The organism is Streptomyces sp. NPDC015130 (assembly GCF_043080005.1).
GTDB lineage: Bacteria > Actinomycetota > Actinomycetes > Streptomycetales > Streptomycetaceae > Streptomyces.
In genome coordinates this window covers 170,599-226,930 of record NZ_JBIBVC010000011.1, presented here as the reverse complement: position 1 = coordinate 226,930, position 56,332 = coordinate 170,599, and the positions used below count along the sequence as shown (strand labels likewise).

General features: G+C 73.2%; 49 protein-coding genes, 1 tRNA gene and 1 riboswitch (2 of these 51 running past the window's edge). Of the genes, 15 read left to right on the top strand and 35 right to left on the bottom strand.

Annotated features, from left to right (window positions below; translation table 11 throughout):
* The 6 genes from ACF08F_RS23945 to ACF08F_RS23920 form a co-directional block, all read right to left on the bottom strand.
* Positions 1-472: the 5' portion of a DUF501 domain-containing protein gene (locus ACF08F_RS23945; protein WP_392300571.1), read on the bottom strand. 74 nt of this gene lie to the left of the window's left edge; the window shows 472 of its 546 coding nt (coding positions 1-472); it begins with the start codon at positions 470-472; its stop codon lies off the left edge, out of view.
* A 37-nt stretch (positions 473-509) separates the two neighbouring features.
* Complete coding sequence (locus tag ACF08F_RS23940) at positions 510-980, bottom strand: septum formation initiator family protein (RefSeq protein ID WP_392300570.1); 471 nt, start codon at positions 978-980, stop codon at positions 510-512.
* A gap of 110 nt (positions 981-1,090) precedes the next feature.
* Positions 1,091-2,377: a phosphopyruvate hydratase gene (eno, locus tag ACF08F_RS23935; protein WP_392300569.1), complete on the bottom strand. Its 1,287-nt coding sequence runs from the start codon at positions 2,375-2,377 to the stop codon at positions 1,091-1,093.
* Positions 2,378-2,690: 313 nt separating this feature from the next.
* Positions 2,691-3,446 (bottom strand): transglycosylase family protein, encoded by a 756-nt coding sequence (locus tag ACF08F_RS23930; protein ID WP_392300568.1) that lies wholly within the window; start codon positions 3,444-3,446, stop codon positions 2,691-2,693.
* A gap of 3 nt (positions 3,447-3,449) precedes the next feature.
* Positions 3,450-3,623, bottom strand: a riboswitch (cyclic di-AMP (ydaO/yuaA leader).
* Between the two features lie 258 nt (positions 3,624-3,881).
* Positions 3,882-4,967 (bottom strand): transglycosylase family protein, encoded by a 1,086-nt coding sequence (locus ACF08F_RS23925; protein ID WP_392300567.1) that lies wholly within the window; start codon positions 4,965-4,967, stop codon positions 3,882-3,884.
* A gap of 185 nt (positions 4,968-5,152) precedes the next feature.
* Positions 5,153-6,400, bottom strand: a complete 1,248-nt coding sequence (locus tag ACF08F_RS23920; protein ID WP_392300566.1) for a cytochrome P450 — start codon at positions 6,398-6,400, stop codon at positions 5,153-5,155.
* Positions 6,401-6,486: 86 nt separating this feature from the next.
* Here ACF08F_RS23920 and ACF08F_RS23915 point away from each other — a divergent pair, with 86 nt between their 5' ends.
* Positions 6,487-7,698, top strand: a complete 1,212-nt coding sequence (locus tag ACF08F_RS23915) for a globin domain-containing protein (protein WP_392300565.1) — start codon at positions 6,487-6,489, stop codon at positions 7,696-7,698.
* Positions 7,699-7,707: 9 nt separating this feature from the next.
* On the opposite strand, the gene ACF08F_RS23910 is transcribed toward ACF08F_RS23915, so the two are convergent.
* The 4 genes from ACF08F_RS23910 to ACF08F_RS23895 all read right to left on the bottom strand — a co-directional run bounded on the left by ACF08F_RS23910 (position 7,708) and on the right by ACF08F_RS23895 (position 10,668).
* Positions 7,708-7,926 (bottom strand): hypothetical protein, encoded by a 219-nt coding sequence (locus tag ACF08F_RS23910; protein ID WP_392300564.1) that lies wholly within the window; start codon positions 7,924-7,926, stop codon positions 7,708-7,710.
* Positions 7,923-8,882 carry a nucleoside triphosphate pyrophosphohydrolase gene (locus tag ACF08F_RS23905; protein WP_392300563.1) on the bottom strand — a complete coding sequence of 320 codons (960 nt, stop codon included), beginning with the start codon at positions 8,880-8,882 and terminating at the stop codon, positions 7,923-7,925. The genes ACF08F_RS23910 and ACF08F_RS23905 overlap by 4 nt, the downstream gene beginning before the upstream one ends.
* A 53-nt stretch (positions 8,883-8,935) precedes the next feature.
* Positions 8,936-9,592 (bottom strand): SurA N-terminal domain-containing protein, encoded by a 657-nt coding sequence (locus tag ACF08F_RS23900; RefSeq protein WP_392300562.1) that lies wholly within the window; start codon positions 9,590-9,592, stop codon positions 8,936-8,938.
* 80 nt (positions 9,593-9,672) lie between these two features.
* Entirely contained in the window at positions 9,673-10,668 is a 996-nt protein-coding gene (locus ACF08F_RS23895; RefSeq protein WP_392300561.1) for a glycosyltransferase family 2 protein, read from the bottom strand.
* A 126-nt stretch (positions 10,669-10,794) separates the two neighbouring features.
* Here ACF08F_RS23895 and ACF08F_RS23890 point away from each other — a divergent pair, with 126 nt between their 5' ends.
* Both ACF08F_RS23890 and ACF08F_RS23885 read left to right on the top strand, forming a co-directional pair.
* Positions 10,795-13,164 (top strand): YfhO family protein, encoded by a 2,370-nt coding sequence (locus ACF08F_RS23890; RefSeq protein WP_392300560.1) that lies wholly within the window; start codon positions 10,795-10,797, stop codon positions 13,162-13,164.
* A 9-nt stretch (positions 13,165-13,173) separates the two neighbouring features.
* Positions 13,174-13,974, top strand: coding sequence for a tetratricopeptide repeat protein (locus ACF08F_RS23885; RefSeq protein ID WP_392300559.1), 801 nt, complete (start codon positions 13,174-13,176; stop codon positions 13,972-13,974).
* Positions 13,975-14,169: 195 nt separating this feature from the next.
* On the opposite strand, the gene ACF08F_RS23880 is transcribed toward ACF08F_RS23885, so the two are convergent.
* The 6 genes from ACF08F_RS23880 to ACF08F_RS23855 form a co-directional block, all read right to left on the bottom strand.
* Positions 14,170-14,682, bottom strand: coding sequence for a GNAT family N-acetyltransferase (locus ACF08F_RS23880; RefSeq protein WP_392300558.1), 513 nt, complete (start codon positions 14,680-14,682; stop codon positions 14,170-14,172).
* Entirely contained in the window at positions 14,679-15,407 is a 729-nt protein-coding gene (locus ACF08F_RS23875; RefSeq protein ID WP_392300557.1) for a DUF2625 domain-containing protein, read from the bottom strand. The genes ACF08F_RS23880 and ACF08F_RS23875 overlap by 4 nt, the downstream gene beginning before the upstream one ends.
* Positions 15,408-15,482: 75 nt before the next feature.
* A complete protein-coding gene (locus ACF08F_RS23870) occupies positions 15,483-15,881 on the bottom strand; it encodes a hypothetical protein (RefSeq protein ID WP_392300556.1) in 399 nt (132 codons plus the stop codon).
* Between the two features lie 132 nt (positions 15,882-16,013).
* Positions 16,014-17,639, bottom strand: coding sequence for a protein kinase (locus ACF08F_RS23865; protein ID WP_392300555.1), 1,626 nt, complete (start codon positions 17,637-17,639; stop codon positions 16,014-16,016).
* The gene (locus ACF08F_RS23860) at positions 17,636-18,241 is read right to left on the bottom strand and encodes a hypothetical protein (RefSeq protein WP_392300554.1); all 606 of its coding nucleotides are present in this window, start codon (positions 18,239-18,241) and stop codon (positions 17,636-17,638) included. Before ACF08F_RS23860 ends, ACF08F_RS23865 begins: the two co-directional genes overlap by 4 nt.
* A gap of 170 nt (positions 18,242-18,411) precedes the next feature.
* Positions 18,412-20,535 carry an N-6 DNA methylase gene (locus ACF08F_RS23855; protein ID WP_392300625.1) on the bottom strand — a complete coding sequence of 708 codons (2,124 nt, stop codon included), beginning with the start codon at positions 20,533-20,535 and terminating at the stop codon, positions 18,412-18,414.
* A gap of 255 nt (positions 20,536-20,790) precedes the next feature.
* Here ACF08F_RS23855 and ACF08F_RS23850 point away from each other — a divergent pair, with 255 nt between their 5' ends.
* Both ACF08F_RS23850 and ACF08F_RS23845 read left to right on the top strand, forming a co-directional pair.
* Positions 20,791-21,582, top strand: a complete 792-nt coding sequence (locus tag ACF08F_RS23850) for a DUF4352 domain-containing protein (protein ID WP_392300553.1) — start codon at positions 20,791-20,793, stop codon at positions 21,580-21,582.
* A gap of 94 nt (positions 21,583-21,676) precedes the next feature.
* Positions 21,677-22,393 (top strand): hypothetical protein, encoded by a 717-nt coding sequence (locus ACF08F_RS23845; RefSeq protein ID WP_392300552.1) that lies wholly within the window; start codon positions 21,677-21,679, stop codon positions 22,391-22,393.
* Between the two features lie 22 nt (positions 22,394-22,415).
* On the opposite strand, the gene ACF08F_RS23840 is transcribed toward ACF08F_RS23845, so the two are convergent.
* From ACF08F_RS23840 to ACF08F_RS23830, 3 genes are all read right to left on the bottom strand, one after another.
* Entirely contained in the window at positions 22,416-23,162 is a 747-nt protein-coding gene (locus tag ACF08F_RS23840) for an N-acetyltransferase (protein WP_392300551.1), read from the bottom strand.
* A gap of 60 nt (positions 23,163-23,222) precedes the next feature.
* Entirely contained in the window at positions 23,223-23,927 is a 705-nt protein-coding gene (locus tag ACF08F_RS23835; protein ID WP_392300550.1) for an HNH endonuclease family protein, read from the bottom strand.
* A 75-nt stretch (positions 23,928-24,002) separates the two neighbouring features.
* A complete protein-coding gene (locus tag ACF08F_RS23830) occupies positions 24,003-24,848 on the bottom strand; it encodes a hypothetical protein (RefSeq protein ID WP_392300624.1) in 846 nt (281 codons plus the stop codon).
* A gap of 134 nt (positions 24,849-24,982) precedes the next feature.
* Between ACF08F_RS23830 and ACF08F_RS23825 the strand changes: the two genes are divergently transcribed.
* On the top strand, positions 24,983-25,561 hold the full coding sequence (locus tag ACF08F_RS23825; protein WP_392300549.1) for a TetR/AcrR family transcriptional regulator: 579 nt from the start codon (positions 24,983-24,985) through the stop codon (positions 25,559-25,561).
* A 48-nt stretch (positions 25,562-25,609) separates the two neighbouring features.
* Positions 25,610-26,869: an SGNH/GDSL hydrolase family protein gene (locus ACF08F_RS23820; RefSeq protein ID WP_392300548.1), complete on the top strand. Its 1,260-nt coding sequence runs from the start codon at positions 25,610-25,612 to the stop codon at positions 26,867-26,869.
* 25 nt (positions 26,870-26,894) lie between these two features.
* Here ACF08F_RS23820 and ACF08F_RS23815 read toward each other — a convergent pair whose 3' ends face one another.
* From ACF08F_RS23815 to ACF08F_RS23795, 5 genes are all read right to left on the bottom strand, one after another.
* Positions 26,895-28,892, bottom strand: a complete 1,998-nt coding sequence (locus ACF08F_RS23815; RefSeq protein WP_392300547.1) for an NACHT domain-containing protein — start codon at positions 28,890-28,892, stop codon at positions 26,895-26,897.
* 63 nt (positions 28,893-28,955) lie between these two features.
* Positions 28,956-32,486, bottom strand: a complete 3,531-nt coding sequence (gene mfd / locus ACF08F_RS23810; protein ID WP_392300546.1) for a transcription-repair coupling factor — start codon at positions 32,484-32,486, stop codon at positions 28,956-28,958.
* A 344-nt stretch (positions 32,487-32,830) separates the two neighbouring features.
* The gene (locus ACF08F_RS23805; RefSeq protein WP_392300545.1) at positions 32,831-35,404 is read right to left on the bottom strand and encodes an ABC transporter permease; all 2,574 of its coding nucleotides are present in this window, start codon (positions 35,402-35,404) and stop codon (positions 32,831-32,833) included.
* Positions 35,401-36,189, bottom strand: a complete 789-nt coding sequence (locus ACF08F_RS23800; protein WP_392300544.1) for an ABC transporter ATP-binding protein — start codon at positions 36,187-36,189, stop codon at positions 35,401-35,403. Before ACF08F_RS23800 ends, ACF08F_RS23805 begins: the two co-directional genes overlap by 4 nt.
* A gap of 275 nt (positions 36,190-36,464) precedes the next feature.
* Positions 36,465-37,346 (bottom strand): peptidase inhibitor family I36 protein, encoded by an 882-nt coding sequence (locus ACF08F_RS23795; protein ID WP_392300543.1) that lies wholly within the window; start codon positions 37,344-37,346, stop codon positions 36,465-36,467.
* A 59-nt stretch (positions 37,347-37,405) separates the two neighbouring features.
* Between ACF08F_RS23795 and ACF08F_RS23790 the strand changes: the two genes are divergently transcribed.
* Positions 37,406-38,968 carry an MFS transporter gene (locus ACF08F_RS23790; protein ID WP_392300542.1) on the top strand — a complete coding sequence of 521 codons (1,563 nt, stop codon included), beginning with the start codon at positions 37,406-37,408 and terminating at the stop codon, positions 38,966-38,968.
* A 36-nt stretch (positions 38,969-39,004) separates the two neighbouring features.
* On the opposite strand, the gene ACF08F_RS23785 is transcribed toward ACF08F_RS23790, so the two are convergent.
* Together ACF08F_RS23785 and ACF08F_RS23780 are read right to left on the bottom strand one after the other, a co-directional pair.
* A complete protein-coding gene (locus ACF08F_RS23785; protein ID WP_392300541.1) occupies positions 39,005-39,193 on the bottom strand; it encodes a DUF397 domain-containing protein in 189 nt (62 codons plus the stop codon).
* Positions 39,190-40,056: a helix-turn-helix domain-containing protein gene (locus ACF08F_RS23780; RefSeq protein WP_392300540.1), complete on the bottom strand. Its 867-nt coding sequence runs from the start codon at positions 40,054-40,056 to the stop codon at positions 39,190-39,192. The genes ACF08F_RS23785 and ACF08F_RS23780 overlap by 4 nt, the downstream gene beginning before the upstream one ends.
* A gap of 103 nt (positions 40,057-40,159) precedes the next feature.
* Here ACF08F_RS23780 and ACF08F_RS23775 point away from each other — a divergent pair, with 103 nt between their 5' ends.
* Positions 40,160-40,648 (top strand): ATP-binding protein, encoded by a 489-nt coding sequence (locus ACF08F_RS23775; protein WP_392300539.1) that lies wholly within the window; start codon positions 40,160-40,162, stop codon positions 40,646-40,648.
* 57 nt (positions 40,649-40,705) lie between these two features.
* Here ACF08F_RS23775 and ACF08F_RS23770 read toward each other — a convergent pair whose 3' ends face one another.
* The 3 genes from ACF08F_RS23770 to ACF08F_RS23760 are packed head-to-tail and all read right to left on the bottom strand — an operon-like array spanning position 40,706 to position 43,354.
* Positions 40,706-41,518 (bottom strand): MerR family transcriptional regulator, encoded by an 813-nt coding sequence (locus tag ACF08F_RS23770; RefSeq protein ID WP_392300538.1) that lies wholly within the window; start codon positions 41,516-41,518, stop codon positions 40,706-40,708.
* Entirely contained in the window at positions 41,511-42,047 is a 537-nt protein-coding gene (locus ACF08F_RS23765) for a VOC family protein (protein WP_392300537.1), read from the bottom strand. The genes ACF08F_RS23770 and ACF08F_RS23765 overlap by 8 nt, the downstream gene beginning before the upstream one ends.
* 17 nt (positions 42,048-42,064) lie before the next feature.
* Positions 42,065-43,354 carry an MFS transporter gene (locus ACF08F_RS23760; protein WP_392300536.1) on the bottom strand — a complete coding sequence of 430 codons (1,290 nt, stop codon included), beginning with the start codon at positions 43,352-43,354 and terminating at the stop codon, positions 42,065-42,067.
* An 84-nt stretch (positions 43,355-43,438) separates the two neighbouring features.
* On the opposite strand from ACF08F_RS23760, the gene ACF08F_RS23755 reads away from it, so the two are divergent.
* Entirely contained in the window at positions 43,439-44,317 is an 879-nt protein-coding gene (locus tag ACF08F_RS23755) for a DUF5937 family protein (protein WP_392300535.1), read from the top strand.
* Here ACF08F_RS23755 and ACF08F_RS23750 read toward each other — a convergent pair.
* The 4 genes from ACF08F_RS23750 to ACF08F_RS23735 all read right to left on the bottom strand — a co-directional run bounded on the left by ACF08F_RS23750 (position 44,305) and on the right by ACF08F_RS23735 (position 49,903).
* Positions 44,305-44,697 carry a VOC family protein gene (locus ACF08F_RS23750; protein WP_392300534.1) on the bottom strand — a complete coding sequence of 131 codons (393 nt, stop codon included), beginning with the start codon at positions 44,695-44,697 and terminating at the stop codon, positions 44,305-44,307. The genes ACF08F_RS23755 and ACF08F_RS23750 overlap by 13 nt on opposite strands.
* A 272-nt stretch (positions 44,698-44,969) precedes the next feature.
* Positions 44,970-45,884, bottom strand: a complete 915-nt coding sequence (locus ACF08F_RS23745; protein WP_392300533.1) for a cellulose-binding protein — start codon at positions 45,882-45,884, stop codon at positions 44,970-44,972.
* Positions 45,885-46,026: 142 nt separating this feature from the next.
* Positions 46,027-48,897: an SUKH-4 family immunity protein gene (locus ACF08F_RS23740; protein WP_392300532.1), complete on the bottom strand. Its 2,871-nt coding sequence runs from the start codon at positions 48,895-48,897 to the stop codon at positions 46,027-46,029.
* Positions 48,898-48,904: 7 nt separating this feature from the next.
* Positions 48,905-49,903 carry an SMI1/KNR4 family protein gene (locus ACF08F_RS23735; RefSeq protein WP_392300531.1) on the bottom strand — a complete coding sequence of 333 codons (999 nt, stop codon included), beginning with the start codon at positions 49,901-49,903 and terminating at the stop codon, positions 48,905-48,907.
* A 250-nt stretch (positions 49,904-50,153) separates the two neighbouring features.
* Between ACF08F_RS23735 and ACF08F_RS23730 the strand changes: the two genes are divergently transcribed.
* Positions 50,154-50,666: a YwqJ-related putative deaminase gene (locus ACF08F_RS23730; protein WP_392300530.1), complete on the top strand. Its 513-nt coding sequence runs from the start codon at positions 50,154-50,156 to the stop codon at positions 50,664-50,666.
* A 10-nt stretch (positions 50,667-50,676) separates the two neighbouring features.
* The gene (locus ACF08F_RS23725) at positions 50,677-51,168 is read left to right on the top strand and encodes an SUKH-3 domain-containing protein (RefSeq protein ID WP_392300529.1); all 492 of its coding nucleotides are present in this window, start codon (positions 50,677-50,679) and stop codon (positions 51,166-51,168) included.
* Positions 51,169-51,181: 13 nt separating this feature from the next.
* Here the strand turns inward: ACF08F_RS23725 and ACF08F_RS23720 are convergent, their stop codons facing one another.
* Positions 51,182-52,504, bottom strand: a complete 1,323-nt coding sequence (locus tag ACF08F_RS23720; RefSeq protein WP_392300528.1) for a sensor histidine kinase — start codon at positions 52,502-52,504, stop codon at positions 51,182-51,184.
* Between the two features lie 161 nt (positions 52,505-52,665).
* Here ACF08F_RS23720 and ACF08F_RS23715 point away from each other — a divergent pair.
* The 3 genes from ACF08F_RS23715 (at position 52,666) to ACF08F_RS23705 (ending at position 55,391) form a co-directional block, all read left to right on the top strand.
* Positions 52,666-52,737, top strand: a tRNA-Gln gene (locus ACF08F_RS23715).
* A gap of 109 nt (positions 52,738-52,846) precedes the next feature.
* On the top strand, positions 52,847-54,295 hold the full coding sequence (gene glmU, locus ACF08F_RS23710) for a bifunctional UDP-N-acetylglucosamine diphosphorylase/glucosamine-1-phosphate N-acetyltransferase GlmU (protein ID WP_392300527.1): 1,449 nt from the start codon (positions 52,847-52,849) through the stop codon (positions 54,293-54,295).
* A gap of 121 nt (positions 54,296-54,416) precedes the next feature.
* The gene (locus ACF08F_RS23705; RefSeq protein ID WP_361856662.1) at positions 54,417-55,391 is read left to right on the top strand and encodes a ribose-phosphate diphosphokinase; all 975 of its coding nucleotides are present in this window, start codon (positions 54,417-54,419) and stop codon (positions 55,389-55,391) included.
* Positions 55,392-55,462: 71 nt separating this feature from the next.
* Here the strand turns inward: ACF08F_RS23705 and ACF08F_RS23700 are convergent, their stop codons facing one another.
* Positions 55,463-56,332: the 3' portion of a serine hydrolase gene (locus tag ACF08F_RS23700; protein ID WP_392300526.1), read on the bottom strand. 6 nt of this gene lie beyond the right edge of the window; only the last 870 of its 876 coding nucleotides appear in the window; its start codon lies beyond the right edge, outside the window — the gene reads right to left on this strand; the stop codon is at positions 55,463-55,465.

Sequence of the window (56,332 nt, the reverse complement as noted above, 5' to 3'; positions counted from 1 at the left end):
GCATCGCGAGGGCCTCGTCGCCGAAGGGGTTGACGCCCGGGCCCGCGACCAGCGAGTGGCCGACGAGGACGTGCAGGCACTTCACGCGGTCCGGCATGCCGCCGGCGCTCGGGAAGCCCTCCAGGACCTCGATCGCGTCGCGGCGGGCGAGGTAGTCCTCGTGCGCGGCGCGGTAGGCGGCGGCCAGCTCGGGGTCGGTGGCGAGCCGGGCCTGCATCTCCTTCATGACCCCGTTGGCCTCCAGGGTGCCGATGGCGGAGGCCGCCCGGGGGCAGGTCAGGTAGTACGTGGTCGGGAACGGCGTGCCGTCGGGGAGGCGCGGCGCGGTCTCGACGACGTCCGGGTTGCCGCACGGGCAGCGGTGCGCGATGGCGCGCAGGCCGCGCGGCGGCCGGCCGAGCTGGAGCTCGAAGGCGGCGATGTCCGTCGCGGTGGGCTCGGTGCGTTCGGTCTGCGGAGGGGGCGTTTCCATGTCTTCGGTTGCCTTGCTCGTTGTCGCGGAGGAGGGGTCAGGGGCGGTCGGCGTGGTCGACGCCGTCCCAGAGGTTGTCGTACCAGGGGCGCTCGGCCGTGCCCTGGTCGGCGCGGGGCCGCTGCTCCGCGTCGGGGTCGTTCACGGTGAAGCCGGTCTCGCCGGGCAGCACGTAGTGCAGGTGCTCGCGGGCGAGGCGGCGGACGTAGGCAGGGTCCTGGAGGCGGGCCTTCTCGTCCCGCAGCTCCTCGACCCGCTGGGCGGCCTCGGCGGCCCGGCGCTCCTGGTCCTCGATCTCGCCCTGCTGCGAGACGTAGCTGCGCATCGGGTAGGCGAGCGCCACGACGAGGGAGCAGACGACGAGGGCGAGGAAGGCCGCGCGGCCGGTGAGCCGGGAGCGGCGGGCCTGGCGGCGGGTCTGGGAGCGGTAGACACGAGCGGCGGTCTGCTCGCCGAGCAGTCTGATCCGGGTCGCGGTGGAGAACCGGTCCCGGTCCTTCGCGGCCATGTCGTGTCGCCTCCCCTGTTCATGCGTACGTCCCCGCACACGGTACGGGACCGAGTACGGGGACGTACGGAAGCTGCCCTACGAGGCCGGTGCCGGCCCCTCGGGACTTGTCAGCCCTTGAAGCGCGGGAACGCGCTGCGGCCGGCGTAGACCGCGGCGTCGTCGAGGATCTCCTCGATGCGCAGGAGCTGGTTGTACTTGGCGACGCGGTCCGAGCGGGCCGGGGCGCCGGTCTTGATCTGGCCGCAGTTCACCGCGACGGCGAGGTCGGCGATGGTGACGTCCTCGGTCTCGCCGGAGCGGTGGGACATCATGCACTTGAAGCCGTTGCGCTGGGCCAGCTCGACGGCGTCCAGGGTCTCGGTCAGCGAGCCGATCTGGTTGACCTTGACCAGGAGGGCGTTCGCGGTGCCCTCCTCGATGCCGCGGGCGAGGCGCTCCGGGTTGGTGACGAAGAGGTCGTCGCCGACGATCTGGACCTTGGTGCCCAGCTTGTCGGTGAGGACCTTCCAGCCCGCCCAGTCGTCCTCGAACAGCGGGTCCTCGATGGAGACCATCGGGTACGCGGAGACGAGCTCCTCGTAGTACTCGGTCATCTCGGCGGCCGAGCGGGACTTGCCCTCGAACTCGTACGCGCCGTCCTTGTAGAACTCGGACGCGGCCACGTCGAGCGCGAGCGCGACGTCGGTGCCCGGGGTGTAGCCGGCCTCCTTGATGGCCTCGACGATGAGGTCCAGGGCGGCGCGGTTCGACTCCAGGTTCGGGGCGAAGCCGCCCTCGTCGCCGAGGCCGGTGGAGAGGCCCTTGCGCTTCAGCACGCCCTTCAGCGTGTGGTAGATCTCCGCACCCCAGCGAAGGGCCTCGGAGAAGGACTCCGCGCCGATCGGGGCGATCATGAACTCCTGGATGTCGACGTTGGAGTCCGCGTGCGACCCACCGTTGAGGATGTTCATCATCGGAACGGGCAGCAGGTGCGCGTTCGGGCCGCCGAGGTAGCGGAAGAGCGGGAGGTCGGAGGCCTCGGACGCGGCGTGCGCGACGGCCAGGGAGACACCGAGGATGGCGTTCGCGCCGAGCGAGCCCTTGTTCTCGGTGGCGTCCAGGTCGAACATGGCCTGGTCGATCAGGCGCTGCTCGGTGGCGTCGTAGCCGACGAGCTCCGGGCCGATCTGCTCGATGACGGCGAGGACGGCCTTCTCGACACCCTTGCCCAGGTAGCGGTTGGGGTCACCGTCGCGAAGCTCGATGGCCTCGAACGCACCGGTGGAGGCGCCGGACGGAACGGCAGCACGGCCGGTGCTGCCGTCGTCGAGGCCGACCTCGACCTCGACCGTGGGGTTGCCTCGGGAGTCCAGGATTTCCCGGGCTACGACGACGTCGATGGACGGCACGAGCATCTCCTTCTGGGATGTGACGCTGAATGTGACGCAAGGTCGGTACAGGGTCGATCGGCCTTGCGGCAAGAGCCTAACCGGCGCGGGGGCCCGGGTCGGCCGCGCGCCCGCCCCCTGGGACGAAAAAGGACCCAAGGGCATGCAATAAGGGACGAAGGGCCCCAGATCTACTGGACAGTAACCATGAGGTCGCCCCGGCCGGATGCGCGGAACCCCGGTCCGGCGCGCACGGGGGAGGGCACGCCGGACCGGGGTGGTCACCGCGGGAGGGTCGTCGGGGTCGGACGAGCCGCCGGACTCGTCGGACCCGTCAGGGTCACTTCAGGTGGAGCTGCTGGCCGACGTAGATGAGGTCGGCGTTCTCGACGACGTCCTGGTTCAGCTCGAAGAGCTCGGCCCAGCCGCCCTCGACGCCGTGCGCCTCGGCGATCTTGCCGAGGGTGTCGCCGGCGACGACCTTGTACTCGCCGTCGCCCTTCTTGACGACCTTGCCGGCCGGGGTGGTGACGGTCTTCTGCGCGGCGGCCTTCGGCGCGGCGTACTGCTGCGCCTTCTTCGGGGCCTGGCGCTGCTCGCTGCGGCTGGTCGGCTGCTCGGCCTTCCGCTCCGGGCGCGGCTGGGTCTGCTGCGACTGCTGCTGCACGCTCTTCTTCGGCGCGCTCTGCTTCGGCGCGCTCTCGGCGGCGCCGCCGTCGTAGGAGGCACGGGAGAGGCCCACGCCACAGCTCGGCCAGGCACCCTTGCCCTGGCCCGCGAGGACCTTCTCGGCAATGGTGATCTGCTGGGACTTCGTGGCCTGGTTGGCGGTCGCGGCGTACGCGGTGCCGCCGTACGCGGCCCAGGTGGAGGCGGAGAACTGCAGGCCGCCGTAGTAGCCGTTGCCGGTGTTGATGGACCAGTTGCCGCCGGACTCGCACTGGGCGACGCGGTCCCACTCGGAGGCCGTGGCGGCCGAGGCGGTGCCCGCGGTCATCAGCGGGGCGGCCACGGCGACACCGGTGACGCCGACGATCGTGGCGACCTGGGTGGCCTTGGAGGGACGACGGTGTTTGCCCTTGCCGGAAAACAGCATGGAGATTCTCCTCACCGACGCCTGTGAGGTGAGCTGTCGGGTTCGGGCCGGAAAGTTGCCCGGCCGCGTGTCCTAGCACGCGGCTTCACCCCAAGCCGGTCTTCGGCCGTCTGTCTCAACGGCCGGGACCGGCACTTACCTTGGGTCCCCCACTCCTGCCTTCGGCGCTTTCGCGACGACTGTTCCCATCGGCCGACGGCAGGATTCGGCGTTTCGGTCGACGGGGCCCGCGGTGGCGAGCGGTGACGACCGTAGACACAGACCCGCCGGAAGTTCAAAGAGGCGTAATGCGGAAATTCCGCCCTTACTTGCCTTCCGGCGGGGTGTGTTTGTGCAGGTGGGAGGTGACGGGAGCGAAGTTCGCGGACGTGACACGCCAGTTGGGGCGAAGAGACCCATGTCTCACTTGCCCAGAACCGGACATAAGCCCTCGAACTACTTCGCCGCCTCCTCCGAACCGACCGTCAGGTCAAGGCTCTGACCAGGGACGATGAGGTCCGGATCGGTGCCCACCGTCCCGCGGTTGGCGTCGTAGAGGGCGTTCCAGCCGCCGGGGAGTTCGTTCTCCTGTGCGATCTCGGACAGGTTGTCACCCGGCTGCACGGTGTACGCGTCCGAAGTGTCCTGACTGTCCGTTGCGCCCGAATCCTTCGTCGCGTCAGCCGTGGGCTTCGCCGCGGGGGTTTCCGCCAGCTTGTCCTTCGGTGAAGCGTGTCGACCGGATTCGACCGGAGTGTCCGTTGCGCCGGTTTCCTCCGGAGCTGCTTCACCCCGGTGCTTGCCGGTGCCGGGCGTGGCCGACGAGGCGTCACCCTTCGGCGTCTCGGGCGATTCGGGCGTAAGGGACGTGTCGGGCGTGGTCGGGGTGCCCGGGGTGGTCGGCGTGCCCGGCACGGAGGGGTCGCCGGGTGCGCTCGGAGAGGTCGAGCCGTCGGGGGTCGTCCCCGTCGACGGCGCGGTCGGGCTCACCGGCGCGGCGGAGTCCGCGGGGGTGGTGGGCGCGACGGGAGCCTCAGAGGCCTCACGGGGCGCCTCGGTGCCCTCGGAAGCCCGCGTGGGCGCGGCGGACCGCTCGGCGGCCTTCTCGGCCGCCTTCTCGGTGGCGGCCTGCGAGGGCGCGACCGGGGTGCCAGCGGTCCGGTTCGACTCCGCGACCGGTCCCGTGGGCTCCTGCGGGCCGGTGGCCGGGCCCGGGTCGACCCCGGTCGCCTTGCCGTCCTTGGTCAGACCGGCGATGGGCGCGCAGGTGGCCCAGTCCTTGCCGCCGGCCGCGAACGCCTTGTCGGCGATCGCGATCTGCTGGGCGCGGCTGGCCAGATCGGGGCTGGGCGCGTAGTCGAGACCACCGTTCCGCTCCCAGCTCTCCTGGGTGAACTGGAGGCCGCCGTACATGCCGTTGCCGAAGTTGGCGCTCCACTGGCCGCCGGACTCGCACTCGGCGACCCGGTCCCAGGTCGCGGCGTCGGCGGCGGAGGCGGAGCCGGTGGCGAGCAGCGGCAGCGCCAGGGCGGAGCCGGTCACACCCGCGGCGACGACGATGGCGGGGGCCTGACGGGGGCGACGATGTCGACCGTTCCCGGATCGCATAGGAACGCCTTTCACGTGACGGCTGAAACTTGCCGGGAAACGTAGCGGCATTCGAACGCTCGTCACAAGTCGATGGACCCCCGATCACGTGAAGATCACATTTCTGACGGTCCGTCAACTCACAGCAGGCATACGGAAGGGGTGAAATCCACCGGAAGCGTGCGCAATCCCCGCATGATGAGCCCTCCGCGCCACCGCAGTTCGGCCGGATCGACCGCGAGTCGCAGGTCGGGCAGGCGCGTCAGCAGCGTGGCCAGCGCGGCCTGACCCTCCAGCCGGGCGAGCGGCGCGCCCAGGCAGTAGTGGATGCCGTGCCCGTACCCGAGGTGCTGGCTGTCGCGCCGCGAGAGGTCCAGTGTGTCCGGGTCCGCGAAGCGCTCCGGGTCCCGGTTGGCCGCGGCGAGGACCACGAGCACCGGGTCGCCCGCCGGGATCTCCTGCCCGCCGATGGTCAGCGCCTGCGTCGCGTACCGCCAGGTGGCCATCTCCACCGGCCCGTCGTACCGCAGCAGTTCCTCGACGCCCGTCTCCAGGAGACCCGTCTCGCCCGCCGCGACCGACGCCTGGAGCCGCTCGCGCTGTTCGGGGTGGCGCAGCAGCTGGTAGACGCCGTTGCCGATGAGGTTCACGGTCGTCTCGAAGCCGGCGAAGAGAATGATGAAGGCCATCGCCGCGGCCTCGTTCTCGGTGAGGTGCTCACCGTGGTCGGAGGCCCTGATGAGCCCCGAGATGAGGTCCTCGCCGGGCTCCTCGCGCTTGCGGTGGATCAGCTCCGCGAGGTAGCCGCGCATCTTCTTCACCGAGCGGGCGACCCCGCCGCGCGGCCCGCCGCCGTGCCGGATCATCATCCCGGCCCAGTCCCGGAAGTCGTCCTGGTCCTCCGGCGGCACGCCGAGCAGGTCACAGATCGCGTAGATCGGCAGCGGGAACGCGAACTCGTGGATCAGGTCGGCGCTCCCCCGCTCCACGAACCCGTCCATGAGCCGGTCGGTCAGCTCCTGCACGCGCGGCGCGAACTCCGCGACCCGGCGCGGCGTGAACGCCTTCGACACGAGCCGCCGCAGCCGGGTGTGGTCGGGCGGGTCGATGTTGAGCAGATGTGTCATCAGCTCGGCCTTGCGCTCGCCCGGGATGCCCGTCTTGCCCTTCGCGTGCGGGGACTCGTCGTGGTGCGCCGGGTTCTTGGACAGCCGCTGGTCGGCCAGGGCCTGCCGGGCGTCCGCGTACCGGGTCACGAGCCAGGCCTCGACGCCGCTGGGCAGCTTCGTGCGGTGCACGGGCGCGTGCTCCCGCAGCCAGGCGTAGGCGGGGTAGGGGTCGCTGGCGAACTCCCAGGTGAAGAGCTCGGGGGCGGGGCTGGTACTCACTCCCCGACCGTACAGGGAGGTCCACCGGAGGCATCTACGGAGAACCTGTGATCATGAGGCGCCCGACGTGCCCTAGATTCGTGCCAGTGGATCCCCAGCTGATCAGAAGCACGTTCGCGGTCGTCGAGAGACGGGCCGAGCATGCCGTCACCTTCTTCTACTCGCACCTCTTCTGGAACAACCCGGGAGTGCGCGAGCTCTTCCCCGAGGACATGGCCCCCCAGCGGGACCGGCTCTTCGCGGCGCTGACGCACGTGGTGACCCACCTGGAGGATCCCGCCCTCGCCGGCTACCTGGGGCACCTCGGCCGCGACCACCGCAAGTTCCTGGCCTCGCCCGCCCTGTACGCCGCCGTCGGCCAGAGCCTGATCCACGCCTTCGCCCACACCGCCGGCTCGGCGTGGACCGTCGAGGCGGAGAAGGCCTGGACCGAGGCGTACGGGGTCGTGGTCGAGCTGATGCGGGCCGGCGCCGACGCGGCCACCGGCGCCGGGGAGCCGGCCTGGTGGGACGCCGACGTCGTCCGCCACGAGCGGTACGGCGGCAGCCTGGCCCTCCTGACCCTGCGTCCCCGGCAGCCCTTCCCCTATCTCCCCGGCCAGTACGTCAGCGTCAGCTCGCTGCGCGTCCCGCGCGTCTGGCGCACCTACTCCCTCGCGAACGCTCCCCGCGCCGACGGCACGCTCGACCTCCATGTGAGCCGGATCCCCGGCGGCGCGATGAGCACGGCGCTGGTCGAGGAGACCGGTCCCGGCGAGGTCCTGCGGATCGGCGCCCCCGGCGGCGGCCTCACCGCGCGGACGCCCCCCGGCGGGCTCCGCACCTATATATGCGCGGGTACGGGCTGGGCCCCCGTGCGGGCCCTCCTGGAGGAGGCCGCCGAGGCGGAGCCGGACCTGGAAGGGCGGCTGTTCGTCGTGGCCCGGGCGAAGGACCACCTGTACGGGCGGCCCGACGCCGAGGCCCTGAAGAAACGTCTCCCCGGACTGAACGTCACCTACATCACCGCGGCCCCCGGCCGCCGGCGCGACCAGGCGACCGAGCGGCTGATCCACGCGCTCCAGGCCTGCGAGCAGTGGCCCGCGCACGAGGTCTACCTCGCCGGCCCGCCCGGCTTCCTGACGGAGACCGCCGAGGTCCTGACGGAGCTCGGCGCCGACCCGGACCGCGTCCACCACGACACTCTCCCGGCCGTGGGCCGCTTCACGGTCCGCCCGAGCACCGCCGCCGAACGCCTCCTCGGCCCGCCCCAGCTCAGCTGGCACAACCCCGGGGCCCGGGCGCCGCGCGGGGAGTGAGCCGGGGGCTCAGGCGCGGGCGCGCCCGCGCAGGCGCCCGACGGCGACCTTCGCCAGCAGTGCGAAGCCCCACAGCGCCAACAGCCCCGAGACGCTCCGCAGCCACCACTCCGAGCCGTCGCTCAAGGCCTCCCACCCGAGGACCGGGGCGAGCAGGATCAGCGGAGCCGAGTCGGCGTCGCGAAAGCGACGGCGCGGCTTCCCCGCCTCCTTCGCTCCCCCCGTCACAGCCCCTCCGCCGCGCGGATCGCGTCGCGGTACGTCCGGGCCGCCGCGCGCAGCGCCGCCTCCGGGTCCACCCCTTCCGCCTCCGCACGCGCGGCCAGGCCGAGGAGCTCGTACCCGATGCCCTCGCCCGCCGGCAGGTCCACGTCGAGCCCGGCCGTCCGCACACGGCCCGCCAGCTTCGTGGCGAGCGCGAGCCCCGGCTGGCCGAGCGGCACGCCGTCGGTCACGGACTCCCGCTGCTTCTCGACGGCCTTGGTCCGCAGCCAGTGGGCCTTGACCTCCTCCGGCGTCTCGGCGGTCGCGTCCCCGAAGACGTGCGGGTGCCGGTGGATCAGCTTCTCGACGATCGTCCCGGCGACGTCGTCCACGGAGAACGGCTCCTCCGCGTCCTCCTCGGCGATCCGGGAGTGGAAGACGACCTGGAGCAGGACGTCCCCGAGCTCCTCGCGGAGCTCCTCGCGGTCACCGGTCTCGATCGCCTCGACGAGCTCGTACGCCTCCTCGATGCCGTACTTGGCGAGCCCCTTGTGCGTCTGCTGCGAGGACCAGGGGCACTCGCGGCGGATCCGGTCCATGACCTGCACCACGTCCAGCAGGCGGGAGCCGGGGAGGTCGTACGAGCCGGGGAGCAGCTCCAGGTCGGGCATGGAGACCCGGCCGGAGCCGGCGAGCCGGGCGAGCCCGTCGGTCAGGCGGCGGTCGCCCTCGCCGGAGGGCAGCAGCACGATCGTCCGGCCGCCGGCGCACGCCTCGACGAGCTCCTGCGCGGTGGGCAGGGCGTGCTCGACGGCGACGCCGGCGTCCTTCAGGTACGGCAGCTGGGGGTGGCGCTCGTCGGGACAGAGCACCCGGTCCGCGCCGTGCAGGGCCTGCCACGCGGGCCAGGACAGCAGTCCGGGCGCCACGCGGTGGCTGGCGGTCAGCAGGACGATGCGGCCGGTGCTCTCAGATGTCACACCTCGAACCTACCCGGACGGAGCAGGCCGGGGTGCCACACCCCCGGACGGTCTCAGGCCCCGGCCTGGGCCGCGCTCGGGTCCTGGCTGACCTGGCGCAGCCAGGGCCCGCCGTCGTAGCCGCCGTCGAGCTGGACCTGGGCGTCGTCCCAGGCGCCGAAGCGCGGGTTCACGTCGATGTCGAGGGACTTCGAGGCGGCGGTGAAGACGTCCGTCAGCTTCTGCTGGCCCTCGGGCGTCTCGGTGATCCCCAGCTTGGCGGCGATCTTGTTCATGAGGACGTTGCGGCGGACGACGTCGTCGATCTGGTCGGGCGCCACGCCCTGCTCCTGGAGCAGCACGGCCTCCAGCTGGTCCTCGCCGCCGCTCTGGCGGACGAACGCGGCGCGGGTCTGCTGGAGCTCGGCGCGGGTCGCGGTGACGCCGTTGTCGGCGGCGACCTTGTTCACGACCCGGTCGAAGATCAGGCCGTTGAGCTTGCGGCGGTTGAGGTCGCCGCTGGTGCCGAGCAGCTGGGCGGCCTGCGGAGAGGCGGCCTGCGCGGCCCGCACGTCCTTGACCTGTGCCTGGAGCGTCGAGACCTCGATCCGTTCACCGCCGACGACGGCCGCCGCTCCTGGGTGGGCGTCGCTCCCGCAGGCGGTGAGCAACGGCGCCGCGAGGAGCGCGGCGGAGACGGAGAGAGCAATGCGGCGATCGCGGCGGTGCACAGGAGCCTCCCGGGCGGGTCGTGCGTCAGTTGAACGACCTTGCGGTGATCGATGGTAGGGAGTCGCCGGGGCCGTAGCCACTACTTCGGAGCGACTGTTTCCCACAACGAGTCACCGGACCGCCGGGTGTCGGCCCGCCTCTCCCGGTCCTCCTGCCCCGTCTCCGTCTCCTGCACCAGGTAGTGGGGGCGGCGCTTCACCTCGTAGTAGATGCGGCCGACGTACTCGCCGATGAGTCCCACCATCACCATCTGGACGCCGGCGAGCGCGGTGACGGCGACGAGGAGCGTGACGTAGCCGGGCGTGTCGACGCCGTTGGCCAGGGCGTCGACGACGATCCAGGCGGCGTAGAGGGAGGCGAGGGAGAGGAGGAGCAGGCCGAGGTAGACGGCGGCCCGCAGGGGCTTGTTGTTGAAGGAGAGGAGGCCGTCGAGCCCGTAGTTGAGGAGCTTGCCGAAGGTCCACTTGGAGCGGCCCTCCTCGCGCACGGCGTTCTCGTAGGAGAAGGTCGTGGTGCGGAAGCCGACCCAGGCGAAGAGGCCCTTGGAGAAGCGGTTGTACTCGCCGAGGCCGAGGAGCGCGTCGACGGTGCGGCGGGACAGCAGCCGGAAGTCGCCGACGCCGTCGACGAGCTCGACGTCCACGAGCCGGTTGATCGCCCGGTAGTAGAGGCGGGCGGTCAGGGTACGGGTGACCCGGTCGCCCTCGCGGGTGCGGCGGGCGACGACCTGGTCGTACCCCTCGGCGTGCAGGGCGACCATGCGGTGCACGAGCTCGGGCGGGTGCTGGAGGTCGGCGTCCATGATGACGACGGCGTCCCCGGCGGCGTGCCGGAGGCCGGCGAGCATCGCGGCCTCCTTGCCGAAGTTGCGGCTGAAGGAGACGTAGCGGACGCGGCCGGGGTCGGCGGCGGCCAGCTCCCGGAGGAGCGGGAGGGTCCGGTCCCGGCTCCCGTCGTCCACGTAGACCAGCTCGAACTCCCCGTCGAGACGGGAGAATTCCTCGGTCACGCGGGCATGGAAGCGGGTGAGGACGTCGTCCTCGTTGAAGCACGGGACCACGATCGAGAGCAGCACGCGGACCACGACAACGGAGCCCGGTGACCCGGCCGGTCCGCGCGGATGACGGAGAGGCGACCATCGCGTGAACTGGCCTGCCGGGCCGGGTCTTCGGGCGCTGGTCACTGGCATATTCGACCCGTCATGCAGACCGAGCAGAACATCCCCGCCCGCTCCCGCTCCGCCCGTGCGCCCGCCCTCGCGGCCCTCCTCGCCGCGGTCGCCGTCTGCACCGGCGACGCCGTGGCCCGCGTCTTCCCCTTCGGGCCGCGCCACCGGGCCGTCAACGACCTCGCGAACCAGTTCGTGCCGTTCCACGCGCACCTCTGGGACCTGCTGCGGGGCCGCGCGGACGGCGGGCCGCTGCTCGACTGGCGGGCGGGCTGGGGCACGAGCTTCCTCCCCGACTACGGCACCTACCTGTCGAGCCCCTTCGCCCCGCTCGCGGCGCTCCTCCCGCGGACGGACGTCGAGTACGCGGTGTACGGGATCACCGTCCTGAAGACGGCGGTCGCTGCGGCGGCGATGACGTTCCTGCTGCGGCGCCTCGGCCCGGGGGGCGTGTGGTGGTGGGCGGCGGTCCTGGGCGCGGCGTACGCGCTGTGCGGCTGGTCGCTCGCGGAGGGCGCGTACAACCCGATGTGGCTGGACGGCCTGATCGCCCTCCCGCTGCTCTGCCTGGTCGGCGAGTGGGTACGGGAGGGCCGCAGGCCGCTCCTGGGGCCGCTGGTGGTGGCGGTGTGCTGGCTGGCGAACTTCTACACGGCGTACATGGCGACGCTCGGCGCGGCCCTCGTGCTCCTGGTCCGTCTGGCGACGGCGGGGCCCTCCGGCCGGGCTCCGGTGCGGACGCTGCTGCGGGCCGCGCTGACGACGGCGCTCGGCGTCGGTCTCGCCGCCCCCGTCCTCGTCCCGGTCTTCCTCGGGTCGCGTCACGCGTACCCCGGTGTGGTCAGGGAGTTCGGCCCGGCGGCCGCCACGGACGTCCTCGCCCGGCTGCTCCCGGCGACGTACAGCTTCGCCACCCCCGCGGCCTTCGTCTGCACGGCGGTGCCGCTGCTCGCCGCGACGCTCCTCTTCCGCCGGGACCTCCCGGGGCGTGAGCGGTGGCTGTGGCCGGGGCTGTGCGGGGCGGTCGCGCTCTCGATGCAGTGGGGCCCGAGCCATCTCGTCTGGCATGTCTTCGCCACCCCGAACGGCAGCCCGTACCGGCAGACGTTCGTCCTCTCCGGCGTCCTCGTGCTCGCCGCCTGGACGGCCGTCTCCCACGGCCTCCCGGACCGGCGGGCGCTGTCGGCGGGGGCGGCCGTCGTCCTCGCCCTGGTGGCCGGCGCCCTGCCGAGCCGCCTCGTCACCCCGACGTCGCTGCTCCTCGCGGGCGCGGGCCTCACGGCGGTGGCGGGCGCGCTCCTCCTCCCCCGCCGGGGCCGGTACAGGGCCCTGGCCGCCCTCCTGGTCACGGGCACACTGCTCGGGCAGGCGGCGGCGACCACGGCCCACGCGGACCGGGAGCGGGCGGCCCGGCTCGACGACTACCCGCCGCTGGGGCCGGAGCAGGAGCGGCGGGCGGCGGCCCTGGCGGCGGCCGACGGCTGGCCCGCGTACCGCACGGACCCGGGGCTGCCCCGGTTCGCGGGCAACGATCCGCTGCTCCTGGGCGGTCAGGGCGCCGCGTACTACAGCAGCCACACCCCGGCGGTCCTCACGGAGACGCTGACGGCGCTCGGCGGCGGCTGGACCTCGCGGGGCCGGAACCTGCTGAGCCTGGACAACCCGGTGACGGACGCGGTGTTCGGGGTGGGGGCGCGCTGGCGGGACGGAGCCGTGGCGCGCACGGGGACGTACCTCCCGCTCGTGACCGTACGCCCGCCGGGCCCGCCCCCGGTCTACGGCCCGTCGCCCTTCCGCAACCAGGAACTCCTGCTGGGCGCCCGGGTGTACGCGGCTCCGCGCGCGGGCGCCTGTCCGGTCGGCACCGAGGTCTTCCTCTGGGCACCCGACGCCACGGGCCGGGCCCGGCTGGGCGCGCGCACGGCGGACCTCCTGGGCGGCCGGCCGAAGCGCAGCGCGGCCATGACCTCGCTGGGGGTCCAGCGGACGGCCGGCGCCCGGGTGGAGGTCCCGGCCGACGGGCGGGCCGAGGTCGGCTGCCTGGACCACGCGCGGCTGCGGGAGGCGGTGACGTCGCTGCGCGCGGGGGCGGCCACGACCGTCCACCCGACGACGACCGGCATCAGGGCGACGCTCAAGCCGGGGGCGGGCACGGGCACGGTGGTCGTCGCGGCGCCGCGCGTCGCGGGCTGGACCTGCGCCGGCTCCCCCGCCGCCTCGTACGGCGGCCTCCTCGCCCTCCCGGTGCCGCCCTCCGGCACCGTCGACTGCGCGTTCCGCCCGCCGGGGCTGCGGGCGGGCCTGGCGGCGGGGGCGGCGGCGCTGCTGGCCCTGACCGTGCTGGTGGCGCTGCCGCACACGCGCCTGACCTCGGCGATCAGGCGTTCCCCGGTCCGGCCTTAAGGTCGTCGCATGCATCTGGACGAGGGACGGAAGGCCGCCGAGGCCGGGGAGTGGGTGGCGGCCGGGCACGCGTTCGTGCGGGCCGCCATGGAGGGCAGCGCGGAGGGAGCCGAGCTGGCGACGGAGGTGACCGTCGGTCTCGTGCCGCTGGCCGACGCGGGCTCGGCGGAGGCCGCCGCGCTGCTGGCCGGGATCTACCTGGAGTACTTCGACGAGTCGGCCCTGCCCGACGCCGTGCGGTACGCCCGCGCGGCGGCCGGGGCCGGACACCCGGCCGGGCAGCGCACCTACGGGTACATGCTGCTCGAAGGGATCGGCGTCCCGGAGGACCACGAGCGCGCCGCCGGGCTGTTCCGGGCGGCGGCCGGGGCGGGGGACGCGTACGCCTGCCTCAACCTCGCGCAGCTCGTGGACGACTTCGACGAGGCCCGGCTGCTCCTGGAGCGGGCCACCGACGAGGGGATCGACATCGCGGGTGCCCTGCTCGCCGACCGGCTGTCGGAGCTGGACCGCGACGAGGAGGCGCTGACCTGGTACCTCTGGGCGGCCGAGCGCGGCCACACGGGTGCGATGCACGCGGCCGCCTGCTGGTACCGCGACGGCTTCGGCACCGAGCCGGACCCGGTGCAGGCGGTGCGCTGGTTCCTCGCCGTGCTCGCGCACGGCGAGGGCGACGGCGTCCACGAGGCGGTCGAACTGGTGAGGTCCGGGGCGCTGGACGCGGACCAGGTCCGCGAGGCGGGCCGCCTCGCGGGCGACCCGGCGGCGGCGAGTTCCCTCATCGCGACGGTGTGGGGAGACGCCCCCTAGGGCGTGTTGCGAAAGTCCCGTCGTCCGCCCGAAGGGCGGGCCCTGCGGCGGCAGGTGCGTGCTCTCGACGTGCCGGGCGCGGGCCCGCGTACTGGACGTACGCGGGCCCGCGCCCGGTGCGGCGAGAGTGCGTGCTTGGCGTCGCGGGGCAGGCGGGAGTTCGACGACAGGGCCTAGGCCCCTGGCCGTCTCAGGTCACCGGGGGAAGTCCAGCCGCCAGCGGATCTCCCCGTCCTGCTCCTCCCCGGTCGGGGCGAGTCCGGCCGCGCGGGCGACGGCGGCGGAGGCCTCGTGCTCGGGGTGGACGTGCGCGAGGACGGTCCGTACGCCCTGGCCTGCGAGGTGGCCGACGAGGGCGCCGGCGGCCTCGCGGGCGATCCCCCGCCCCTGCCAGTCGGTGCCGACGACCCAGGCGACCTCCGCGAGCCGCCCGCCGTCGCCGACCGTGGCCTGCACGGTCCCGGTGAGCCGGTCCTCGTCTCGGAGCCGCACGACCCAGTTGCACCAGAGCACTGCGGGGTCCGGCGATCCGGCGGCCAACCGCTCGTACCGGGCGCGGAGTTCGGGCGCGGTCAGCGGGGCGCCGCCGATGAAGGCGTGCAGGGCGGGATCGGCGAGGACGCCGGTCATCTCCTCGGCGTGCGCTGGTCCGAGCGGTACGAGGTCGAGCCGCCCGGTCCGCACCGTCCGCAGGATCGTCCCGCTCACAGCGCCCCCAGCGATCCGGGGTCGGCCTCGTCGAACTGCACGCTCGTCTCCCTCGCCAGGCCCAGCAGCTCGGCCATCGCCACGACCCGTCGGCTCGTGGCTCCCAGGTCCTGGTGGGCCTCGGCGGACCACAGCGGCGGGTGGAGGGTGAGCCCCCGGTCCCCGTCCAGGTCACGGACCTCGTCGCGCCAGCCGGGCCAGCGGAGGTTCTCGTAGAACTCCTCCGTGCCGCCGGCGAGCATCCACGAGAGCCAGGCTCCGTAGCCGGAGCCCAGTGCCTCCCACCGGAGGGAGTCCGGGGCGAAGTAGATCATCTCGCCGGGCTGCCCCGGCAGCCCGGTCTGCTCGGCCGGTCCGCCCTGGAGGACGAACGCGCCGCCCAGGACGTCGTGGGCCACGACGAGCCCGGCGCGGGGCTGCCAGTCGGGGACGGTCACGGGCGGGTAGCCGTTGACCCGCGCGAGGGAGGGCAGCCGTCGGGGGTTGTCGGCGGCGGGACTGCCGTACACGCGCAGCCAGCCGTCGTCGACGAACGCCCCGCCGCTGCGCAGCAGGAACGCGCCGAGGAACGACCGCACGGTCACCTGCGTCTGCACGAGCGCGGCGGCCCCGCGCTCCGGGTCGGCGTCCAGCACGTCGACGGGCACGGCCGCCCCGCTCAACTCCGCGCCGAGCACGGGCCACGCCGGGTCCTCGACCTCGATCAACTCACTCAGTTCACGCACCGGAGCATGCTCGCACGCGGGAAGGGCCGGAACCCCCCGGGGTTCCGGCCCTTCTCGGTGCGTGTGTCCGCCGTGCTACTTCGCGGGGACCTCTTCGAGGCAGAGCACGAACTTGATCGTCTCCAGCTGCTGGGCGAGCGCCGAGAGCTCGTCGCCGCACTTGGTCACGTCGAAGGTGTCCTCGACGACCTTGACGACCTTGAACGTGTCGGCCTTCCCGGCCGCGCAGTCGACGGTGTCGACCTTCGGGTCGTTGTCCGGACCGGTCACCGTGACGCACTCGCCCGCCTCGGCGTGCACCGGGGCCTCGCCCGTGAGGTACGGGACGCCGAACTTCCAGGCGAGGACGGCGACGATCGCGACGAGGACGGCGCCGATCTTCTTGAGGATCTTCTTGCCCTTGGAGGGGGCCTCGGGGGCGCCGAAGGCGGCGGGCTGCTGCTCGGGGGTGAGGGGCGCGGGCGGCGTCGTCATGAGGATTCCTTGCAGGACGTGGACATGATCAGACGCGAACGTTACATGCAGCAAAACCGAAAAAAGGGATGCGGAAGATCCACTTCCCCAGGCGATGCCGAGTCGTGATTCTGGCGTCCCGTCAGGGCCGCTTCAGGGACGTGGACCCAGCTGGCGCTGGCGGTCCAAAGCCCTTCGCAAGTCCACCGGAAGCGGGTGATACGGGCCGTAAGCGCGCTCCGCGTCGAACAACAGCCGCTGCAGCTCCGCCTGTCCGGCCGCGTGCTCGCCCGTCGCCAGGTGCAGCAGGCCCGTCCGGTGGCGGATGTCGAAGGCCCGCGCCGGGTCGGGGGACTGCGCGTAGAAGGGCAGCACCGCGCGGAACTCCGCCAGCGCGGCGACCGTCTCGCCCAGCTGCTCCAGGCACACCGCCACGTCGTAACGGAACTGGAGCGTCTGCGGGTCCGCCGGGCCCGCCTCCGCGGCGCGGTCCTCCGCGAGGCGCCTCAACTCCGGCAGCGCACGCCGGTACTGACCGTCGTCCATCAGCGTCGACGCGTACTGCTTGCGCAGGATCCGGACGACCGGCGACCCCTCGCCGTGCTCCGCCGCCGCGGCGGGCAGGATGCCGCCGAGGATGTCCACGGCCTGCGTCAACGAGCCCTCCGCGAGCAGCCGCTTGACCTCGTCGACCGCGGCGGCCACATCGGGCCTCGGCGGCACCGGCGGGGGTGGCGGCGTCGTCGCGTACATCCGGGGGTCGGCCGGCGGGGCCGGCGGCTGCACGGGGACGGGAACGGGCGGTACGGGCACGGGAACGGGCGGTACGGGCACGGTGGGCGGCGCCGGCAGCGGCGCCTGGGCGGCGCTCCGGTCCGGCCACGGGGCGTGCGGGCGCAGGAACGGGCGGGTCGGGTCCATCGGACCCGCCGGGGCCCCGCGCGCGGGCAGCAGCGGCAGGAGGTGCTCGTACACCTCCTGCGCGCCCGACGGCCGGTCGCGCGGGTCCTTGGCGAGGAGGCGCAGCACGAGCGCTTCGAGGACCTCGGGTACCTCGGGGCGCAGCTGGCGGATCGGGCGCGGCGGCTCGTACAGGTGCCGGTGCAGCACGCCGAGCGCGGTCGAACCGGAGAAGGGGACGTCCCCGCTGAGGAGTTCGTGGAGGAGGGCGCCGAGCGCGTACAGGTCGGTGTACGGGCCGACGGCGCCGCCCATGGCCTGCTCGGGCGCCATGTACGCCGGGCTGCCGATGGGGGAACCGGTGTGGGTGAGGCGGGTGGTGTCCGTGTCGAGGACGGACGCGACGCCCAGGTCGAGGACGGTGACCGTGCCGTCCGGGCGGACCATCACGTTCCGCGGCTTGAGGTCGCGGTGCACGATCGGCACCGCGTGGACGGCGGCAAGGACCGCGCACAGCTGCGCGGCGACGCTGACGGCCCACTCCCAGGGGTACGGGTCGTTCTCGGCGAGGTGGTCGGCGAGGTCCGCGCCCTCGACGTACTGCATGACGAGGTAGAGGTCCTCGCCGTCGCTGCCGGCGTCGTGCACGGTGACCAGGCCCGGGTGGTCGACCTGCGCCGTGACCCGGCACTCGCGCACGAAGCGGCGGCGCAGCTCGTCGGCGGCGGTCGCGGGCCCGGCGATGCCGGCGGGGTGCAGCAGCTTCACCGCGACCCGGCGGTCGAGCCGTCCGTCGTACGCCGTCCAGACCTGGCCCATGCCGCCCTGGCCGATGACGGTGGAGAGCTCGTAACGCCCGCCGATGACACGCCCGTTCATCTCCGGTCTTCGCCTTCCCCGTCGGGACGGCCGTCCCGGCCGTCCCGGCCGTCCCGGCGCAGGAGGTCGCTGAGCTCGTCGAGCTCGGCACGGACCTGCTCGATGCGGGGTGCCGCGGGCGGCTGGGGCGCGGCGGCGCCGTACGGGGACGGGGCCGGCGGCACGCTCGGCGTGGTCGTGGCGGTGGAGGGGTTCGGGCCGTACGCGTACCCGACCGGCCCGTACGGGGCCGGCACCTGCGCCGCGCGGCGGCGCTCGTGGTGGCGGATCTCGCCGACGAGGTAGTAGGCGACGGAACCGGCCCCGAGGGCCAGGATCGTGCCGACCCCGAGGACGGCCTCCAGGTCGGTGGTCTCCTTCTCGCCCGTGGCGCCCATGTAGACGAAGAGCGCGGTGGCCACGACGAAGGACAGCCCGAAGAACACCCAGTCCCGCACCGTGCGCGTGAGGATCGCGAGGCGCAGCATCGGCGCCCAGGCCAGGAAGCCGCAACTGAGCAGCGGCAGCGCGACGAAGAGGGCGCGCAGCGCGATCAGGCCACCGGAGGCACCGGAGGCGGGACCGGGCGGCGACGGCTGCGGGGCCTGCGGGGGGCCGTACATCTCGGCTGCTGCTCCTGCTCGAACGGATCGCAACGGATCGGAACGGATCGGTACGGATCCGGGGCGGATCCGGGACGAGCGTATACACCGTCGCCGACAACGGGTCCGGGTTGTCCGGAACCGTTGTCGAACCGATCAGCCCCGCAGGGCTCTCCGGGCCCTCCGGACCCTCAGGGCGCCACCGTGCCGTCGGCCAGGCCGTCGTACAGGCCCTGGACGAGCTGCTCGCCGAGCCGGGAGGCCTGCCGCAGGGTCTCCTCGAACTCCGCGAGGGCGCGGAACCGCTCGCCGAACCGGCGCTGTTCGGCCAGGGGCAGGCGCGGCAGCTGGAGGCGGCGCACGTCGAGCCGGGTCGCGGTGGAGGCGTAGCTGCTGGCCTGCCGGGTGTTGGCGGTGGCCCGGAGGAATCCGGCCAGGAACCAGGGGTCGAGGGCGGCCGGGTCGGGGCGGAGGAGCTGGAGGTTGCGGCCGAGGGCGGCGCCGGCGGCCGGGGTGTCGACGACGCGGACGGCCGCGCCGCCGCCGAGGACCGGGACGACGACGTCTCCGGCGGCGAGGAGGACCGGGTCCTCGGGCGGGCCGTCGGGGAGCGTGCCGGAGGGCGGCTGGGCGGCGAGGACGTCGTGGTCGGTGAGGACGGCTACGGGGGCGCCCGCGGGGGCCGTGCCCGCGCCGCCCGCGTGCAGGGTGAGGGCTCCGGCGCGGGCGAGTTCGCCGACGGTGGTCGTGCCGGCCGTGGCGCCCGCCGGGCCTCCCCCGGTCGTGGCGGGCTCGGTCACGGGCGCGGGGGTCAGCTCGCGGGTCCGGTGCAGGGTCTCGGCGAGCCGCTCGCGGACGAGGGCCAGTTGGGTCGCGCCCTCGGCGGCGGCCCGGGGCGGGAGGTGGCGGGCGGGGGCGAGGTCGACGTCGTCGTCGAGGAGCTCGATGACGGGGACGGCGCGGCTCTCGCCGGGGGTCGCGGCGAGGGTCCCGTCCCGGTCGAAGGCCGTCCAGGCGTCCAGGACGGCCGTGTGGACGGCGGGCCAGTCGAGCCGGTCGCGGCTGTCCCTGCCGCCCTGGCCGCCCTGCCCGTCCCGGCCGCCCTGGCCGGTGTGCTCGGAGGCGGTGTCGACGAGGAGCAGTTCGGCGGCGGGGCGCTCGCCGGGGACGGGCCTGCGGAGGACCCAGAGGTGGAGCGGGATGCCGTAGGGGGGCGCGGCGCCGGCCGGGAGGGCGACGACCGCGCGGAGGGCGCCGCGGCGGAGCAGGTCGGCGCGGATCCGGCGGCCGGAGCGGCGGGAGGCGGCGGCGGGCGGCATGAGGAGGACGGCGGTGCCGCCGGGGCGGAGGCGGGCCAGGGCGTGCTGCACCCAGGCGAGTTCGGACTCCGTACGGGCCGGGAAGCCGTACTCCCAGCGGGGGTCGTAGGCCAGTTCGTCGTGGCCCCAGTTGCGCTCGTTGAACGGCGGGTGGCAGAGGACGGCGTCGGCGGCGAGCACCGGGAAGGCGTCGGCCCGGAGGCTGTCGCCCGAGCGGACGCGGATGTCGGCGGCGGTCTCGGCGGAGAGGGCCAGGCGGAGCGCGGTGAGCGCGGCGAGGTCGTGGTCCGCGTCCTGGCCGCAGACCGCGCCGGGCCGCTCGACCGCGCCGAGCAGGCCGCCGGTGCCGCAGGCGGGGTCGAGGACGGTGAGCGGGGCACGGGTGTCGGCGCCGGCGCCGGCCGCCGGTGCCGTGCCGCCGGTCGCGAGGGCGGCCATCAGGGCGGCGGGGCCGGGCGGGGTCAGCGTGTACTGCCGGGGGTTGGCGTCGAGGTGACGGCCGAGCAGGAACTCGAAGGCGGGGCGGACCCCGCCCAGCTCGGCCGCGAGCTCGGCGGCCCCCCGGAGGAGGGGGACGGAGGCGGTGAGCGCGGCGACGGTGGGGGTGAGGACGGGCCGCTCGGGGCCGAGGCGCTCGGTGAGCGTCTCCTCCAGGGCGACGGGGAGGACGCCCGTGAGCCGCTCGTCCGGCAGCGCGGCGAGCGCCGGCCAGGCCGCCGACCTGTCCCGTACGAGCAGGAGGGCGCAGCCGGCGTGGACGAGGGCGGTGACGGCGCCGGCGGGGTGGCCCGCGATCTGCTGCCAGACGCGCTCGCGCAGGGGGACCTCGGCCAGCTTGCCCTGCTCGCGGAGCCACCGCTCGACGTCGGCGAGGGCGAAGGAGGGGCTGGTCTCGGTGCCGCCCACGGGCTTGGGGAAGTCGGGGTGGCGGCGGCGCCAGTTGCTGACGGCCGCCCGGCCGACCCCGGCGAGCCGTGCGATCCCGGCGGCGGTCACCTCGGCCGATCCGCTGTCTCCCACGTCGCGTACGTCGCCCGTGTCTCCCGCGCGCTCCTCCGGCACCTGACTCATCTCCCCTGGCTCGCCTCGCCCGTTTCCTCGTGTGACATCGATCTTACCGACGAACGCCCACGACACCACTTCACAGCGTGAGCTGACTCGTCTTTCGTGAATCGTGTTGACTCGGTTCACAAGCTCTGCTGTGATTGACCCATCGCTTCAGACAGCTTCTCTGTCCGGGAGGACACACCCATGTCGTACGACACTCAGGTCCCCGCCGCCGCCCCGCGGCAGGTCATGCGCAACGGGCTCGGCACGGCGGCCCTGATCCTCGGCATCATCGGCACGGTCTCCGGCCTCATCCCGCTGCTCTTCTGGCTGGCCGGCACGCTCGGCCTCATCGCCCTGATCCTGGGCCTGGTCGGCAAGGGCCGCGTCAAGCGCGGCGAGGCGAACAACAAGGGTGTGACCCTCACCGGCGCGATCCTCGGCCTCGTGTCCCTGATCCTCGCGACGGTCGGCCTGATCATCACGGTCACGGCGGTCAGCGACGCGGTCGAGGAGATCGACAAGAGCATCAAGGACGCGGCGCCGAAGGACCCGGCGAAGTCCGGGGCGCCCTCGGGCGACGCCGGCAAGGCGGACAAGGGCAAGACCCTGGCGGAGGGCGACTCCGTGGTCTACGACAACGACCTGAAGATCACGGTCTCGGACCCGAAGCCCTACGCCGCGAGCGAGTACGCGGTCGGCCACACCAAGGGCAACAAGGCCTACCAGGTCACCGTCGTCGTCGAGAACGGCGACAAGAAGAACTTCGACGCGGTCGGCGTCCTGCTGAGCGCGCGGGCCGGCGCCGACGGCGTCGAGGCCGAGCAGATCTTCGACGAGAAGGTCGGCGCGGGCTTCCAGGGTGCCGTCCTGCCCGGTAAGAAGGCCACGCTCACCGTCGCCTTCGACGCCCCGAAGGACGCCAAGAACCTGACCGTCGAGGTGAACCCCGGCTTCGACTACAACCCCTCGCAGTGGGAGCTGAAGGTCGGCTGACCCAGCCGGTCACCGCACGACCCGCACCACCAGGACCAGGACCGGGGGCCCCACGGGGCCCCCTTCCCCCGTACCCGCCCTCGGAGGCACCCCCATGCGCCCCCCGCTCCGCCGTTCCGGCGTCGCCACCGTCCTCTGCGCAGCCGTCGCGCTCTCCGCCACCGCCTGCGGCGCGGGCGGGGAGCCGACCGGACCGCAGCTGCTCGACGAGGCGGTCAGGGCGACGAACTCGGCGAAGTCCGTGACCCGGTACACCGACGGGCTCTCCCTGGGAGTCCCGATGAAGGGGTATGTGTCCCTCGACTCCCGTGGAAGGTGCACCGCCACGATGACGTACGGCGCGACGGGCACGGCCGAGCTGGTCAAGGTCGACGACAAGACCGTGTACCTGCGCCGCGACGAGTCGCTCCTGCGCATGCAGGAGAGGCACCGGAGCCCGGAGGAGATGGAGGCCCTGATCGACGAGCTCAGGGGCAACTGGACGAAGCCGCCCGTCGACGGCCCCGACGCCCCGGACGAGCTGGCGCTCTGCGACCCGGCGCGGCCGCTCGCCGGGTTCGAGCACGGACGGCCCGGGATCGTGCGGGACGGGGAGAGCACCGTCGACGGGCGGAGGGCGCTGAAGCTGACCGACCCGGGCGGCGGCGACGACGGGACGACCACCGTCCACGTCGCCGCGGAGGGCACCCCGTACATCCTGCGGATCGTCAGGACGGGCGGCGACGAGCCGGGGACGGTCACGTTCACGCACTACGACCGGCCGGTCGAGGCGAAGGCCCCGCCGGCCGAGGACGTCGTCGCACCGAAGTGACGCCCTGTCCTTCCACGTGCCGTCAGATGCGGTGGCGTACCCACACGTTGGGCTCGACGTAGACCGCGTACCCGCGCGAGACCTCGCAGTGGACCGGGACGAGGGCCTTCTCGACCTCGACCGGGCCGTCCGTGTCGAACGGCAGCCCCGTCCATTTGCGCCACTGCTCGACGGAGCCGCTGACCGTCATCGACGCCGGGGCCACCGCCTCGATGACACCGCCCGCGCGGACGTGGACGCGCAGCCACGGGTCGACGGGCAGGCCGTCGGACTCACGGGTGCGGAAGGCGTACTCGTGGATCGAGGAACCCGCCTCCAGATGCTTGCCGTTGGGGCGGACCGGGGCGACGAGCTCCGAGAATCCGAGCCGCCGCGTGTTGTCCCGCATCGCGGCGAGCATCCGGTGCGAGACGCCGTTGCCGAGCGCGCTCGTGTCGACGGTGATCTCGATCGCGCTGACGGTGTCCGCCTCACGGCCGGCCCGCAGGTCCGAGAAGGCCCAGAGCAGCACCTCGTCCCAGCCGCGGGGCGGGAGTTCGCGGCGGCCGTCGACGTCCATCCGGAAGGGGACGCTGAAGCCGCGCGCGACGACCTTGCCCTCGGCGTCGGTGGCGACGAGGACGTACTCCGGCAGCTCACGCACGATCCGGCCGATGTTCGCCCAGCCCACCGGGTCGTACATCATGAACTCGGGCCAGAGGTCGAGCATGCCCCACATCGGCCCTTCCAGCTCGGGACGGTCGGCGAGGGTCGATATGTTCAGGTCCATGCGGACAGGGTAAGGATCTCCCTCCGCAGGACGAAACGTTTTTCCTGGTGGGCGAACCGCCTACGGCAGTTTCTGCTGCGGACAGCGTTCGAGGACCCGCTTCATCGCGTCCCGCTCGCCGCCGGTCACCCACACCCCGTACTTCTTCTTCACGGCGACCTGCCGCGCCACATAGGCGCAGCGGTACGCCCTGTTCGGCGGGAGCCAGGTCGCGGCGTCGCCGTCGGACTTGCGGCGGTTCGCCGAGGAGTCGACGGCGAGGAGGTTGAGGGGGTCGTTGGCGAAGCGGCGGCGGGTGTCCGCGTCCCACTTCCGGGCGCCCTTCTGCCAGGCGTCGGAGAGCGCCACGACGTGGTCGATGTCGACCTTGCTGCGGCCCCGGACGTACTCGACGGTGGTGCCGGTGTACGGGTCGTCGGTGAGGGTCCCGGAGGCGACCTTGCAGCGGCCGTCGGTGAGGCGGACCCCGGTCAGGTCGCGCCGGAGCACGTCGTCCCGCGTACCGCAGCCGTTGCCGTCGACGTCCGCCCAGGCGCGGCCGAACTTCTCCCGCTCGTAACCGGTCTTCGGGGCCCGGCCCTTGACGGTGAGGGTGTCCACGGCGGCGAGCGCCGACCCGCGCGCGGCGGGTCTGCCGCCGACACCCCCGTCGGAGGCGGGGGTGTCGGAGCCGGGCGAGCAGCCGGTCGCCACCAGGGCGGCGACGGCGAGCGCGGCGACGGCCGGCCTCCTGCGATTTATGTGGAACGTCCGTTGTGTGAACACCCCCGCATCCTAGGGGGGTCCGGAAAGTAGCGCCGTCTGCCCGCAGGCCGGGCGGGACTTTCCGGACACCCCTAGTCACACCTTGCCGATGCCGAGGGTGTTCTCGGCCGGGAGCAGGCCGGAGCCGATCGCGGACAGCCAGGGGCCGCCGAGCAGTTCGGCGAGGCGGGCGGTGCCGTCCGGGCCGAGGGTGTCCCAGGGGGCCGCGGCGAGTTCGTCCGTACGCCGCTCGACCTCGGCGCGCAGCGCGCGGCCCGCGTCGGTGACCTCCACGGGCGCGCCGCCCGCCGCGACGAGGCCGCGGGCTTCGAGGCGGGCGCGGCCGGCGGACCACTCGGCGGCGGACCAGCCGCGGCTCGCGAAGACCGGCTCGGGGGCGGCGCCGACCGCCGCGAAGGAGACGAGCGCCTCGACCGGGTCGAGCCCGGCGACGAGGAGCGCGGCGAGGTGTCCGTCGCCGCGGTGCTCGCGCAGGACCGTCGCGGCCTGCCAGAGGACGAGGTGCGGGGCCTCGGGCCAGGGCAGGGCGGCGTTGGCGGCGGCGAGGGGCCGGCCCGCCGTCCCGGCGGCCTCGGCGGCGCGGCGGGCGAGGGCGGCGGCCTCGGCGAGCTCGGGGCTCTTGACGGTGTCCTCGCCGAGGACGGCCCGGTAGGTGCGGTCGACGGCCCGGAGGCGGGCGGCGAGGACGTCGGCGGGGGTCGCCGACGGGCGGTCCGGCACGTACCGGGCGACCATCTTGGGGCTGAAGCTGTAGAAGGCCGAGGCGACCCCGGCCGGGGCGGCCGCGCCCAGGGGGGCGGAGCGCCAGGCGAAGTAGGAGGGCCAGCGCTCGGCGGTGTCGTAACCGAGGGCGGCGGCCTCGTCGAACGCCTCGGGGGCGTAGTAGAGCAGGGCGTGCAGGGGTTCGAGCAGGTGCCACATCTGACGTACGCGCGCGGATTCCACGGTGGTCTCCCTCGTCTTCGTTCGGCTCTCTCATCCACGACTTGTCACTGACAAGATTGCACCTCGACGCTGAAACTTGTCAATGACTAGATACGGGCTAGGCTGCTGCCATGACGAGCCGGAAGACCTACCACCACGGCGACCTGCGGCAGTCCGTCCTCGCCGCCGCCCTCGACGTGATCGCCGCCGAGGGCCCCGGGGCGCTGAGCCTGCGCGACCTCGCCCGCCGCGCCGGCGTCTCCCACGCCGCCCCCGCCCACCACTTCAAGGACCGCACCGGACTCCTCACGGCGATCGCCACGCAGGGGTACGACCTGCTGGCCGCGGCCCTCGCCGGGACGCCCGAGCTGCGCGAACGCGGCGTGCGCTACGTGCGGTTCGCGACGGAGCACCCCGCCCACTTCCAGGTCATGTTCCAGCCGGCCCTGCTCCGCACCGACGACCCGGAGCTCCTCGCCGCCAAGGAACGGGCCTCCGCCGAACTGCGCGCGGGCGTGGCGGGCCTGCCGGACGTCCCCGACGCCCGCACGGCGGGCATCGCGGCCTGGTCCCTGGCCCACGGCTTCGCGACGCTGCTCCTCACCGGAAACGTCGACGCGGCACTGGGCGGCCGGGAGCCGGAGGAGTACTTCCGCTCCCTGACGGGCCTGCTCTTCACCGGCCAACTCCCCGAGAAGGGCGGGCGTTAGGGCCTGTCGGCCGGGAATAGCCCGCGTCTGCCCGTAATTGACGCAAGCATGCACACGACGAACACCCTGCGCCGCGCCGCCATAGCCGTCATCACCGCCGCCACCCTCGGATTAGCGCCCACCGCACTCGCCGACACCGGCCACCAGGGCCCCTCCTGGCGCGCCGCCTGGGCCGCGTCCCCGCAGGCGCCGACCGCGCCCTTCACCGCCAACTGGTCGCAGCAGGGCTTCGAGGACCAGACGGTCCGCCAGGTCGTCCGGGTCACCACCGGCGGCACCCGGGCCCGGATCGAGCTGACGAACCGTTACGGCTCCACTCCGCTGCGGATCACCGGCGCGACCGTCGCCCGTACCGCCGAGGGCGGCGCGGTGCGCCCCGGCTCCGTGCGCCCACTCCGCTTCGACGGCCGCGCGTCCGTGACGATCCCGGCCGGCGGCACCCTCCTCAGCGACGCCGCCAACCTCCCCGTCGAGGCCTTCGGCTCGCTCACCGTCACCCTCTACCTCGCGGAGAGGACCGGTCCCGCCACCTTCCACCACATCTCCTCGGCCACCAGCTACCGCGCCGACGGCGACCACCGTGGCGACCTGACCGGCACGGCCTTCCGGGAGACCAGCGCGTCCTGGTACTTCCTCTCCGGCGTCGAGGTCACCGGCGGCCGGGACTCCGGACGCCGGAACGGCGTCGTGACCTTCGGCGACTCCATCACCGACGGCGTCGGCTCCCGGCTCGACGCCAACGGCCGCTACCCCGACGAGCTGGCGGAACGCCTCGCCGAGGCCGGACGTCCGCGGGCCGTCGTCAACCACGGGATCGCCGGCAACCAGGTCGTCAACGACACCACCTGGGCGGGCGAGAAGGCCCTCACCCGCTTCCGGCAGGACGTCCTCACCGAGCCCGGTGTCCGGACCGTCGTCGTCCTCGAAGGCATCAACGACATCGGCGGCAGCACGGCGACCTTCCCCGCCCCGCCCACCCCCGACGTCTCCGCCGCGCGGCTCATCGAAGGCCACCGCACCCTGATCCGCGAGGCCCACGCGAAGGGCCTCAAGGTCGTCGGCGCGACCCTCACCCCCATCAAGGGCTCCTCCTACGACACCCCGGCGAACGAGGCCAAGCGGGAGGCGGTCAACGACTGGATCCGCACGTCCGGCGCGTACGACGCGGTCGTCGACTTCGACCGCGCGGTCGCGGACCCGGCGGACCCGGACCGCATCCTCCCGGCGTACGACTCCGGCGACGGCCTCCACCCGAACGACGCGGGTTACGCGGCGATGGCCGGAGCGGTGGACCTGGACGAGCTGTAGCCGCCCGCGGTACGGCACCCCGTGCTCACGGCGCGGGGTGCCGCACCAGCCACTCCTGGAACTCCCGGTGCCGGAACTGGTAGGCGACGCCGGAGGTCCGCATGAGCCCGGCGGAGACGGACCAGTCGAGGAAGCGGGCGAGGCGGAGGGGGAGACGGGGGCGGTGGGTCAGCAGGCCGCAGTAGTACAGGTGCCAGGGCCCCGCCATCATCATGTGCAACAGCCAGAACGTGGCCGGCACCAACAGGAGTGCGGCAAGCCTCAGTTCCGGCACGGCCCATGCCGAGCCCGGCAGGATCACCCCCGTCGCCACCATGGCCAGCGCGGTGGCGGACCCCATGCGCGTCCACCCGGACGGACCGAACGCCGCCAGGTCGCTCTCGTACAGCGCGACCGTGCAGCAGAGCAGGCCCACGATCCCCGCGCCCGCCAGCGCCAGGAACGGCAGCCCCAGCCCGCCCCACCCCTCCGGAGCGGCCACCACCCAGAGGACCACCAGGAGGATGAGCGCCATGCCGAGGATCACCCCGCGCTGGGCGCTCAGCGACACCCGCAGCCCCACCCTCCACATCGGGCTGCCCAGGGGCGGCACCGAGAATCTGCTCACCGTCATCACCCGCGACACGCGACCCACGGAGTGCGCCGCTGCCCCGAGGAACGAGGCCATGACCAGCAGCGTCAGGTCTCTGTCGCCGCCGAACACCGTCCAGCCCGGCACGAGGGAGACGCCCGCCACCGCCGCCCACCAGAGGCAGAGCGCCAGGTAGAGCGCCTTCCCCCGGCGGGGGTTCAGCCGGACGGCCAGATGCTCCAGCACCAGATCGGTGTCCGCGCCGTGGCTCGTCGACATCGCCCGCGCCAGGGCCGCCAGCCGGCGATGGATCCGCTCGGGCTCGTAACGCCCCGACCCCACCGACGTGTTCGCCGTGGAGGCGCCGATGAAGCGGGCGAGCAGCCGGTCCGCCACCTCCGCCTCCGTGGCAGCCGTCAGCAGCTCTCCCGGGTCCCCGTCCCGGTCGAAGGCCACCGCGGCCAGCGTCAGGCGCCAGGGGGTGGCGAGGGCCCCGGCCAGCACCCCGGACGGCCGGTCGCGGAGGTCGTCGAGGAGCGGCTGCCAGAGCTGCGGGCGACGGGCCCCGCGCAGGGCGAGGAACTCCCGGGCCTGCGCGGGCGTCACCGGGGCGATCTCCAGCCGGGCCGCGTCCAGGATGTGGCTGCCCGCCGTCTCCAGGGCGTCGTACTCGGCCGACCGGCAGGTGAGGACCAGCGGCGCCGGGTCGGTGCCGTCCTGGTGGCGGGCCAGGGCGTCCAGGGCGCGGGCCGCCCGGGAGTCCCCGGGGGCGCCCCCGACGACACCCGTCGCGTCCATCTCGTCCAAGCCGTCGAGGACCGGGAGGACCATGCGGGCGGCCACGACCCGGCGGGCCGAGGCGGGCGGCAGCCCGTAGTCGTGCTGGAGGTGCCGGACGAGCCAGTCCTGGAAGGTCTCGCCCGCGTCCCAGTCGGCCATGGCGACCAGCACCGGGACCGGTTCGTCCGCGCCCCTCAGCTCGATCAGCTTCATCACGAACTTGCGGGCCAGGACCGTCTTCCCGGCCCCCGGCTCGCCGGTGATCACCATGCGCCGGGGGCGCAGCTCCCGGTAGTCCTCGACGACCTGTTCCAGCCGCCCCGCGGGCGAGGCCGGAAGGGCGGCTGCGCGGGCACCGGCGGACGGACGGAAGGCGAAGGTGACGTCGATGGCCTTCAGGTCACCGCCGAGGGAGCTGATCCACTGGGGCTCGCCGATGGACTTGACCGCCCTGGCCAGCCGCGCGACCGCCGCCGCCTCGTCCTCCTCCGGCCGCCGCCACAGCGTGGCCAGCACCGCCACCCCGCCGAGCACCGCGCAGACCATGGCGATCAGGTCCGTCCGCTCCGACAGCTCCATCGGCCCGGCCGTGTCCTCGCCGGCCAGGGCCCACAGGACCCCCGCCACCGCCAGGGCGAGCAGGCCCGCCCCCAACAGCCATCCCCGTACCATCCAGCCCCCTCGTCCCCCGGTCCGGCAGAAGGCCATCCTGCCGGACCGGGGGCGTCCACGGGTCTACGAGCCCAGGATCGTCGTGAGGAACTCCCCCGTCCAAGCCAGCAGTTCGCGCCCCACCACCGGCTTCCCGCCGATCTTCCCGCTCGTCGGCCGCGGCACCAGGATCTGGTGGACGGCCGGCTTGATGACCGTGCGCGGGTACAGGCGCTTCAGGCGCAGTTCCTGCGACTCCCTCAGTTCCACCGGCGCGAAGCGGATGTTCGGGCCCTGGAGGACGATCTCGCCGACGCCGCACGCACGGGCCAGCATCCGCAGGCCCGCCACCAGGAGGAGGTTCTCGACCGGCTCCGGCAGCTTGCCGTAGCGGTCGGTGAGCTCCTCGCGTACGGCCCTGATGTCCTCCTCCGAGTTCGCGGAGGCGATCGAGCGGTAGGCCTGGAGGCGGAGCCGCTCCCCCGGCGCGTAGTCGTGCGGCATGTGGGCGTCGACCGGGAGCTCGATCTTGACCTCCAGCGGCGCCTCCTCCTCCGCGCCGCCCTCCATCTGCGCCCGGTAGTCCGCGACCGCCTCGCCGACCATGCGGACGTACAGGTCGAAGCCGACACCGGCGATGTGGCCGGACTGCTCGCCGCCCAGGAGGTTGCCCGCGCCGCGGATCTCCAGGTCCTTCATCGCCACGTACATGCCGGCGCCCATCTCGGTGTGCTGGGCGATCGTCGCGAGCCGCTCGTGCGCGGTCTCCGTCAGCGGCTTCTCCGGCGGGTACAGGAAGTACGCGTAGCCGCGCTCGCGGCCACGGCCGACGCGGCCGCGGAGCTGGTGGAGCTGCGAGAGGCCGAAGTTGTCGCCGCGCTCCACGATGAGGGTGTTGGCGTTGGAGATGTCGATGCCGGACTCGACGATCGTCGTCGAGACGAGGACGTCGAACTTCTTCTCCCAGAAGTCGACGACGACCTGCTCCAGGGCCGATTCCGACATCTGGCCGTGGGCCGTGGCGATCCGCGCCTCGGGCACGATCTCGCGCAGCCTGGCCGCCGCCCGGTCGATCGAGTCGACGCGGTTGTGGATGTAGAAGACCTGTCCCTCGCGCAGGAGTTCACGGCGGATGGCCGCGCCGATCTGCTTCTCCTCGTACGGGCCGACGAAGGTGAGGACCGGGTGCCGCTCCTCCGGCGGGGTGGTGATCGTCGACATCTCGCGGATGCCGGTGACCGCCATCTCCAGGGTGCGCGGGATCGGGGTGGCGGACATCGTCAGCACGTCCACGTTGGCGCGGAGCTTCTTCAGCTGCTCCTTGTGCTCGACGCCGAAGCGCTGCTCCTCGTCGACGATGACCAGGCCGAGGTCCTTGAACTTCGTCTCGGAGGCGAAGAGGCGGTGGGTGCCGATGACGACGTCGACCGAGCCCTCCCGGAGCCCTTCCAGGGTCGCCTTGGACTCGGTGTCGGTCTGGAAGCGGGAGAGCGCCCGGACGTTCACCGGGAACTGCGAGTACCGCTCGCTGAAGGTGCCGAAGTGCTGCTGCACGAGCAGGGTCGTCGGGACGAGGACGGCGACCTGCTTGCCGTCCTGGACGGCCTTGAAGGCGGCCCGTACGGCGATCTCCGTCTTGCCGTAGCCGACGTCGCCGCAGATCAGACGGTCCATGGGGACGGTCTTCTCCATGTCCTCCTTGACCTCGGCGATCGTGGAGAGCTGGTCGGGGGTCTCCGCGTACGGGAAGGCGTCCTCCAGCTCGCGCTGCCAGGGGGTGTCCTGGCCGAAGGCGTGGCCGGGGGCCGCCATGCGGGCCGAGTACAGCTTGATCAGGTCGGCGGCGATCTCCTTGACGGCCTTCTTCGCGCGCGCCTTCGTCTTCGTCCAGTCCGCGCCGCCGAGCCGGTGCAGGGTGGGTGCCTCGCCGCCGACGTACTTGGTGACCTGCTCCAGCTGGTCGGTGGGGATGTACAGCCGGTCGCCGGGCTGGCCGCGCTTGGCGGGGGCGTACTCGACGAGGAGGTACTCGCGGGTCGCGCCCTGCACGGTCCGCTGGACCATCTCCACGTACCGGCCGACGCCGTGCTGCTCGTGCACGATGTAGTCGCCGACCTCCAGGGTCAGCGGGTCGATGGTCTTGCGGCGCTTGGCCGGCATCCGCTGGCCGTCCTTGCCGGCCGCCTTCTGGCCGGACAGGTCGGTCTCGGTGAGGACGGCGAGCTTGAGCGCCGGGTCGACGAAGCCGTAGTCGATGGAGCCGGTCGAGACGTGGACGACGGACGGCGAGATCTCCGCGAGGTCGCCGTCGAGACGGGCGGGGATGCCCTCGCCGCCGAGGACCTCGACCGTACGGGTGGCGGGGCCGTGGGCCTCCGTCACGTACACCGTCCGCCAGCCGTCGGCGAGCCAGCCCTTGGTGTCGGCGAGGGCGCGGGCGGTGTCGCCGCGGTATGACTCGGGGGCGTGCATGCCGAGGGTCAGGGTGTCCCCGGACAGGACCTCGTCCGCCGCGAACGGCGACACCGACCACCAGGCGATGTCCAGCTCGCGGGCCCGGTCGCGGACGTCCGCGATGCCCCACAGGGAGGCCGCGCCGACGTCGATCGGGGCCTCGCCGCCGCCGGCGGTCGCCGCCCACGAGGCCTGGAGGAACTCCTGCGAGGTCGCCACCAGGTCCGCGGCCCGGGTGCGGACCCGCTCCGGGTCGCAGACGACGGCCATGGCGCCCTTCGGCAGCACGTCGAGCAGCAGCTCCATGTCGTCGACGAGGGCGGGGGCCAGGGACTCCATGCCCTCGACGGCGATGCCCTCGGCGATCTTGTCGAGGAGTTCGCCCAGCTCGGGGTGGGCCTCGGCCAGCTCCCGGGCCCGTGCGCGGACCTCGTCGGTGAGGAGCAGCTCGCGGCAGGGCGGCGCCCACAGTCCGTGCTCGGCGACTTCGAGGGAGCGCTGGTCCGCGACCTTGAAGTAGCGGATCTCCTCGACGTCGTCGCCCCAGAACTCGATGCGGAGGGGGTGCTCCTCGGTGGGCGGGAAGACGTCCAGGATGCCGCCGCGGACGGCGAACTCGCCGCGCTTCTCGACGAGCTCGACGCGGGAGTACGCGGCGGCCGCCAGGCCTTCGACGACCTCGTTCAGGTCGGCCGTCTGCCCGCTGCGCAGCGCCACCGGCTCCAGGTCGCCGAGGCCCTTGACCTGCGGCTGGAGCACAGAGCGGATGGGTGCGACGACGACGCTGACGGGGCCGGCGGCCGGGTCGTCGTCGCGGGGGTGGGCGAGGCGGCGCAGCACGGCGAGGCGGCGGCCGACGGTGTCGGAGCGGGGCGAGAGCCGCTCGTGCGGCAGGGTCTCCCAGGAGGGGTACTCGGCGACCGTGTCCGGGTCGAGGAGCGAGCGGAGCGCGGCGGCCAGGTCCTCGGCCTCGCGGCCGGTGGCGGTGACGGCGAGGACCGGGCGTCCCGAGTCCCGGGCGAGCGCGGCGACGGCGAACGGGCGCGCGGCGGCGGGACCGACCAGGTCGACGTGCGGGCGGTTCCCGTCGGCGGCGGCCTTCACCGCCTCGGCGAGGGCCGCGTCTTTGACGACTACATCGAGGAGGCCGTGGAGGCTCATGGACTTCCATCCCGGGTTCGGACTTCGGGGGCGGACAACGCGAACGGCCCGACACGTCGCACGGGCCGGGGTGCCCAGCCTACGGCGTGGCACTGTCACCCGCCCGAAGGAAAGGGGCCACTCGGAGGGCTGACGGAGACCCGTCCCGGCGGGCGGGCGGCGCCGGTGCGCGCCTGTCCCGGCAGACGGGCGACCTCGGTGCGCGCCTGTCCCGGCCGGCCCCGGTGTGCGCCTGTCCCCGCAGACGGGCGGCGCCTGAGCGCGCCCGTCCCGACCGACGGAGCGGCCCCGGTGCGCCGTGGCACACCGGGGCCGCTCTCTCCTCCGTACCGCCGGCCCGGTCCCTACTCGCTCGCGATGGCGTTCAGGACGTTCATGCGGCCCGCGCGGAAGGCCGGGACCAGGGCCGCGAAGAGGCCGACGAAGGCCGAGCCGACGAAGACGGTGAGGATCGTCGGCCAGGGGATCTCCAGGACGCCGAGGCCTTCCAGGGCCAGCAGCTTCTGGGCGGCCGTGCCCCAGCCCATGCCCAGGCCGAGGCCGAGAAGGGCGCCGAAGAGGGCGATGACCACGGACTCCAGGCGGATCATGCGGCGCAGCTGGCGGCGGGAGAGGCCGATGGCCCGCATGAGGCCGATCTCGCGGGTCCGCTCGACCACCGAGAGGGCCAGGGTGTTCACGACGCCGAGGATCGCGACGACGATCGCGAGGGCGAGGAGCCCGTACACGATGTTGAGGAGCTGGCCGACCTGGTCCTTGAGGGTCTCCTTGTAGTCGGCCTGGTTGCTGGCCTTGTACTGGGGGTAGGGCGCGAGGGCCTTCTTGACCGCCTCGTAGGCCTGGGCCTCCTGGCCGTCCTTCGCGGAGGCGAGGACGAGCAGGCTCTGCGGCATCCGGTCGGCGGGGACGTACCGGGCGAGGGTGGTGACGTTGGTGTACATCGCGCCGTTGTCGACCTGGCCGGTGTCCGCGGTGATCGCGGCGACCTTGAGCTTCGCCGTCTCGCCGCCCTTGAAGGCGACGGTCAGCACGTCGCCGACCTTCACCCCGTACTCGGTGGCGTAGTCGCTGCCGACGGACATCGCGTCGGTGCCGTAGGCGTCGGTGAGCTTGCCGGAGGCGACCTCGCGGCGCAGGTCCTGCACGTACGTCGGTTCGGTGGCGGCCAGGAAGGCCTTCTTCGTCTTCCCGCTCGGGTCGGTGATCCTGGCGTCGGCCAGCTTGTACCGGGTGACGTGGTCGAGGCCCGGGACCTTCTCCAGGGCGGCCTGCGCCTGCGGCACGATCGGCTGGCCGGTGCCGGACTGGACGATGAAGTCCGCGCCGACGGAGCGGTCGAGCTCGTCGGTGGCCGAGGCGACCATCGAGGAGCCGACGACCGAGAGGCAGGCGACGAGGGCGAGGCCGATCATCAGGGCGGCGCCGGTGGCGCCGGTGCGGCGGGGGTTGCGCAGGGCGTTGCGCTCGGCCATGCGGCCGACCGGGCCGAAGACCCGCAGGACGACGACGCCGAGGGCGCGGACCACGCCGCCCGCGAGGAGCGGGCCGATGACGATGAAGCCGAGGAGGGTGAGGACGACGCCGAGGCCGAGCCAGAGGGAGCCGGGGCCGGCCTCCTCGGCGCGGGTCGCGGCCCACAGGGCGGCGGCGCCGGCGGCGGTGAGGGCGAGGCCGAGGGCGCCGCGGACGCGTCCGGCCTTGCCGTCGGCGGGGGTGCCGGCGTCGCGGAGGGCGGCCATCGGGGAGACCTTGCCGGCGCGGCGGGCCGGGATGTAGGCGGCGAGGACGGTGACGACGATGCCGAGGGCGAGGCCGACGGCGGGGGTCGTCCAGGCGACGGTGAGGTCGCGGGTGGAGAGCTCCATGCCCATCGAGGACATGAGCTTCATGAGGCCGACGGCGAGGCCGACGCCCGCCGCGACACCGGCGACCGAGCCGACGATGCCGAGGAGCAGCGCCTCGACGAGGACGGAGCGGTTGACCTGCTTGCGGCTGGAGCCGATGGCCCTCATGAGGCCGATCTCGCGGGTGCGCTGGGCGACCAGCATGGAGAAGGTGTTGACGATGAGGAAGATGCCGACGAGGAAGGCGATCCCGGCGAAGCCGAGCATCGCGTACTTCATGACGTCGAGGAAGCCGGCGACGTCCTCGCGGCCCGCGTCGGCGGCCTCGGCGGCGGTCTGGAGCTTGTAGCCGTCGCCGATCGAGGCGGCGACGTTCTTCTTCAGCGCCTCGTCGCTGACACCGGGCTTCGCGTCGACCAGGACCTGGGTGAAGAGGCCTTCCTTGCCGAGGAGCTCGCGCTGCGCGGTGGCGGTGTCGAAGTAGACGACGGTGGCGCCGGGGTTGGTGACCTTGAAGTCGACGAGGCCGGAGATCTTCGCGGTGAAGTCACCGGTGACGGCGATCGTCCGCAGCTCGTCGCCGAGCTTCAGGCCGTGCTTCTCGGCGGTGGCGCCGTCGACGACGACCTCGGTGGGTCCGCGCGGCTCGTGGCCCGAGACGAGCTCCACCGAGCGGAGCTCGCTGGGGCTCCAGTCGGTGGCGATGGTCGGGGCGCCGCTGGTGGGTCCGACGTTCTTGTCGTCCGCGTCGACGACGGTGACGCTCATGGAGACGACGTCGCCCTCGACGGTCTGGACGCCCTCGGCCTTCCTGACCTGCTCGACGAGCGAGGCGGGGAAGGACTCGGGGCGGCCGCTCTGCGGGGTCTCGTCGTCGGTCGCCGCGCCCTTCGGGCTGACGGTGACGTCGGAGGCGGTCGACGCGAAGAGCTTGTCGAAGGTCGTGTTCATGGTGTCGGTGAACACGAGGGTGCCTGAGACGAAGGCGACGGAGAGGAGGACGGCGACGGCGGAGAGCGCCATGCGTCCCTTGTGCGCGAGGAAGTTGCGCAGCGAGGTCTTGAGGACGGTCATGACGTCCGCCCGCGCGCGTCGAAGTCCTTCATCCGGTCGAGGACGGCCTCGGCGGTGGGCCGCTCCATCTCGTCCACGATCCGTCCGTCGGCGAGGTAGAGCACCCGGTCCGCGTAGGAGGCGGCGACCGGGTCGTGGGTGACCATGACGATCGTCTGGCCCAGCTCGTCGACGGACTGCCGCAGGAAGCCGAGGACCTCGGCGCCGGCCCGGGAGTCGAGGTTTCCGGTCGGCTCGTCGCCGAAGATGATCTCGGGGCGGGCGGCGAGCGCGCGGGCTACGGCGACGCGCTGCTGCTGACCGCCGGAGAGCTGGTTCGGCCGGTGCTTGAGGCGCTCGGAGAGCCCGACGGTGTCGACGACCCGGCTCAGCCACGCGGCGTCCGGCTTCCGGCCCGCGATGTCCATGGGGAGCGTGATGTTCTCGATCGCGTTGAGCGTCGGCAGCAGGTTGAAGGCCTGGAAGATGAAGCCGATCCGGTCGCGGCGCAGCTGGGTGAGCTTCTTGTCCTTGAGACCGGTGATCTCGGTGTCGTCGAGGTAGATCTCGCCGCTCGTGACGGTGTCGAGCCCGGCGAGGCAGTGCATCAGGGTCGACTTGCCGGAGCCGGAGGGTCCCATGATGGCGGTGAAGCGGCCGCGGGCGATGTCGACGTCGACGGAGTCCAGCGCGACGACCCGGGTCTCCCCGGTGCCGTACGCCTTGACGACCTGACGCGCCCGCGCGGCGACGGCCGTGCTCTCTCCCGTACCCCCGTGCCTGGGGATGGTCACAGCCGAAGTCACGGTCTTCTCCTAGGGAGTGTGCGGGTGGGTGGGTCTCGCTTTGTAAGTTCAAGTTAAGAAGCGACGACCGGGCTTCTCGTCCTCCGCCGGGACGAACGACCCCTGGCCCGTATGGGGGAGATCCCCCTAGGGGATGTCCGCCTGAGGCACACCCTCGCGCTGCCGCCCGCCCCGCTGACCGCGCCGGACACGCGTGAGGGCCTCCACCCGAAGGTGGAGGCCCTCGCCTGCGACTCGGAGGACTCCGACCCGGAAGGCTGCGACGGGAGAACGGCTCAGAAGGCGCCGTTCAGGTCCCACCAGTCGCCGCCGCCCAGCCAGTCGCTCGCTCCGAGGCGGCCGGTGCCGTTGCCCTCGTAGCGGTACAGCATCCGGGACTCGATCTGCGTGGCGATGAGGTCGGCCTTGCCGTCGCCCGACCAGTCACCGTTGCCGATGAGCATGGTCATGCCGTTCCAGCCGCCGCCGACCAGGACCCGCGAGCCGAGCTTGCCCGGGTAGAGCCAGAGCTTGCCGGTCGACGCCTCACGGGCGTACAGGTCGGCCCGGCCGTCGCCGTTCATGTCGCCGACGCCGACCAGGGCGTTCATCCCGTTCCAGCCGCCGGAGCCGACGAGCTTGCCGTTGCCGTCACCGTCCAGGAACCAGAGCTGTCCGACCAGGTCGCGGACGAGGACGTCCGCCTGTCGGTCGCCGTTCATGTCACCGAATCCGGCGGCGGTGGGCGAGGTCTCCGAGAGCCAGTGCGGGTACGCGGTGCCGTCGCACTCCCGGATCGTGGGGACGATCTTCACCGAGCTGACGGAACGGCTCGCGATGCTGGTGGTGAGGCCGTCGTTCTCGTACCGCCCGGCGCCGTCCTCGAAGTTCGGCTCGTCGAAGGTGCAGGCGAACCCCGGCGTGCGGTTGATGATCAAGCGGAACTTGTTGTCCCAGGTGCCCAGCGTCGCCTTGCTCGTCTGCGTCTTGAACATCGGGCCCGTGGAGCCCGTGTCCCCCCAGGCGCAGAAGTAGCCCGTGGGGCAGTCGCTGACCGCGGCCTTTCGACGCGCGCCGCAGGCAGGAACGTACCCGCCTCCGCCTCGCCGCTGCCACGAGGTTCCCGAGCGGGGTTCGACCCGCGCCCTGCACCCTGCACCCCAGGGGGTTCCTACCACCCGGGTCCGGGTGAGACCCTGTCGCGAACATTTAGGTGTACGAAGAAAGGAACCGTGCGGTGACCGAGTCCTCCACGACACCGGCGGGCACCCCCGCCGGCAAGGCCGGGCCCACCGCCCCCGCCCCCGCCTCACCGGCGGCCGCCCGACGCGGCCCGGTCGTGGCCGCGCTCATGCTCTGCATGGGGCTCGCCGCCATCGACGGCACGATCGTCTCGACCGCCGTCCCCCAGATCGTCGGCGACCTCGGCGGACTCGCCGTCTTCTCCTGGCTGTTCTCCGGCTACCTCCTCGCGGTCACCGTGACCCTGCCGGTGTACGGGAAGCTCAGCGACACCTTCGGCCGCAAGCCCGTCCTCATCGCCGGAATCGTCATCTTCGTCATCGGCTCCGTGCTCTGCGCCGCCGCCTGGAGCATGGCCTCCCTGATCGCCTTCCGCATCGTCCAGGGCCTCGGCGGCGGCGCGCTCCAGGGCACGGTCCAGACGATCGCCGCCGACCTGTACCCGCTGAAGGAACGCCCCAGGATCCAGGCGCGGCTCTCCTCCGTCTGGGCCGCGTCCTCCGTCGCCGGACCGGCCGTCGGCGGACTGCTCGCCGGATACGCGGACTGGCGCTGGATCTTCCTCGTCAACCTGCCGATCGGTCTCCTCGCCCTCTGGCTGGTCACCCGCCACCTCGTCGAACCGCAGCGCACCGCACCCCGCGAGAAGCCCCGCATCGACTGGGCCGGCGCGCTCGCCGTCTTCGCCACCGGCGCCCTGCTCATCACGGCGCTCGTCCAGGGCGGCGTCGCCTGGCCCTGGCTCTCGGCCCCGTCCCTCGGCCTCCTGGGCGGGGCGGTCGTCCTCGGCGCCCTGACCGTTGTCATCGAGCGCCGCGCGGCCGAGCCGATCATCCCCGGCTGGGTCTGGCGCCGCCGCACGATCGCCGCCGTCAACCTGTCGCTCGGCGCCCTCGGCCTCCTGATGGTCGCCCCGACGGTCTTCCTCCCGACGTACGCGCAGTCCGTCCTGGGCCTCGGCCCGATAGCCGCCGGCTTCGTCCTCTCCACCTGGACGCTGAGCTGGCCCATCACGGCCGCGCTCTCCAACCGCGTCTACACCCGCATCGGCTTCCGCCTCACCGCCGTCCTCGGCATCTCGGGCGCCCTGCTCCTGCTGCTCGCCTTCCCGTTCCTGCCGTTCCCGGGCGAACCCTGGCAGCCCGCGCTCGTGATGCTGCTGCTCGGCGGCGCGCTCGGCCTCTTCCAGCTGCCCCTGATCGTCGGGGTCCAGTCGACCGTCCCGTACGAGGAGCGGGGCACGACGACGGCCTCGGTCCTCTTCTGCCGCCAGGTCGGCCAGAGCGTCGGAGCGGCCCTGTTCGGCGCGATCGCGAACGGCGTCCTCGCGGCCCGCCTGGGCGGCGGCGCCGACCTGGACACCCTGGCCCGCGCCCTGGACGAGCCCGCGTCCCTCACCGCCGAGACCATGGACCACCTGCGCCAGGCGGTCGACGCGGCGGTCGACTGGGTCTACCTGGGCGCGGCGGTGGCGGCGGCCCTCGCCCTCCTGGCCCTCCTCACCCTCGCGCCCCGCCGCTTCCCGGTACTGAAGGAGGCGGCGGGGGACGAGGACTGAGCACGTGGTGCGTCCCGCGTACAAGCGGGGGTTGTACTACTCCGCCGCGGCGAGCCCGACGAACCCGGCCCAGGCGTCACGCGACACGGTGAGGGCGGGCCGGGCGACGTCCTTGGAGTCACGGATGTGGACGGCTCCCGCGCAGGGGGCGACCTCGATGCACTGGCCGCCCTCGGTTCCGCTGTAGCTGCTCTTGAACCAGGCGAGGGGCTCAGCGTTGTTCATAGCTCTCCCAGCAACTTCTCGATGAACGCCAGCGACTCTCGCGGGGTGAGAGCCTGTGACCGGATGATCCCATAGCGGGCTGAGGCAAGAACCGTCTGCTCAGGGTCGGTTGCCATGGAGCTGGTGTTCTGCGCTTCTACGTACAGGAACTTCTTGCCGTCCTTGCGCGTGACGACGGTGAACGGGCCGTTCACGCCCGCGTTGTCCTCACAGTCGGTCGGCATGACCTGAAGCTCGACGTTCCGACGCTGACCGACGAGAAGCAGGTGCTCCAGCTGCCCGCGCAGGACCGGCTTCCCCCCGTATCGGTGCCGTAGCACTGACTCGTCCATGACGAAGCTCAACAAGGGAGCGGGGCGCCGGTCGAAGATGTCTTGCCGCGCCAGCCGGGCCGTCACGCGCTGCTCGATCGTCTCCTGGTCCAGCGGCGGACGCCGCATGGCCAGGAGGGCCCTCATGTACTCCTCGGTCTGAAGAAGCCCGTTGACCACCATCGTGTCGTACATCAACAGCTCTATGGCCTGCTTCTCCAGCTGTGCCATCCCTTGGAAGAACGCCGGATACTGCGCCTTCTCCAGCTGCTCCTTCCACACCGCGAGCAGTCCGCCCGCGTCGAGGACCTCGTCCGACCTGTCGATCGCACGCGGCGGCGGGATCCTCCGGCCCTGCTCGAAGGAGGCGATGGAGGAGGCCGAGTAGCCCAGCCGCCTGCCGAGCTCCTCCCGCTCCATCCCCGCCCGCACGCGCAGCGTCTTCAGGCTCTGCCCGAAGGCCGCCACGACGCCCTGCCCGGACTTGTCCGCCGCCTGGCCCGCATCCGCCGGCCCGGGCTCCGGGGCCGTCCCCGCCTGCTCTTCCGTCATCGCGCCCTGCCCCTCGTACCGGCACCGACACCGCACGTACAAGGCCGTCGCGTCGGTGCGTCACCACTGGTCACGCTACGCCACCAAGAGGACCTTGGTGAGCATGACGAGCAACAACCCCGGCCCCACCGGCATCACCCAACTCAAGTGCTTCACACCTCACTTGGTCAGCAAGGTCTTCGCCCTCCGGTTCACCTCGACCGCGCGGGGTGCCCGGCTCGCGCGCCGGCTCGCCGCCGTCCGGCTGGACGAGTGGGGCGTTCCGTTCGGGAGCGCGGCGCACGAGACGGTCGTCCTGGTCGCCGCCGAGCTGGCGACGAACGCCGTGCGGCACGGACACGTGCCGGGACGGGACTTCCAGCTGGTCCTCCGGGTCACGGACGTGCCGCGGCCCGTCGCGCGGATCGAGGTGTCCGACACCCGCACCGAGCGCGTACCGCCCCGGCCCGGACAGCTCCCCGGCCCCGGTCCGGACCTCGCGGACGGGGGCCGGGGGCTGCTGCTCGTCGACGGGCTCGCCGAGCGCTGGGGCTGGCACCCGAGGGCAGGGGCACCGGGGAAGACGGTGTGGGCGGAGTGCGCCCTCGCCTGAGGGTCCTCCCTTGAGGGGTCCTGCCTTGAGAGGTCCTGCCTTGAGAGGTCCTCCCTCTTACTGCCAGGTCGCCGTGTCGGGGTCGATGCCATGGGCACGCGCGTCGGCGTCGACGAGGCGACGGAACCACGTGGCGAGGCCGGGGCGGATGCCGTCGTAGTGGGTGGCGAATCCCGGATCGGTCTCGTACATGCGGCCGAGGCAGACCTGCATCTGCCGCGTGAGGGGAAAGTACGAGGCGAAGACCTCGCGGTGCCGCGCGACGAGTCGGCTCGCCTCCGGGCTGCCAGGTGCGACACCGGCGTCCATCGCGTCCCCGAGGGCGCGGTCCAGGCCGGCCGTGGCGTCGGCGACGACCTGCCACTCCTCCGGGCCGCGAGACGCCGCGCGCTCGGCGTACTGCCGCCATTGCGTCGTGTCTCCGTAGCGCTGACGGGCCTCGGCGGGCCCGTCCGGGTTCCACTGGGAGCCGAAGATCGCGGCCTGCTGCTCGACGGTCAGCAGCATGCCGCGCTCGTGGGCGTCGACCATCCGGTCCAGGCCGGCGCCGAGCTGCTGGAGACGGTCGATCCGCTCGGCGACCTGGGCGCGCTGCGCCCGCAGCGCGCCGGGCACGTCGGTGCTCGCGTCGTCCAGGACGGCCCGGATCTTGTCCAGGCCGAGGCCGAGCTCCCGGTAGACGACGATGCGGTGCAGGCGTTCGATGTCACCGGCGGTGTAGAGCCGGTAGCCGGCCGCGCTGCGCAGCGAGGGTCGCGCCAGACCGGTCTCGTCCCAGTGGTGCAGCGCGCGGACCGTCACGCCGAGGCGCGACGAGACCTGCCCGACGGTCAGTCCATCGGTGTCAGTGGGGTCAGTGGCGTCAGGCATGCTCCTCATTGTCTCCGTGGCCGGCGGCCGGTGGGGTGATCCCGATGGCCGCGAGGTTCCGCGCCTCCTGGCTCGCCGGGTCGAAGGGCTTCGCCGCGGTGAGGACGATCCGTGCGTTCTCGGGGGTGATCACCTCCACGTCGCGGGTGTTCCAGGGGGTGTCCCGTGGTCCGTCGACCGCGTCCGGGCGCAGCGCACGACAGGACTCGACGAGGGAGTCGACCTGGCCCAGTACGCACGCGAAACTGAAGCTCGTCGCCGGTGCCTGCTCCGGGACGCTCGCCGCCTGGACGAGGAGTACGTCCTGGAACGCCCACCGGCGCAGGTGGACCAGTGTGCCGGGGATGCCGAACAGCTCGAAGAAGCCGAGCCCACGGGTCCAGAAGTCCACCGACGCCGCCAGATCGGTCGTGGGGATCGTCACGAACGCGGGCATGCCGTAGATGCCGCGGAACAGCTCCGGCGGAGCCGCGTCCGGGCCGGGAGAGGGCACGGGACTCATCTCGAACGCGTGGTAGTAGTCGCTCATGGGCCCACCTTCCGGCCTCACGCAACGTGAGGGTCAAGCCGGTTCCGTCGCCCCCGCACCACCAGCAGCAGCGGCACCACCGCGAGCAGTTCGCCCAGCGCCCCGGCCCACAGCGCCGTCCGGACCCCCGCGTATTGGCCGAGGAGGCCGCCGGCGAGCGCGCCCAGCGGCATGCAGCCCCACACCACGAAGCGGAAGGTCGCCGTGACGCGGCCGAGGAGCAGGGCCGGGGTCCGGCGCTGGCGGAGGGCCACCGAGCTGATCCGGAAGGTCATGAAGGCGACCCAGCCGAGGCCCTGGAGCACGCAGGCCACCGCGTACCGCCAGTCGGCGTGGAGGAACGGCAGCGCGAGCAGCCACAGGACCCCGCTGACCGCGACGGAGACGCACATCGCGCGCCCTTCGCCGAGGCGGGCGGCGACGCGGGTCGTGAGCAGGCTGCCGAGGAAGCCGCCGAGCGCCTCCGCCGTGAAGACGAGTCCGCACAGGAACGGTGACAGCCCCAACTCCCCCGCGAGCAGCACGAGAAGCATCGAGGTGCCGATCGTGCCGCAGAGGTTGGAGATGGCGGCGGTGAGGGTGAGCGCCCGCAGCAGCCGGTCGCGGAACACGAACCGCAGTCCCTCGGCGATCTCGTCCCGCAGCCGGGCCTCGGGGCGGCGCGCGGGCTTGGGGTCGGGGCGGCGGATCCGGGAGAGGAACAGCGCGGAGGCGAGGAAGCTGAGGGCGTCGACGGCGAGCGCCACCGGGGCCGTCACCGCCGCGATCAGCGCGCCGGCCGCGCCGGGGCCGCCCGCCGCCGTGACCGTACGGGACGCTTCGAGGGCCACGTTCGCCTCCACGAGCCGGTCCTCGTCGACGAGCCGGGGCAGGTGGCTCTGGTACGCGATGTCGAAGAAGGCCGTCAGGACGGACAGCCCGAACCCGACCGCGTAGAGCTGGGCCAGCGTCAGGGCGTCCAGCCAGGCGGCGAGGGGCAGGGTGGCGAGCAGCGCCGCCCGGCCGAGATCGCCCACGATCATGACCCGGCGGCTGCGCATCCGGTCGACCCAGGCCCCGGCGGGCAGTCCGAGGAGCAGGAAGCCCAGGTACTCGCACATCACGAGCAGCCCCGCCTCGAAGGGCGAGGCTCCGAGCGGTCCGATCGCCACGAGGGGCAGGGCGAGGACGGTGACGGCCGTACCGGCCTGGCTCACGGTGTCGCCGATCCACAGCCGCCGGAAGTCCGCGAGACGGACGAGGCGGGGGCGGGGAGGGGCGTCGGGCGTGTTCGGGGTGGCCGTGGTGGCCAGAGGGGTGGTGGTCATGTCGGGGAACACCATCAGCCGCCGTGGGGACCGGCCATTGTTTTAGTCTGGGCGAAAAGCTCGTGGGCTCACGGAGGGGCTCCGGTGGGGGAGATACGGTTCGGGGTCGACGACCTGGCACAGCTCAGGTTCGCGGTGTCGCCCCTCTGGGAGACGGTCGCCGCACTGCGCGCGACCGCCGACCCCGGGCGTCACGCCCTCCATCTCCCCTGGATCAAGCAGGCGTTGACGATCGGCGGGGAGCGTACGGCGCTGCTCCCGCACCTCCCGGAGCTCGAAGGCCTCGTCCCTCCCCCGCGCTGCCCGCTCTCCGGGATCGAGGAGGAGCTCGCCGCCTTCGCCGGACCGGCGGAGCTGGCGCGGGCGCTGCTCTCCTGGTGGCGGGCGGGGCTGGAGCCGTACTGGCCCCGCGTCAGGGCCGTACTGGAGGCGGACCTGGCCTACCGCACGCGGCAGCTCGCCGAGGACGGCTTCCAGGAGGTCTTCGCCCGCCTCCACCCGGGCCTGCGGTGGGTGGAGGGCCGGCTCACCTCGGACGACCGGATCACCTCGGCAGGCCTGTCCGCCGCGGGCCCCTCCCTCGGCGGGGGCGGGATCACGCTCGCCCCCAGCGCGTTCGCGGCCCGGTGCGTCCTGGTTCCCGGACGGGACGGCGTCCCGCCGTGCCTGGTCTATCCCGCGCGCGGCATCGGCACCCTGTGGGAGCGGCGGACGGAGTCCGGGGACGGGCTCGCCCGGCTCCTCGGGCGCAGCCGGGCGGGTCTCCTGAGCCGCACGAGCACCCCGGCCACCACCACGGGCCTCGCCCGGCAGACCGGGCTGAGCGTCGGCGCGGTGTCGCAGCACCTCGCCGTCCTGCGGGAGGCGGGCCTGGTGACCTCGCACCGGTACCGGCGCGAGGTCTACTACCGCGCGAGCGAACTCGGCCTCGCGCTGCTCGAACGGACTCCTCAGGCGTCCTGAGCCGGCTTGCGCGGGACCGTCAGGCAGAAGGGGTGGCCCGCCGGGTCCAGGACGACCCGCCACAGCTCCGGCTCGGGCTGGAAGGCGGGGACGGTCGCACCCCACTCCACGAGCCGGGCCGCCGCCTCCTCCAGGTCGTCGACGTCGAAGTCGAGGTGCAGCTGCTGCGGGACGTCCTGGCCCGGCCAGCACGGGGGCCGGTAGCCGTCGACCCGCTGGAAGCCGAGGAAGAGGCCGGACGAGCCGGGGCCCCGGGCGAGGCCCGCGAACCCGTCGTCGGAACGCTCGGCGAGGGGCAGCCCGGTGGCCCGCCGGTAGAACTCGGCGAGGGCCATGGGGTCGGCGCAGTCGAGGGTCACCGCCGTCAGTCTCATCAGCATGGGAGGGGAGCCTACGTCGAGCCGCCGGAGCCGCCGGAGCGTCGCCGCGGCCCCGGAGCGATCCGGCCCCAGGAGCCGCACGTCTTCGTCAAGTCGTCCCCTCTGTAGGCCGGTTCATGGTCCGGCGGCGAGCCCTGCCCGGGGTCCGGGGCCGGGCCCTGGCCCAGCTCCTGCTCCTGCTCCTGCTCCGGGTCCGGGTCCGGGTCCGGGTCCTAGCCCCGCTCCTGCTCCTGCCCCGAGTCCTGCTCCTGCTCCGGGTCCGGGTCCGGGTCCTAGCCCCGCTCCTGCTCCTGTCCCGAGTCCTGCTCCTGCTCCGGGTCCCGGTCCGGACCCGCCACTCGTCCCGTCAGTGCCGCGAGGGAGTTGCGGATGTGCTCCATGTGCCCGTGGATCTCGTCCCGCGCCTCGTCGTGCTCCCGCAGCACCCGCTCCGTCTCGCGCTCGACCCGCTCCCCCTTCATCCGGGCCTCCGCGAGCACCTCCTCGGCGCGCGCCTCCGCGTCCTCCTGGCCGTGCCGGGCCTGCTCCTCGGTCTCCGCGAGGGCCCGCTGCGCCTCCGCGAGCCGCTCCTGCGCGCGGGTCGCCAGCTCCTCGTGGCGCGCGTCCAGTTCGGCCGCCTCGGTCTCCGCCGTGCGCTCGGCCTCGTCCCGTACGGCCGTCTGCTCGGCCCGCTGCTCGGCGAGGAGCTCCGCCGCCCGGCGCTCGGTCTCCTCGAACGCCTCGCGCGCCGCCGACCGCCGCTCCTCCGCCTCGCGGCCCGCCTCCGTCGCCAGTCCCTCGGCCCGCTCGCGCGCGGCCGTCAGGCCCGCGCGGGCCGCCGACTCGGCCGCGGACCGGACACCCTCCGCGTACGCCCGGGCCGACTCCGCCGCCTCCCGGCCCGCCGCGTCGGCCGCCTCCGCGAGGGCCTGCGCGTCGGCCTCCGCGGCACGGACCAGCGTCTCGTCCTCCAGCTCGGCCATCGCCAGGATGTTCCGCGCACGGTCGCTCAGCGCCTCGTACCGCTGCGGCGCGAGCCCCTCGACGACCTCGCGCAGCCGCGCCGCCTCCGCCTCCATGTCCTTCGCGAGGACGGTGAGCCGCGCCGCCCGCTCCCACGCCCCGTCGCGCTCCTCGGAGAGCGCGGCGAGGAGGCGGTCGACCTGCTCGGGGCGGTACCCGCGCCCCCGTCCGACTGCGAAACTCATCCCTGACGCCCCTTCCGTCCTACGGCCCGACCCGTACAGGATGCGCCATCAGAACGGACAAAAGGCGCCCAACGTGGATACACGTCGAGCGCCTTTCGTCACATTCTGTCCGACTGGGCCTACAGATACGGTCCGCGGACGCCTACAGAAGCCCGTCCCACATCTGCTCCAGCAGGACCGACCACCAGTTCTCCGGCGACGACAGCGCCGCCGGGTCCAGCATCGCCAACTGCGCCTGGAAGTCGACCGTCCAGCGGCCCGCCTGCTCCGGGTTGAGCCCGAAGCGCAGCCGCCACATCCGGCCCAGCAGCGCCATCGAGCGCGTGAACTCCGGCAGTCCGGTGTTCACGAACTGCGGCGGCACCGACTGCCCGCCCGGACCGGCCTCCACCGGCACCGCCACGATGTGCGCGGTTCCGTACTGGACACAGATCGCCCGCCCGAAGTCGGAACCGAGCACCAGGTACGAGCTCGCGTCCGGCGCGGCCCCCACCTGCCGCTGAGCCGCCAGCTCCGCGAGCGTCGGCACCACCGGCACGGCCGGCTGCGCCCAGAAGAACGGACCGAAGTCCGCCGGCAGACCCGCCCACACCAGCGTCCGCGCCACCAGCTCCGGCACGCCCTGACGCGACACCGCGTGCTGGTCGAAGCGCAGCACACCCGGACCGAAGGCCCCGGCCAGCTCCTGCGCGATCGCCTCCGGCGGCACCGGCGGAGCCGGCTGCACCTGCGGCAGCGGCGCCCGCACCGGCGCGGGGCGCGCCGGACCGTCCGCGACCTGGTGCAACTCACCCTGATGCGTCAGAAGTTGCCGCATGCCCTGCTGCCGGCCCGCGTGATCGCGACCGTACGGGGCGATGCTCGTGATCCGCGCCTGCGGCCACGTCTCCCGGATCATCCGCGCGCAGTAACCACCCGGCAGCTCACAGGACTCCAGCTCCGTGTGCAGTTCGAGCACCTGCTGCGGCGGCACGTTCATCGCGCGCAGCTCGTGCAGGATCTGCCACTCCGGATGCGGGGTGCCCGGCGCCGAACGCCGGATGATCTGCGCCTCGGAACCGTCGGGCGCCCGGTAGCGCAGCACCGCCTGGTAGCCGGGACCGACCGTCGGCTGACCGGCGGCCTGCGGATACCCGTACGCGGGAGGCACCGGCCCGGGGCCCGGCGGCGGCGTGTGCCCGCCGTGCACCGGCGGAGGCGGAGCCGGCGGCCCCGGCGGCGGCGCCATCGACGGCCCGCCCGGACCGGGATGCGCCAGCATCGTCGCGGCGTGCGCGACACCGCCCGCGGGCGTACCGCCGGGCACACCCGGCGGCGGCGGGGGCGGCGGAGGCGCGCCGGGACCGCCCTGGTTCGGGTGCGCCAGCATCGTCGCCGCCTGGTGCACGGGCTGCGGCGGCGCCGGCGGCCCGGGAGGACCGGGAGGCCCCGGAGGAGCGGGCTGCGGCGGACCGGGGGGCTGGATGCCCTCGGGTCCGAGCTGGGACACCAGCTGCGTCGGTACGTACGCGGGGGCGCCCGTCCCACCGGGCGCGCCGGGCACGCCGGGCGGCGGAGGCGGCGTCACCGGACCGCGCCCGCCCTTCGGCGGCAGCGAGGCCTTGCTCGTCGCGGCGTCCGCGATGTCCCCCGCGCCCGGCGCCCGCGGCGCGGGCGGCGGAGGCGGCACACCGGGCCCGGCCGCCGGCGCCGGAGGCGCAGGAGGACCGGGAGGCGCGGGCTGGGCCGGAGGCGGCGCGGCCGGGTTCAGCCGCGGGGCCACCGCGGTCGGGGGCAGCGCGCTGCCCCCCTTCATCAGCGCGGTCGGCGCGTCGGCACCGACCACCGGCGGCGGGGTGTCCTCGTCGTCCGTCCCCGACAGCGGCGGCGCGAACACGGTCGCGGGCAGCGGGACGGCGCCGTCCGCACCACCGGAACTCGCGTTCGCGTCCGCCCACGGACTCACCGCGGGAGCGGACGGGGCGGCTACGGAAGGAGCCGACGGCGCCACGGGCGGAGCCGCGGGCGCGGCCTGCGCGGGAATGGCCGGAGCCGCCCCGGCCGATCCGGAGGCCACGGACTCACCCTCGTGGTCACGCCCACCGGAGCCGGACGGCGCCGAAGCCACCGAAGCCCCGGACTCGGACGCACCCCCAGGCCCGGACGCAGGCGCGAATCCGGGCCCGGACGCGGACTCAGGCCGGGACGCGGGAGCCGAAGGCGCAGCGTCGGCCGGAGACGAAGGGGCGGGCGGAGGTGCGAACCCGGGGGCAGACGCGGGCGCAGGAGCAGACCCAGGCCCGGACGCGGACGCAGCGCCAGCCCCAGACACGGACGCAAACCCGGGCCCGGACGCGGGCACGGGCGTAGACCCGGGCCCGGACGCGGACTCAGGCCGAGACGACGACGCCGAAGGCGCATCGTCGGCCGAAGACGAAGGGGCGGCCGGAGGCGCGAACCCAGGGGCAGACGCCGGCGCGGGCACGGAAGGCGCAGGCGAAGACGACGGCGACGCAGCCGAGGGCGCAGGCCCGGCCGAAGGCGCGGGCACCGAAGGTGCCGCCGCAGGCACCGCCGCAGGCGGCGGGGTGGTGTCCGAGGTGTCGTCGGACGGGGCGGAGGAACTCCCGCCCTCCTGCGAGGCGTTCGGCCCCTGCGGCGGCAGTCCGATCCGGTCCGCCGCATCCTGCAGCCACTCCGGCGGACTCAGCAGGAACGACGTCTGGTTGAGGTCGACCCGGGCCGCCTGGGGCGCCGGGGCGGGCGCCTCCTCCGGGGAGCCGTACTCCTCCTCGTACCGCCGGATCACCTCGCCGACCGGCAGGCCGGGCCACAGCGTGGCCTCGCCGCTGTCGCGGGCGATGACCAGCCGCTGCCGGCCGCCGTCCGAGACGGGACCGCCCTGGCGGTCCTCCGACCACACCACGAAGCCCAGCTCGAACTCCCGCACCCGCACCTCGCGGTGCTGGTACGCCGGCAGGTCACCGTTGATCCATTCCTCGGCGCGCTCCTGCGCCTGCGCGAACGTCACCACAGCCAGTTCACTCCCCTACCGGGACCACGGGCACGGCGCGCGCGAAGCCGCCGTCCACCATCAGGTTCGCCACCGTCTCCAGCTCCGGCGGGCTGCCGGCGAGCCGCTGCAGGAAGGCGTCGAAGTCCTCGCCGCAGGGCAGCAGCAGCCGCTCCACCCGCTCGGCCACCGTCCAGCCGGCCGCCTCGGGACCGGAGTCCCGGGCGTCGTCGTACGCGCAGAACCACACGGAACCGATCGCGTCACCCCGTACCTTCACCGCGACGAGACCGCCCTGGACGAAGGCGACGCCGAGGAAGTCCTTGGTCAGGTGGTCGCGCAGACACTTGTTGACGTAGACGAGGTCATTCGTCCCCGCCTGCTCCCGCACCGTGAAGAAGGGCTGGTCGACCAGGAGCCCGAGCTCGGCGTCGAGGGCCGTGCCCACCGGCGCGCAGCCGCCCGCCGCCTTCAGGAAGGACCGGTACGCGCCGGGCAGCCGGTACCCGAGGTCCTCCTCGACGCCCTGGAGCTGGAGCTCCGACACCGAGACGAGCGTCTTCGGCAGACCGAAGTGCGCGGGGCGGGTCTCCTGGAGCGGTCGCGTGCCGCGCTTCGTGTGGTCGACGGCCGCCGTCGCCACTCCACCGTGGTGGCGCAGCAACGCCTTCACCTCGACCGGGACGAGCTCCATGCGGCGACTGCGGGCCACGTGGTGCCAGGTCCAGCCGTGCGGGGTCGCCACCGACGGGATCGTGTCCCACAGCTCATGACCGGTCGCCGCCATCGCCGCGTTCGCCGACACGTAGTCCGTCAGGCGCAGCTCGTCGACGCCGAAGCCCTCCGGGGGGTCGGCGATCTCCGCCGCCGCGCGCGCGTACGGCGAGAAGTCCGGGTGGCCGTGCTCGTCGATCCGTACCCCTCTGGGGTGACGGGCGGCGCGGACCGGGTCCGGAAAATGCACGACCTGCCCGGCATAGGCCGCGTTCGGTGGCGCGGTGTCCTGCCCGAGCCGACCTGTCGTCATGGCGGTTGCCCCCTGCACTGGCGTCGCTGACTGCTGCTGCTACCGACTGATCTGGCACAGCCTATGCGCTGCCACAAGAGCCCGAACTGCCCCGGCCCGACGGTGACCAAGTGTCACGACGTCATGACAGTTGCACCATGGTTCCGACACACCGAGCGCGCCTTTCGGCGCCCCAGCTTCCCCATATGGCTCCCTATTTGGCAGGCTGTCCACGCAACTCGGGGGATTGCAGGAGGGGAAGACGAGCACCATGCACACAGCAACAACGCCCACACAGGGTGACCCACGCCTCAACTGGAGCAGCAGCGCCGAGGCCACGCGGGCGCCCTCACTGCTCCACCGTCGCGACGGAATCCTTCCCACCGTCGGGGCCGCCCTCTCCGTGCGCGGCGAGACGCTCACATGCACCGCGGGGCGCGGCGACCGCCCGCCCCTCCTGCACGCACTCGTCCAGGACTTCCTGGACACCCTCACGAGTGGTCAGCGGGAGCGGTTCACCGGGCGATGTCCGGAGGCGATCCTGCTCTCGCGGCACCTCACCGCCACCGAGGGCGGCCGCTCCAAGCGCGCCCAGCGGAAACCGCTCACCGCGGGCGAGGCCCGCCGGTCCCTCAAGCACGCCAAGCTCACGGCGCGGCGGATCCGGGAGGACGGCGACCCTCTGCACGGCAGCTACGTGGCGCCCTGCCGCTCCTGCACGGCGATGCTCGCCCACTTCGGGGTCCGCCCCGTCGATCCCACGAAACCTGTCGAGAACGGCTGACCGCACACCCATGCCCGACCACCTCAGCACCACGCGCTTCCCGGTCAACGTCGACGCCGTCCTCCGCGAGGCCGGCTGGCAGCCCGGCCGCTGGGACATCAAGCTCGCCGAAGAGTGGGCCGACGCGCTGCGCGCCCACGTCTCCCCCGCCGGTCACCGGCACAGTGTCTTCCCCGCGGCCGTCGAGGCCTGGGCGGAATTCGGCGGTCTGCGGATCACCGCTCCGGGGCACGGGCGGCAGATAGCTCCCACGACCGTCCGCTTCGACCCGCTGGCCGGGCTCCACCTCGCGCGGTCCCTCTCCGACCTGGGACGCGCCCTGGAGAGCGAGCTCGCGCCACTGGGGGAGGAGGGCGAGCACCAGGCCGTTCTGGCGATGGACGTCGAGGGCCGGGTCTACAGCCTGGACCACGCGGGCGACTGGTTCCTCGGCAGGGACATCGACGCGGCACTGTCGACACTGATCAACGGCGTCCAGCCGACGCGCCTCACGGCGGGCTAGGGCGCCGCCCCGCTCACTCCCCGACCGGCAGCACGGCCGACACCCGGAACCCGCCCGCGTCCGTCGCACCCGACACGAAGACTCCGCCGATCCGCAGGACCCGCTCCCGCATCCCGACGAGCCCGTTGCCACCGCTCGGCAGCTGCACGTCGGCGACCGCGGCGTCGGCGGGACAGGGGCCGTTCTCGACCTGCATCGCGACCTCGGCCTCACGGTGGGCGAGCCGGACCACGACCGAGGCCCCGGCGGCGTGTTTGTGGACGTTGGTCAGCGCCTCCTGGACGACCCGGTACGCCGTACGCTCCACCTCCGGCGGATACGCCCTCGGCTCCCCCAACACCAGGAACTCCACGACGGCCCCGGCGAGCCGCGACTGCTCACACAGCGCCTCCAGAGCGTCCAGGCGCGGCCCGTCCTCGGCGGCGGCCTCGGCGGCAGCGGCAGCGGCCCGGCCCACGGCGGCCAGAGGCACCGCGGCCGGGGCGACGGGCACGGCCCCCTCGCGCAGGACCCCGAGCATCTCGCGGAGCTCGGTCAGCGCCTGCCGGCCCATGTCACCGACCAGGGCCGCGTTCCGCACGGCCTTCTGCGGATCCTTCAGCGCCACCGCCTGGAGCGCGGCGGCATGCACGACCATCAGCGACACCCGGTGGGCGACGACATCGTGCATCTCGCGGGCGATACGGGTCCGCTCCTCCTGCCGCGCCCACTGCGCGCGCTGCTCGGCACGGTCGGCCAGCAGGGACAGCTCCTGCTCCAGACTGTCGGCGCGCTCGCGCAGGCTCTCCATGAGCCGGCGGCGAGCCCCTATGTAGAGACCGAAGAGCACCGGCGGCGCATTGAGCCCGAGGGTCATGAAGAGCGACACGACGGGCACGTACCAGCCGCTCGGGTCGATGTCGGGCTCCCCGACGTCCGCCTGCGCGATGTCCTGCCGCAAGCGGACGAAGGTCACGACGAAGACGGCGACCGTCGACATGGAGGCGAGCACGGCCGTGATACGGCGCGGCACCTCGGAGGCGGCGAGCGTGTAGAGCCCGACGATCCCCATCAGATAGCCCATCTCGGCGGGCGTGACGGCCATCGAGACGAGGACGACGGAGATGGGCCACCGCCGCCGCACGAGCAGCGTCGACCCGACGATCAGCCCGAAGAGCACCCCGACGGGCACGGGCAGCCCGGCCTTCTCGGCGAACCCGATCCCCTGGAGCCCGCACTCCAGCGCGGACAGCAGGGCGAGCCCCACATCAAGAACGACACTGCGCCACCTCCCCCACCACCACCAACTCCCCGAACGAACGCCCGCAGCGTCCCGGTCTGCCCCCGTCGTGGTCATGCCCTCCACCCTACGGGCGTGCCGCTCATCAGCCGTTCCGGGCGGGGGCTCGGAGTCGATCACGCGGAGCTATACCGTCGCACGGAAGGCGCCTGGTACGGCATAGTGGATGCCGCCGGGGCGCACGACTGACGATTTGTCCGTTTAAGCCCCATACGCCATCCCCTGTGGTGTAATTGGCAGCACTGAGGCTTTTGGTGCCTTATGTCCGGGTTCGAGTCCTGGCGGGGGAGCTTCTTCACCCGGGTCCTGACCGTGACGGTCAGGACCCGCACTCATGTCCGCCCCCCGGCCCCCCGGTATCCTTCGTGCGTCCACCACCCAAAGCCGAAGGGCATTCCCGTGAGCGCCAACCGCCCGGCAGCCGTCGTCGTCCTCGCAGCGGGTGAGGGCACCCGCATGAAGTCGAAGACCCCCAAGGTCCTGCACGAGATCGCCGGGCGTTCGCTCGTCGGGCACGTCGTGTCCGCCGCGCGGGAGCTCGAACCCGAGCACCTCGTCGTGGTCGTCGGGCACGCCCGTGAGCAGGTGCGGGGTCACCTGGAGGAGCACTACGCCGGGACCCGGACCGCCGTGCAGGAGGAGCAGAACGGCACCGGGCACGCCGTGCGCATGGCGCTGGAGGAGCTGGGCAAGGCTCCCGAGGGGACCGTCGTCGTGGTGTGCGGTGACACGCCGCTGCTGTCCGGCGAGACCCTCAGGGCGCTGGCCGGCACGCACGCCGCCGACGGCAACGCCGTGACCGTGCTGACCGCCGAGGTGCCGGACTCCACCGGCTACGGCCGGATCGTGCGGGACGCGGAGACCGGCGCGGTGACCGAGATCGTCGAGCACAAGGACGCCTCGGCCGAGCAGCTCGCCATCCGCGAGATCAACTCCGGTGTGTTCGCGTTCGACGGGAAGCTGCTCGCCGAGGCGCTCGGCCAGGTGCGGACGGACAACAGCCAGGGCGAGGAGTACCTCACCGATGTGCTGTCGATCCTGCGCGAGGCCGGGCACCGCGTCGGCGCCTCCGTCGCCGGCGACCACCGCGAGATCCTCGGGATCAACAACCGCGTGCAGCTCGCCGAGGCCCGCGCCCTGCTGAACCAGCGGCTGCTGGAGCGCGCCATGATGGCCGGCGTCACGGTCGTCGACCCCGCCTCCGTCCTCGTGGACGTGACCGTCACCTTCGAGGCCGACGCCGTCGTCCTTCCGGGTACGCAGCTGCTCGGTGCGACGCACATCGCCGAGGACGCCGTGGTCGGCCCGAACACCCGCCTGCTGAACACCCGCGTCGGCAAGGGCGCCCGGGTGGACAACACCGTCGCGGACACCGCCGTCGTCGGCGAGGGCGCCTCCGTGGGCCCGTACGCCTACCTCCGTCCGGGCACGAACCTGGGCCCGAAGGCCAAGGCCGGCACGTACGTCGAGATGAAGAACGCGACGATCGGCGAGGGCACGAAGGTCCCCCATCTGTCGTACGTCGGCGACGCGACCATCGGCGAGTACTCGAACATCGGCGCCGCGAGCGTGTTCGTGAACTACGACGGCGAGGCCAAGCACCACACCACGGTCGGTTCCCACTGCAAGACCGGCTCGGACAACATGTTTGTGGCTCCCGTCACGATCGGGGACGGCGCCTACACCGCAGCCGGGTCCGTGATCACGAAGGACGTCCCGGCCGGTGCACTGGCCGTGGCCCGGGGCCAGCAGCGGAATATCGAGGGTTGGGTGGCCCGCAAGCGGCCCGGCAGCGCTGCCGCGCAGGCCGCTCTGGTCGCCTCTGAGGACTCCGCAAGCGAAAGCTGACCGGAAACGGGTGCGTCGAACTCGGCGTACCGTGATACGTGCACACAAATTCGGCTGGTTCGCACACGCGCTCGCAGGGCGTGGGACCGCGGCCAGAGAACACGTCTGAGGAGACAGTGCTGTGACCGGGATCAAGACGACCGGCGAGAAGAAGCTGATGCTCTTCTCCGGCCGCGCCCACCCCGAGCTGGCCGAGGAGGTCGCGCACCAGCTGGGCGTCGGTCTCGTTCCCACCAAGGCGTTCGACTTCGCCAACGGTGAGATCTACGTCCGCTTCCAGGAGTCGGCCCGCGGTGCGGACTGCTTCCTGATCCAGAGCCACACGGCTCCGATCAACAAGTGGATCATGGAGCAGCTGATCATGATCGATGCTCTGAAGCGGGCCTCGGCCCGGAGCATCACCGTGATCATCCCTTCGTACGGCTACGCCCGTCAGGACAAGAAGCACCGCGGTCGCGAGCCGATCTCGGCCCGTCTGGTCGCGGACCTGCTGAAGACCTCGGGCGCGGACCGCATCCTGACCGTGGATCTGCACACCGACCAGATCCAGGGCTTCTTCGACGGCCCGGTGGACCACCTGTCGGCCCTCCCGGTCCTCGCGGACTACGTGGGTGCGAAGGTCGACCGCACCAAGCTGACGATCGTCTCCCCGGACGCCGGCCGCGTGCGGGTCGCCGACCGCTGGTGCGACCGTCTCGACGCCCCGCTGGCGATCGTGCACAAGCGCCGTGACAAGGACGTCGCCAACCAGGTCACCGTCCACGAGGTCGTCGGTGACGTGAAGGGCCGCGTCTGTGTCCTGGTGGACGACATGGTCGACACCGGTGGCACGATCTGCGCCGCCGCGGACGCCCTGTTCGCGCACGGTGCCGAGGACGTCATCGTGACGGCCACGCACGGCATCCTGTCGGGCCCGGCCGCCGACCGTCTGAAGAACTCCAAGGTCAGCGAGTTCGTCTTCACGGACACGCTGCCGGTTCCGGGCGCCCTGGAGCTCGACAAGATCACGGTCCTGTCGATCGCGCCGACGATCGCCCGCGCCGTGCGCGAGGTGTTCGAGGACGGCTCGGTGACGAGCCTCTTCGAGGAGCACTGAGTCACCAGGTTTTCGTGAGGAAGGGCCGTTTCCCCCATCGGGGGAAACGGCCCTTCCTCATGTCCTGAGTCTCATGTCCTGAGCGCGTCCACCGCGATCCTCGCCGCCCCGCCGATCACCGCGTCCGCCGCCGGCAGGGTGACGTCCGTGGAGGCCGCGCGGGTGAAGACCGCCACGGCGTACCGGCCGCCGTCCGGGTACTCGACGACGCCCGCCTCGTGCCGGAGCGTGGGCAGGGAGCCGGTCTTGCCACTGACCCGGACGTCGTCGAAGGGGAAGCCGGCGGCGAGCCGGTGGTTCCAGGCCTGGAGGCCGAGGAGGGCCCGCAGCTCCTCGCCGTACTCCCCGGGGCAGACCTCGTCGCGCCAGACGGCGGTGAGGAGGGCGGTGATCTCGCGGGGGGTCGAGCGGTTGGTGCGGGTGGGGTCGAGGGCGCGGAGCCGGGTGACGACGGCGGGGTCGGTGAGTGCGGAGGGTTCGCCGGCGGCGTCCTCGCGGACGGTCGTGAGGAGCTCCCGCATGGTCTGGACGGCGTGGGTCCGGGTGAGCCCGAGGCCGGCCATGGTGGCGTTGACGGTGTCGAGGCCGAGGGCGTCCCAGAGGAGGTCGGCGGCCGTGTTGTCGCTGACGGCGACGGCGAGGCTCGCGAGGTCGCGGAGGGAGAGCCGGGCGGCGTCGCGCATGACGGAGAGGCCGGTGGCGCCGGGGGCGCGGTGTGCGGCGGGGATGTCGACGGGCCGGGTGGGGTCGACGAGGCCGAGCGAGGACTGCCGGTAGAGGGTGGCGACGAGGCAGAGCTTGTGGACGCTGGCGGTCGGTACGAGGGTGTCGGAGCCGATGCCGAGGGCGGTGCCGGTGTCGATGTCGACGGCGTGGAGCTGTCCGGTGACGCCCGCGTCGGCGAAGGCCGCGGTGATGCGGCGGCGGGCGGCGGCGTGCGC

What these genes read in the sequence shown, in the direction of transcription:
- ACF08F_RS23840 (WP_392300551.1), bottom strand. Translation starts at nt 23,162, where the DNA reads ATGGACCTGAACATATCGACCCTCGCCGACCGTCCCGAGCTGGAAGGG.
- ACF08F_RS23750 (WP_392300534.1), bottom strand. Translation starts at nt 44,697, where the DNA reads ATGCTGATGAGACTGACGGCGGTGACCCTCGACTGCGCCGACCCCATG.
- ACF08F_RS23860 (WP_392300554.1), bottom strand. Translation starts at nt 18,241, where the DNA reads ATGTACGGCCCCCCGCAGGCCCCGCAGCCGTCGCCGCCCGGTCCCGCC.
- ACF08F_RS23805 (WP_392300545.1), bottom strand. Translation starts at nt 35,404, where the DNA reads ATGACCGTCCTCAAGACCTCGCTGCGCAACTTCCTCGCGCACAAGGGA.
- ACF08F_RS23870 (WP_392300556.1), bottom strand. Translation starts at nt 15,881, where the DNA reads ATGACGACGCCGCCCGCGCCCCTCACCCCCGAGCAGCAGCCCGCCGCC.
- ACF08F_RS23770 (WP_392300538.1), bottom strand. Translation starts at nt 41,518, where the DNA reads ATGCCTGACGCCACTGACCCCACTGACACCGATGGACTGACCGTCGGG.
- ACF08F_RS23780 (WP_392300540.1), bottom strand. Translation starts at nt 40,056, where the DNA reads ATGACGGAAGAGCAGGCGGGGACGGCCCCGGAGCCCGGGCCGGCGGAT.
- ACF08F_RS23785 (WP_392300541.1), bottom strand. Translation starts at nt 39,193, where the DNA reads ATGAACAACGCTGAGCCCCTCGCCTGGTTCAAGAGCAGCTACAGCGGA.
- ACF08F_RS23830 (WP_392300624.1), bottom strand. Translation starts at nt 24,848, where the DNA reads ATGTGGCACCTGCTCGAACCCCTGCACGCCCTGCTCTACTACGCCCCC.
- ACF08F_RS23725 (WP_392300529.1), top strand. Translation starts at nt 50,677, where the DNA reads ATGCCCGACCACCTCAGCACCACGCGCTTCCCGGTCAACGTCGACGCC.
- ACF08F_RS23890 (WP_392300560.1), top strand. Translation starts at nt 10,795, where the DNA reads ATGCAGACCGAGCAGAACATCCCCGCCCGCTCCCGCTCCGCCCGTGCG.
- ACF08F_RS23760 (WP_392300536.1), bottom strand. Translation starts at nt 43,354, where the DNA reads ATGACCACCACCCCTCTGGCCACCACGGCCACCCCGAACACGCCCGAC.
- ACF08F_RS23865 (WP_392300555.1), bottom strand. Translation starts at nt 17,639, where the DNA reads ATGAACGGGCGTGTCATCGGCGGGCGTTACGAGCTCTCCACCGTCATC.
- ACF08F_RS23815 (WP_392300547.1), bottom strand. Translation starts at nt 28,892, where the DNA reads ATGGTACGGGGATGGCTGTTGGGGGCGGGCCTGCTCGCCCTGGCGGTG.
- ACF08F_RS23775 (WP_392300539.1), top strand. Translation starts at nt 40,160, where the DNA reads ATGACGAGCAACAACCCCGGCCCCACCGGCATCACCCAACTCAAGTGC.
- ACF08F_RS23850 (WP_392300553.1), top strand. Translation starts at nt 20,791, where the DNA reads ATGTCGTACGACACTCAGGTCCCCGCCGCCGCCCCGCGGCAGGTCATG.
- ACF08F_RS23720 (WP_392300528.1), bottom strand. Translation starts at nt 52,504, where the DNA reads ATGACCACGACGGGGGCAGACCGGGACGCTGCGGGCGTTCGTTCGGGG.
- ACF08F_RS23825 (WP_392300549.1), top strand. Translation starts at nt 24,983, where the DNA reads ATGACGAGCCGGAAGACCTACCACCACGGCGACCTGCGGCAGTCCGTC.
- ACF08F_RS23940 (WP_392300570.1), bottom strand. Translation starts at nt 980, where the DNA reads ATGGCCGCGAAGGACCGGGACCGGTTCTCCACCGCGACCCGGATCAGA.
- eno (WP_392300569.1), bottom strand. Translation starts at nt 2,377, where the DNA reads ATGCTCGTGCCGTCCATCGACGTCGTCGTAGCCCGGGAAATCCTGGAC.
- ACF08F_RS23730 (WP_392300530.1), top strand. Translation starts at nt 50,154, where the DNA reads ATGCACACAGCAACAACGCCCACACAGGGTGACCCACGCCTCAACTGG.
- ACF08F_RS23845 (WP_392300552.1), top strand. Translation starts at nt 21,677, where the DNA reads ATGCGCCCCCCGCTCCGCCGTTCCGGCGTCGCCACCGTCCTCTGCGCA.
- ACF08F_RS23735 (WP_392300531.1), bottom strand. Translation starts at nt 49,903, where the DNA reads ATGACGACAGGTCGGCTCGGGCAGGACACCGCGCCACCGAACGCGGCC.
- ACF08F_RS23885 (WP_392300559.1), top strand. Translation starts at nt 13,174, where the DNA reads ATGCATCTGGACGAGGGACGGAAGGCCGCCGAGGCCGGGGAGTGGGTG.
- mfd (WP_392300546.1), bottom strand. Translation starts at nt 32,486, where the DNA reads ATGAGCCTCCACGGCCTCCTCGATGTAGTCGTCAAAGACGCGGCCCTC.
- ACF08F_RS23765 (WP_392300537.1), bottom strand. Translation starts at nt 42,047, where the DNA reads ATGAGCGACTACTACCACGCGTTCGAGATGAGTCCCGTGCCCTCTCCC.
- ACF08F_RS23820 (WP_392300548.1), top strand. Translation starts at nt 25,610, where the DNA reads ATGCACACGACGAACACCCTGCGCCGCGCCGCCATAGCCGTCATCACC.
- ACF08F_RS23930 (WP_392300568.1), bottom strand. Translation starts at nt 3,446, where the DNA reads ATGCTGTTTTCCGGCAAGGGCAAACACCGTCGTCCCTCCAAGGCCACC.
- ACF08F_RS23745 (WP_392300533.1), bottom strand. Translation starts at nt 45,884, where the DNA reads ATGAGTTTCGCAGTCGGACGGGGGCGCGGGTACCGCCCCGAGCAGGTC.